The organism is Bradyrhizobium sp. NBAIM18 (assembly GCF_020193825.1).
Classification (GTDB): Bacteria; Pseudomonadota; Alphaproteobacteria; order Rhizobiales; family Xanthobacteraceae; genus Bradyrhizobium; species Bradyrhizobium yuanmingense.
Map to the genome: position 1 here is coordinate 110,648 of NZ_JADYVO010000002.1, position 55,210 is coordinate 165,857.

Annotated in this window: 55 protein-coding genes and 1 pseudogene; 32 read left to right on the plus strand and 24 right to left on the minus strand. The window is 65.2% G+C overall.

Translation table 11 applies throughout. The features are described from left to right. Positions 1 to 174 precede the first annotated feature (174 nt). Both I6F17_RS04470 and I6F17_RS04475 read left to right on the plus strand, forming a co-directional pair. Complete coding sequence (locus I6F17_RS04470) at positions 175 to 3,282, plus strand: ribonuclease E/G (protein WP_225130933.1); 3,108 nt, start codon at positions 175 to 177, stop codon at positions 3,280 to 3,282. A 66-nt stretch (positions 3,283 to 3,348) separates the two neighbouring features. Then, a complete protein-coding gene (locus I6F17_RS04475; RefSeq protein WP_225130932.1) occupies positions 3,349 to 4,581 on the plus strand; it encodes an FAD-dependent oxidoreductase in 1,233 nt (410 codons plus the stop codon). 10 nt (positions 4,582 to 4,591) lie between these two features. Here I6F17_RS04475 and I6F17_RS04480 read toward each other — a convergent pair whose 3' ends face one another. Beyond that, positions 4,592 to 5,149 (minus strand): biotin transporter BioY, encoded by a 558-nt coding sequence (locus tag I6F17_RS04480; RefSeq protein ID WP_225130965.1) that lies wholly within the window; start codon positions 5,147 to 5,149, stop codon positions 4,592 to 4,594. Positions 5,150 to 5,241: 92 nt separating this feature from the next. Continuing rightward, positions 5,242 to 6,429 carry an aminotransferase class I/II-fold pyridoxal phosphate-dependent enzyme gene (locus tag I6F17_RS04485; protein WP_225130930.1) on the minus strand — a complete coding sequence of 396 codons (1,188 nt, stop codon included), beginning with the start codon at positions 6,427 to 6,429 and terminating at the stop codon, positions 5,242 to 5,244. 205 nt (positions 6,430 to 6,634) lie between these two features. Between I6F17_RS04485 and I6F17_RS04490 the strand changes: the two genes are divergently transcribed. From I6F17_RS04490 to aat, 10 genes are all read left to right on the plus strand, one after another. Next, positions 6,635 to 8,035 (plus strand): M48 family metalloprotease, encoded by a 1,401-nt coding sequence (locus tag I6F17_RS04490; protein WP_036033651.1) that lies wholly within the window; start codon positions 6,635 to 6,637, stop codon positions 8,033 to 8,035. Positions 8,036 to 8,132: 97 nt separating this feature from the next. Beyond that, positions 8,133 to 8,900, plus strand: coding sequence for a DsbA family protein (locus tag I6F17_RS04495; protein ID WP_036022886.1), 768 nt, complete (start codon positions 8,133 to 8,135; stop codon positions 8,898 to 8,900). Positions 8,901 to 9,109: 209 nt separating this feature from the next. Next, complete coding sequence (locus tag I6F17_RS04500) at positions 9,110 to 9,988, plus strand: DUF1236 domain-containing protein (RefSeq protein ID WP_036033639.1); 879 nt, start codon at positions 9,110 to 9,112, stop codon at positions 9,986 to 9,988. A gap of 226 nt (positions 9,989 to 10,214) precedes the next feature. Then, entirely contained in the window at positions 10,215 to 10,682 is a 468-nt protein-coding gene (gene aroQ / locus I6F17_RS04505; protein ID WP_036033642.1) for a type II 3-dehydroquinate dehydratase, read from the plus strand. Between the two features lie 35 nt (positions 10,683 to 10,717). Next, on the plus strand, positions 10,718 to 11,206 hold the full coding sequence (gene accB / locus I6F17_RS04510) for an acetyl-CoA carboxylase biotin carboxyl carrier protein (protein ID WP_036033645.1): 489 nt from the start codon (positions 10,718 to 10,720) through the stop codon (positions 11,204 to 11,206). Positions 11,207 to 11,288: 82 nt separating this feature from the next. Continuing rightward, positions 11,289 to 12,647 carry an acetyl-CoA carboxylase biotin carboxylase subunit gene (accC, locus tag I6F17_RS04515; protein ID WP_057029059.1) on the plus strand — a complete coding sequence of 453 codons (1,359 nt, stop codon included), beginning with the start codon at positions 11,289 to 11,291 and terminating at the stop codon, positions 12,645 to 12,647. A gap of 104 nt (positions 12,648 to 12,751) precedes the next feature. Continuing rightward, complete coding sequence (locus tag I6F17_RS04520; protein ID WP_225130929.1) at positions 12,752 to 14,278, plus strand: ATP-binding protein; 1,527 nt, start codon at positions 12,752 to 12,754, stop codon at positions 14,276 to 14,278. Further along, positions 14,275 to 14,715: a response regulator gene (locus tag I6F17_RS04525; RefSeq protein ID WP_036000093.1), complete on the plus strand. Its 441-nt coding sequence runs from the start codon at positions 14,275 to 14,277 to the stop codon at positions 14,713 to 14,715. Before I6F17_RS04520 ends, I6F17_RS04525 begins: the two co-directional genes overlap by 4 nt. Next, positions 14,712 to 15,827, plus strand: a complete 1,116-nt coding sequence (locus I6F17_RS04530) for a histidine kinase dimerization/phosphoacceptor domain -containing protein (RefSeq protein WP_036022880.1) — start codon at positions 14,712 to 14,714, stop codon at positions 15,825 to 15,827. Before I6F17_RS04525 ends, I6F17_RS04530 begins: the two co-directional genes overlap by 4 nt. Before the next feature lie 56 nt (positions 15,828 to 15,883). Beyond that, positions 15,884 to 16,564, plus strand: a complete 681-nt coding sequence (gene aat, locus I6F17_RS04535; RefSeq protein ID WP_225125575.1) for a leucyl/phenylalanyl-tRNA--protein transferase — start codon at positions 15,884 to 15,886, stop codon at positions 16,562 to 16,564. 12 nt (positions 16,565 to 16,576) lie between these two features. Here the strand turns inward: aat and I6F17_RS04540 are convergent, their stop codons facing one another. After that, positions 16,577 to 17,605 (minus strand): DUF2155 domain-containing protein, encoded by a 1,029-nt coding sequence (locus I6F17_RS04540; RefSeq protein WP_192893224.1) that lies wholly within the window; start codon positions 17,603 to 17,605, stop codon positions 16,577 to 16,579. Between the two features lie 202 nt (positions 17,606 to 17,807). Between I6F17_RS04540 and I6F17_RS04545 the strand changes: the two genes are divergently transcribed. Together I6F17_RS04545 and I6F17_RS04550 are read left to right on the plus strand one after the other, a co-directional pair. After that, positions 17,808 to 18,854, plus strand: coding sequence for a Na+-dependent transporter (locus I6F17_RS04545; RefSeq protein WP_225190405.1), 1,047 nt, complete (start codon positions 17,808 to 17,810; stop codon positions 18,852 to 18,854). A gap of 38 nt (positions 18,855 to 18,892) precedes the next feature. Beyond that, positions 18,893 to 19,147 (plus strand): PepSY domain-containing protein, encoded by a 255-nt coding sequence (locus tag I6F17_RS04550; protein WP_036000102.1) that lies wholly within the window; start codon positions 18,893 to 18,895, stop codon positions 19,145 to 19,147. Between the two features lie 76 nt (positions 19,148 to 19,223). Here I6F17_RS04550 and I6F17_RS04555 read toward each other — a convergent pair whose 3' ends face one another. Beyond that, a complete protein-coding gene (locus tag I6F17_RS04555) occupies positions 19,224 to 20,162 on the minus strand; it encodes a GlxA family transcriptional regulator (RefSeq protein WP_225132267.1) in 939 nt (312 codons plus the stop codon). 104 nt (positions 20,163 to 20,266) lie between these two features. Here I6F17_RS04555 and I6F17_RS04560 point away from each other — a divergent pair, with 104 nt between their 5' ends. Further along, entirely contained in the window at positions 20,267 to 20,953 is a 687-nt protein-coding gene (locus I6F17_RS04560) for a DJ-1/PfpI family protein (RefSeq protein WP_225132266.1), read from the plus strand. Between the two features lie 421 nt (positions 20,954 to 21,374). Here the strand turns inward: I6F17_RS04560 and I6F17_RS04565 are convergent, their stop codons facing one another. Next, positions 21,375 to 21,782: an NADH:ubiquinone oxidoreductase subunit NDUFA12 gene (locus tag I6F17_RS04565; protein WP_225132265.1), complete on the minus strand. Its 408-nt coding sequence runs from the start codon at positions 21,780 to 21,782 to the stop codon at positions 21,375 to 21,377. A gap of 239 nt (positions 21,783 to 22,021) precedes the next feature. Between I6F17_RS04565 and I6F17_RS04570 the strand changes: the two genes are divergently transcribed. The 5 genes from I6F17_RS04570 to I6F17_RS04590 all read left to right on the plus strand — a co-directional run bounded on the left by I6F17_RS04570 (position 22,022) and on the right by I6F17_RS04590 (position 28,801). Continuing rightward, positions 22,022 to 22,735: a BA14K family protein gene (locus I6F17_RS04570; RefSeq protein WP_225190406.1), complete on the plus strand. Its 714-nt coding sequence runs from the start codon at positions 22,022 to 22,024 to the stop codon at positions 22,733 to 22,735. A 238-nt stretch (positions 22,736 to 22,973) separates the two neighbouring features. After that, the gene (locus I6F17_RS04575) at positions 22,974 to 23,396 is read left to right on the plus strand and encodes a response regulator (RefSeq protein WP_036033675.1); all 423 of its coding nucleotides are present in this window, start codon (positions 22,974 to 22,976) and stop codon (positions 23,394 to 23,396) included. Beyond that, complete coding sequence (locus tag I6F17_RS04580; protein WP_225131953.1) at positions 23,393 to 25,651, plus strand: CHASE3 domain-containing protein; 2,259 nt, start codon at positions 23,393 to 23,395, stop codon at positions 25,649 to 25,651. Before I6F17_RS04575 ends, I6F17_RS04580 begins: the two co-directional genes overlap by 4 nt. A 369-nt stretch (positions 25,652 to 26,020) precedes the next feature. Beyond that, the gene (locus I6F17_RS04585) at positions 26,021 to 26,992 is read left to right on the plus strand and encodes an ABC transporter substrate-binding protein (RefSeq protein WP_225131952.1); all 972 of its coding nucleotides are present in this window, start codon (positions 26,021 to 26,023) and stop codon (positions 26,990 to 26,992) included. A gap of 9 nt (positions 26,993 to 27,001) precedes the next feature. Then, the gene (locus I6F17_RS04590) at positions 27,002 to 28,801 is read left to right on the plus strand and encodes an adenylate/guanylate cyclase domain-containing protein (RefSeq protein ID WP_225131951.1); all 1,800 of its coding nucleotides are present in this window, start codon (positions 27,002 to 27,004) and stop codon (positions 28,799 to 28,801) included. A 19-nt stretch (positions 28,802 to 28,820) separates the two neighbouring features. On the opposite strand, the gene I6F17_RS04595 is transcribed toward I6F17_RS04590, so the two are convergent. Further along, complete coding sequence (locus I6F17_RS04595) at positions 28,821 to 29,717, minus strand: DMT family transporter (RefSeq protein ID WP_225131950.1); 897 nt, start codon at positions 29,715 to 29,717, stop codon at positions 28,821 to 28,823. 769 nt (positions 29,718 to 30,486) lie between these two features. On the opposite strand from I6F17_RS04595, the gene I6F17_RS04600 reads away from it, so the two are divergent. From I6F17_RS04600 to I6F17_RS04615, 4 genes are all read left to right on the plus strand, one after another. Next, positions 30,487 to 34,257, plus strand: coding sequence for a vitamin B12-dependent ribonucleotide reductase (locus I6F17_RS04600; RefSeq protein ID WP_225131949.1), 3,771 nt, complete (start codon positions 30,487 to 30,489; stop codon positions 34,255 to 34,257). A 222-nt stretch (positions 34,258 to 34,479) separates the two neighbouring features. Next, a complete protein-coding gene (locus tag I6F17_RS04605; protein WP_225131948.1) occupies positions 34,480 to 34,845 on the plus strand; it encodes a hypothetical protein in 366 nt (121 codons plus the stop codon). A 51-nt stretch (positions 34,846 to 34,896) separates the two neighbouring features. After that, complete coding sequence (locus I6F17_RS04610; protein WP_225131947.1) at positions 34,897 to 35,322, plus strand: hypothetical protein; 426 nt, start codon at positions 34,897 to 34,899, stop codon at positions 35,320 to 35,322. A gap of 334 nt (positions 35,323 to 35,656) precedes the next feature. After that, positions 35,657 to 36,172: a ParB N-terminal domain-containing protein gene (locus I6F17_RS04615; protein WP_225131955.1), complete on the plus strand. Its 516-nt coding sequence runs from the start codon at positions 35,657 to 35,659 to the stop codon at positions 36,170 to 36,172. 193 nt (positions 36,173 to 36,365) lie between these two features. Here the strand turns inward: I6F17_RS04615 and I6F17_RS04620 are convergent, their stop codons facing one another. Further along, positions 36,366 to 36,632 (minus strand): DUF2312 domain-containing protein, encoded by a 267-nt coding sequence (locus I6F17_RS04620; protein WP_025575662.1) that lies wholly within the window; start codon positions 36,630 to 36,632, stop codon positions 36,366 to 36,368. A gap of 185 nt (positions 36,633 to 36,817) precedes the next feature. Here I6F17_RS04620 and I6F17_RS04625 point away from each other — a divergent pair, with 185 nt between their 5' ends. Beyond that, a complete protein-coding gene (locus tag I6F17_RS04625; RefSeq protein WP_225131946.1) occupies positions 36,818 to 37,462 on the plus strand; it encodes a phasin family protein in 645 nt (214 codons plus the stop codon). A 188-nt stretch (positions 37,463 to 37,650) separates the two neighbouring features. Here I6F17_RS04625 and I6F17_RS04630 read toward each other — a convergent pair whose 3' ends face one another. Beyond that, positions 37,651 to 37,953 carry a hypothetical protein gene (locus I6F17_RS04630; protein WP_225131945.1) on the minus strand — a complete coding sequence of 101 codons (303 nt, stop codon included), beginning with the start codon at positions 37,951 to 37,953 and terminating at the stop codon, positions 37,651 to 37,653. Between the two features lie 314 nt (positions 37,954 to 38,267). On the opposite strand from I6F17_RS04630, the gene I6F17_RS04635 reads away from it, so the two are divergent. Then, complete coding sequence (locus I6F17_RS04635) at positions 38,268 to 39,263, plus strand: hypothetical protein (protein ID WP_225131944.1); 996 nt, start codon at positions 38,268 to 38,270, stop codon at positions 39,261 to 39,263. Between the two features lie 35 nt (positions 39,264 to 39,298). Here the strand turns inward: I6F17_RS04635 and I6F17_RS04640 are convergent, their stop codons facing one another. The 7 genes from I6F17_RS04640 to I6F17_RS04670 all read right to left on the minus strand — a co-directional run bounded on the left by I6F17_RS04640 (position 39,299) and on the right by I6F17_RS04670 (position 44,124). Beyond that, entirely contained in the window at positions 39,299 to 39,802 is a 504-nt protein-coding gene (locus I6F17_RS04640; protein WP_036033716.1) for a hypothetical protein, read from the minus strand. Between the two features lie 226 nt (positions 39,803 to 40,028). Continuing rightward, the gene (locus I6F17_RS04645) at positions 40,029 to 41,069 is read right to left on the minus strand and encodes an acyl-CoA desaturase (protein WP_225131943.1); all 1,041 of its coding nucleotides are present in this window, start codon (positions 41,067 to 41,069) and stop codon (positions 40,029 to 40,031) included. A gap of 233 nt (positions 41,070 to 41,302) precedes the next feature. Further along, positions 41,303 to 41,584 (minus strand): hypothetical protein, encoded by a 282-nt coding sequence (locus I6F17_RS04650; protein ID WP_225131942.1) that lies wholly within the window; start codon positions 41,582 to 41,584, stop codon positions 41,303 to 41,305. 252 nt (positions 41,585 to 41,836) lie between these two features. Continuing rightward, positions 41,837 to 42,478: a cell envelope biogenesis protein TolA gene (locus I6F17_RS04655; protein ID WP_225131941.1), complete on the minus strand. Its 642-nt coding sequence runs from the start codon at positions 42,476 to 42,478 to the stop codon at positions 41,837 to 41,839. Between the two features lie 98 nt (positions 42,479 to 42,576). Further along, positions 42,577 to 42,981 carry a VOC family protein gene (locus I6F17_RS04660; RefSeq protein ID WP_225131940.1) on the minus strand — a complete coding sequence of 135 codons (405 nt, stop codon included), beginning with the start codon at positions 42,979 to 42,981 and terminating at the stop codon, positions 42,577 to 42,579. Between the two features lie 238 nt (positions 42,982 to 43,219). After that, on the minus strand, positions 43,220 to 43,579 hold the full coding sequence (locus I6F17_RS04665) for a cytochrome c (RefSeq protein WP_225131939.1): 360 nt from the start codon (positions 43,577 to 43,579) through the stop codon (positions 43,220 to 43,222). Between the two features lie 92 nt (positions 43,580 to 43,671). After that, entirely contained in the window at positions 43,672 to 44,124 is a 453-nt protein-coding gene (locus I6F17_RS04670; protein WP_225131938.1) for a pyridoxamine 5'-phosphate oxidase family protein, read from the minus strand. A 229-nt stretch (positions 44,125 to 44,353) separates the two neighbouring features. Here I6F17_RS04670 and I6F17_RS04675 point away from each other — a divergent pair, with 229 nt between their 5' ends. After that, entirely contained in the window at positions 44,354 to 44,704 is a 351-nt protein-coding gene (locus tag I6F17_RS04675) for a zinc ribbon domain-containing protein YjdM (protein ID WP_225131937.1), read from the plus strand. 6 nt (positions 44,705 to 44,710) lie between these two features. On the opposite strand, the gene I6F17_RS04680 is transcribed toward I6F17_RS04675, so the two are convergent. Further along, entirely contained in the window at positions 44,711 to 45,625 is a 915-nt protein-coding gene (locus I6F17_RS04680) for a DMT family transporter (protein ID WP_057029033.1), read from the minus strand. A gap of 85 nt (positions 45,626 to 45,710) precedes the next feature. After that, complete coding sequence (locus tag I6F17_RS04685) at positions 45,711 to 46,127, minus strand: nuclear transport factor 2 family protein (RefSeq protein WP_225131936.1); 417 nt, start codon at positions 46,125 to 46,127, stop codon at positions 45,711 to 45,713. A 129-nt stretch (positions 46,128 to 46,256) separates the two neighbouring features. On the opposite strand from I6F17_RS04685, the gene I6F17_RS04690 reads away from it, so the two are divergent. Beyond that, a complete protein-coding gene (locus I6F17_RS04690; RefSeq protein WP_074447944.1) occupies positions 46,257 to 46,817 on the plus strand; it encodes an Ada metal-binding domain-containing protein in 561 nt (186 codons plus the stop codon). Here I6F17_RS04690 and I6F17_RS04695 read toward each other — a convergent pair. Continuing rightward, positions 46,814 to 47,066: pseudogene (locus I6F17_RS04695) on the minus strand (hypothetical protein). The gene I6F17_RS04690 and the pseudogene I6F17_RS04695 overlap by 4 nt on opposite strands. A gap of 171 nt (positions 47,067 to 47,237) precedes the next feature. Next, on the minus strand, positions 47,238 to 47,441 hold the full coding sequence (locus I6F17_RS04700) for a hypothetical protein (protein ID WP_025035973.1): 204 nt from the start codon (positions 47,439 to 47,441) through the stop codon (positions 47,238 to 47,240). A gap of 243 nt (positions 47,442 to 47,684) precedes the next feature. Between I6F17_RS04700 and I6F17_RS04705 the strand changes: the two genes are divergently transcribed. Continuing rightward, entirely contained in the window at positions 47,685 to 49,004 is a 1,320-nt protein-coding gene (locus I6F17_RS04705; RefSeq protein WP_225190407.1) for a hypothetical protein, read from the plus strand. 4 nt (positions 49,005 to 49,008) lie between these two features. Here I6F17_RS04705 and pdxY read toward each other — a convergent pair whose 3' ends face one another. Beyond that, the gene (pdxY, locus tag I6F17_RS04710; RefSeq protein ID WP_225128628.1) at positions 49,009 to 49,824 is read right to left on the minus strand and encodes a pyridoxal kinase; all 816 of its coding nucleotides are present in this window, start codon (positions 49,822 to 49,824) and stop codon (positions 49,009 to 49,011) included. Between the two features lie 124 nt (positions 49,825 to 49,948). On the opposite strand from pdxY, the gene I6F17_RS04715 reads away from it, so the two are divergent. Further along, entirely contained in the window at positions 49,949 to 50,293 is a 345-nt protein-coding gene (locus tag I6F17_RS04715) for a multidrug efflux SMR transporter (protein WP_025035970.1), read from the plus strand. A gap of 42 nt (positions 50,294 to 50,335) precedes the next feature. On the opposite strand, the gene I6F17_RS04720 is transcribed toward I6F17_RS04715, so the two are convergent. The 3 genes from I6F17_RS04720 to I6F17_RS04730 form a co-directional block, all read right to left on the minus strand. After that, a complete protein-coding gene (locus I6F17_RS04720; protein WP_225128626.1) occupies positions 50,336 to 50,515 on the minus strand; it encodes a hypothetical protein in 180 nt (59 codons plus the stop codon). A 156-nt stretch (positions 50,516 to 50,671) separates the two neighbouring features. Then, entirely contained in the window at positions 50,672 to 50,953 is a 282-nt protein-coding gene (locus tag I6F17_RS04725; protein WP_036000293.1) for a hypothetical protein, read from the minus strand. Between the two features lie 236 nt (positions 50,954 to 51,189). Then, positions 51,190 to 53,112: an FAD-binding monooxygenase gene (locus I6F17_RS04730; protein WP_225128624.1), complete on the minus strand. Its 1,923-nt coding sequence runs from the start codon at positions 53,110 to 53,112 to the stop codon at positions 51,190 to 51,192. Between the two features lie 101 nt (positions 53,113 to 53,213). Between I6F17_RS04730 and I6F17_RS04735 the strand changes: the two genes are divergently transcribed. Together I6F17_RS04735 and I6F17_RS04740 are read left to right on the plus strand one after the other, a co-directional pair. Further along, a complete protein-coding gene (locus tag I6F17_RS04735; protein ID WP_036033759.1) occupies positions 53,214 to 53,678 on the plus strand; it encodes a MarR family transcriptional regulator in 465 nt (154 codons plus the stop codon). Positions 53,679 to 53,796: 118 nt separating this feature from the next. Next, positions 53,797 to 54,228 (plus strand): hypothetical protein, encoded by a 432-nt coding sequence (locus tag I6F17_RS04740; RefSeq protein WP_225128612.1) that lies wholly within the window; start codon positions 53,797 to 53,799, stop codon positions 54,226 to 54,228. A gap of 42 nt (positions 54,229 to 54,270) precedes the next feature. On the opposite strand, the gene I6F17_RS04745 is transcribed toward I6F17_RS04740, so the two are convergent. Then, positions 54,271 to 54,867: a L,D-transpeptidase gene (locus I6F17_RS04745; RefSeq protein WP_167361659.1), complete on the minus strand. Its 597-nt coding sequence runs from the start codon at positions 54,865 to 54,867 to the stop codon at positions 54,271 to 54,273. Between the last annotated feature and the right edge of the window lie 343 nt (positions 54,868 to 55,210).

Consider the following 55,210-nt stretch of genomic DNA (forward strand, 5'->3'; position numbering starts at 1 on the left):
TGCGGAGTGACAATCCCATGCGTCGCAATGGTCCTGAAGCTTCCGGTTCGGCAAGGCGCGAGAGACGGCGTTTCGGCCTTCCCCTCACCCCCGAATCAGGTGGACCGTCGCGTCACCCGCCGGCGCGATACGCGCCCACGGCTTATCGCGTCCGCCGCCGCCAAGAGTTAAGACATGCCCAACAAGATGTTGATCGATGCCACCCACCCGGAGGAGACCCGGGTCGTCGTGGTCCGCGGCAATCGCGTCGAAGAGTTTGATTTCGAGACCGCGCAACGCAAGCAACTGCGCGGGAATATCTACCTCGCCAAGGTCACAAGGGTCGAACCCTCGCTCCAGGCCGCTTTCGTCGAATATGGCGGCAATCGCCACGGCTTTCTCGCCTTCAGCGAAATCCATCCCGACTATTACCAGATCCCGGTCGCCGACCGGCAGGCGCTGATCGAGGCCGAGGAACAGGCCCATCGCGAGGCCGAGGAAGAAAGCGAGAACCGCTCGCACGGCCGTCGCCGCTCGCGGCACCGCAACGCCCGCCGCCGCGGTCATGGCGAGCGCGTGCGCAGCGACATCGTCGAAGGTCTCGAAGCCGGCGCCGATCCCGCCGCCCAGCCGGTCGAAGGCGCCGCGCTGCCCGAGCATGCCGAGGGCGAGCATCTGCACGCCGATGCGGAGCATCACGGCGAGCACGAGGGCCATGATCACGATCATGGCGATCATGATCATGACGAACATCGTCATGCCCGCGATGACGAGCACGATCACGCTCACGACGATGCCCGCGGCCGCGAGGACGAGCGCGATCATCACGAACATGATCACGCCGACGAGACGCCCGCGCCTGTCGCGGCGGTCGGCGCCGAGCCCGCGGTCGAAACCGCTGCCGAGCCGCAGCCGGCGCCAACCTTCGACGTTCCCGCTCCCGAAGCTCATGCCGCGGAAGCGCTGGCGGAGCCTCTGGCGGAGGCCGTGACATCGGCCGCCGAGCCGGCCGAGGCCATCTACGCCGCCGGCGAAAGCACTGAAGCCCCGCATGCGGACGCCGGGGAAGCAGCCGAAGAGGATGACGAGGACGAGGACGGCGAGGATGCCGAAGAGGAAGTCGTCGAATCCGTCGGCGGCGACGACGTGCTGGAGGAAGTGCCGGAGCGCACCTTCCGGCCGCGCCGCCAGTACAAGATCCAGGAAGTCATCAAGCGCCGCCAGGTGATGCTGGTTCAGGTCGTCAAGGAAGAGCGCGGCAACAAGGGCGCGGCGCTGACGACCTACCTCTCGCTCGCCGGCCGCTACGCCGTCCTGATGCCGAACACCGCACGCGGCGGCGGCATCAGCCGCAAGATCACCAGCGCGCAGGACCGCTCGCGCCTGAAGGAAGTGGTGCAGGACCTCGACGTGCCCGAGGGCATGGGCATCATCCTGCGCACCGCGGGCGCCGCCCGGACCAAGCCCGAGATCAAGCGCGACTTCGAATATCTGATCCGGATGTGGGAGACGGTGCGCGACCTCACGCTGAAATCGCAGGCCCCGACCCTCGTCTACGAGGAAGGCTCGCTGATCAAGCGCTCGCTGCGCGACCTCTACAACAAGGAGATCGACGAGATCCTGGTCGCCGGCGAAGCCGGCCACCGCGAGGCCCGCGACTTCATGAAGATGCTGATGCCCGCCAATGTCGGCGCGGTGAAGCAATATCGCGACGGCCAGCCGCTGTTCTCGCGCATGGGCGTCGAGAGCCAGCTCGATGCGATGTTCTCGCCGACCGTGCAGCTGCGCTCCGGCGGCTACATCGTCATCAACCAGACCGAGGCGCTGGTCTCGATCGACGTCAACTCGGGACGATCGACGCGCGAGCACCATATCGAGGACACCGCACTCAAGACCAACATGGAAGCGGCTGAAGAGGTCGCCCGCCAGCTGCGCCTACGCGACCTCGCCGGCCTGATCGTCATCGATTTCATCGACATGGACGAGAAGCGCAACAACCGCGCGGTCGAGCGCAAGCTGTCCGATTGCCTCAGGCAGGATCGCGCGCGCATCCAGGTCGGCCGCATCTCGCATTTCGGCCTGCTCGAGATGTCGCGCCAGCGCATCCGCGCCAGCGTGCTGGAATCTTCGACCGATCCGTGCCCGCATTGCGGCGGCACCGGCCACGTTCGCTCGGTGTCCTCGGTGGCGCTGCAGCTCCTGCGCGGCCTCGAAGAGATCCTGATGAAGGGCGCCACCCACAATCTCGTGGTCCGCACCCGCACCGACGTCGCGCTCTATGTGCTGAACCACAAGCGCGGCCATCTGCGCGATCTCGAGAACGGCTTCAAGGTCACGCTGTCGGTGATCGCCGATCCCGGCGTCAGCGGCCCGCAGGCCTATGTGATCGACCGCGGCGAGCAGGTGCATACGCTCGAAGCCGCCAAGGCGCTGCTCGTTGCGCAAGCCGCTGCGAGCCCGCCGCCACCGGCTGAAGAGGCCTATGACGACGAGGACGTCTTCGACCTGGAGACGGAATCCGAGATCGAAACCGACGAGACCGAAGGCCTTGCCGACGAGCAGGCTGGCGGCGAGGCAGCCTCGGAGCAGGACGGCCAGCGCCGCAAGCGCCGTCGACGCCGGCGCGGCCGCGGGGGCCAGCGCGAAGGAGAGTTGCGCGAGGATACGGCGCCGACCGTACCTGAGCCCGCGATGATCGCCGGCGAAAGCGAGGAGGAGACCGAGTCCGAGCAGGACGGTGAGGAAGGCGAGGAACAGGCCGCCCGTGGCGAACAGCAGGGCAGCGGTGATCGCCGGCGCCGGCGTGGTCGCCGCGGCGGTCGCCGCCGGCGCGGTGGCGGCGAGGAAGGTCTTGCCGGCTCCATCAGCGACGAGCTCGGCACCAACCCGCCGCCGGAAGCTGCCTATGCAGTGGCCGATTTCGACGGCCTCGGCAGCCAGGCTTCGCCCTCGATCGCGCAGGCCGAGCCGACCGGCGAGCCGCGGGTTGCGGAGCCTGAGCCGCACGCCGAGATCCGGACCGAGGCGCCGGCCCAGCCGGAGCCCGCTCCCGCCGCGACGACCGCAACGCCGGACGAAGAGTCAGCCGGCGACAGGGCCGCGCGGCGCCGCTCCACCGTGCGCGAAAAGGTAAGCTTCCTGGCGAACAGCCAGGCGGAGCCCGCAACGCCGGCGGCGGAGGCGACCGAGCCGGTTGCTGCACCCACGCCGGCACCTGAGCCCGCGCCGGAGGCGGCAAGCGAAACCCCGGCCGCCCCACGTCGTGCCGGCTGGTGGTCACGCCGTTTCGGCGGCGGCGAGTAAAGGGACAAATGGAATTGAAACCGCCCGGCCCAACCGGGCGGTTTTGATTTGATGAGGTCAGTTGCGATGCAAAGCGCGATCATTCTCGGCGGCGGCATGGTGGGCGTCGGCGCCGCGCTGCATCTACAGCGGCGCGGCTGGTGGGTGACGCTGATCGATCGCAGGGAGCCGGGCCGCGAGACCAGCTACGGCAACGCGGGGATGATCCAGGCCGAAGCGGTACGCCCCTATCCAATGCCGCGCGACCTCGCTTCGCTTTTGAAGATCGCGACCGGCCGCACCAACGACGTGCGCTACAGCCTCTCCTCGCTGCATCTCCACATCGAGCCCCTGCTCCGCTATTGGTGGCATTCGGCGCCGAAGCGACATCGCGAGGCGATCGAGGCGTGGGCACGGCTGATCGCCTACGCAACGGCCGAGCACGACACCCTGATCCGCGAGGCGCATGCCGACAATCTCATCCGCCGCGCCGGCTACCGAGCGCTGTTTCGCGATGCCGCTTCGTTGGATCTCTCGGTCAAGGCTGCCGAGGAAGATCAGCGCGAATTCGGCGTGAACTACCGCGTGCTGTCGGGCAGCGAGCTTGCCAGGGCCGAGCCGATCCTGCGCGACGATCTCCCGGGAGCGATCCACTGGCTCGACACCTGGACCGTGTCCGACCCCGGCGCGCTGGTCACGGCCTATGCCGAGCTGTTCGTACGGCTCGGCGGCAGGATCGTGCTCGGTGATGCGCAGTCGCTGCGACAGACCGCGACCGGCTGGTCGGTGGACACTGACCAGGGCCGCATCGACGCTGCCCACGCCGTCGTGACGCTCGGGCCGTGGTCGCCTGATTTATTGTGCAAATTCGGCTATCGCATCCCGCTGGTGCGCAAGCGCGGCTACCACATGCATTACAGCGGCGGCGCTTCGCTCGACCTGCCGCTGGTCGACAAGGCCCGTGGCTACGCCATGGGGCCGATGGCCAAGGGCATCCGCATCACCACCGGCGCGGAATTGACGGGCGCGGACGCGCTCGCGACCCCGGTGCAGCTCGCCAGCGCCGAAGCCTCCGCGCGCGAGCTGATCGACCTCGGCAAGCGGGTCGAGCCGGATCCATGGTTCGGGACGAGGCCCTGCACGCCCGATATGCTCCCGGTGCTCGGCCCAGCCCCGCGCCACCCCGGCCTGTGGATGAATTTCGGCCACGGCCACCAGGGTTTTACGCTGGGACCTGCGACCGGGCGCCTGCTCGCGGAAATGATGAGCGGCGAAACGCCCGCGGTCGATCCCACGCCGTACCGGCCCGAGCGATTTTAGCGAGCGCGTCCTATCCGCGACGCTCGACAATCCGGCGCGCCGCCGGCATCAGCGTCGCGCCGAGCGCATTCTTGACCAGCGAGGCCGCGATGAACGGCACGATGCCGACCTGCCAGGCCTTGCTGGCGCCGAGACCAAGGCCGAATGCCAGCCAGCCGAATCCGGTCGCGAGAATGACGATGTGCCCAACAGCCATCGCCGCAAACAGCAGCATGACGCTGCGATCCCAGCCGCGCTCGGCGAGCCAACCGGTCGCGAACGCGGCCACAACGAAACCGAACAGATAGCCCGCGGTCGGGCCGACCAGCGGCGCGATCCCACCCACGGGGCCGGCGAACACCGGAAGCCCGATCGCGCCCTCGGCGAGGTAAGCGATCATGGTCGCGCTGCCGAGGCGCCAGCCATAGGCGGCGCCGATCATCAGCACCACCAACGTCTGCAACGTCATGGGCACGTAAGGCAGCGGCAGATTCACCTTGGCCGACAGCGCCATCAACGCCGTGCCGAGCGCGACCAGCACGACGGCACGCAGCGCGCCGACGGATTCGCCTGGCCGGGTCGGCCACATCAAAGCGGCGAGAGAGGAATGTGGCGCAGCGGCGGACGGGACGGAACGGTCTGACAAGCTGAACTCCGGAAGGCTGAAGAAAACTGGCGCAGTTATTTAAGCCACTCAGCAATCCGGTCAACTGCCTCACGCATCTCCCCTGGCGAGCGCGCATAGGAGAAACGAATGAACGAGCGGCCATGGATGGGATCGAAATCAAGGCCGGGCGTTGCCGCCACGCGCGCCTGCTCCAGCATCTGCTTTGCGAATTCGAAACTGTCGGCGGTGAAGTCCGAGACGTCTGCATAGAGATAGAAGGCGCCGTCGGCCGGCAGGAATTCCGTCAGTCCCGCCTTGGGCAAACCATCGATCAGGACGCGCCGGTTTTCCTGGTAGCCGTGCTTGATCTCCTCCATCTCGGCCGCGCCGTCGAAGGCGGCCTCCGCCGCGATCTGCGACAGCGCCGGCACCGAGATCGAGAGGTTCTGCTGCAGCCGCTCGATCGGCCGCACAAGGATCTCGGGCACCACCATCCATCCGACGCGCCAACCGGTCATGCAAAAATACTTCGAGAACGAATTGATCACGAGCGCGTGCTCGGACAGCGCAGCCGCCGTCACGGCCGGAAACGCGTAATCGAGCCCGTGATAGATCTCATCGGAGATGAAGCGGATGCCGGCATCTTCCGCGGCCGCGATCAGGCCGGCGAGCGCTTCACGGGACATCATCGTGCCCGTCGGATTGGCGGGGCTGCCGACCAGAACACCCTTCAGCGGCGCCTTGCGATGCGCTGCGAGCAGGGCCTCGCCGGTCAGCGCGTGACGCGTTTCGTTCGTGGTCTCGATCAGCACCGGCTCGCAGCCGAGCGCGGTCAGGATGTGTCGATACGGCGGATAGCCCGGCACCGTCACGGCGACACGATCGCCAGGTTCGAACATCGACAGAAAGGCCAAGATGAAGCCGCCCGACGAGCCCGTCGTCACCACGATCCGCTCGGGGCTGACATCGCAGCCATAGGCGTCGCGATAATGGCGCGCGATGCGCGCGCGCAGACTGGGGATGCCGAGCGCGGACGTATAGTCGATTCGTCCGGCCTCGAGCGCCGCATGGGCGGCCGCGATCGCGGTCCTGGGCGCGCCGGCCGCGGGCTGGCCGACCTCCATGTGGATCACATGACCGCCGGCGGCCTCGATTTGGGCCGCCGCGGCCATGACGTCCATCACCATGAACGGGGGAACATCGCTGCGGCGGGAGGGCTCGAGCCACTGCCCCAACCGGTTCCTCAATGTCGCGTCGTGCATCGATTTCTGCTATTGGCTGGCGAACCGGTCCGTCCGGTCCGTAAACGGGGCGCTTGTGCCCCAGACTGGCCGCATTGTACGGCTCATAAGGGCACCGCTCACAAGGGCATATCGCGTATCCGGTCCGCCGCCAATCGCCAAAACCAATCACTGAACTGCTTGACCAAGACCACTTGACCGAGCCCCTTTTGACCAAGACCGCTTGATGTCGCTCCAGATCGCATTGCGCAAGAAAGCCTCCGCCCTCACCGCCCTCGTCACGGCCATGGCGATCGCGCTGACGCCGTTCTCGGCCGCGCGCGCGCAGGCCAAGGGGCCGCCGGTCCTGCGCGACACCGAGACCGAGCAGCTGCTGCGCGAATACACGCGTCCGATCCTGCGCGTTGCGGGTCTGGAGAAGCACAACATCCAGATGGTGATCATCAACGACGGCTCGTTCAACGCCTTCGTCGCGGATGGCCGCCGCATCTTCGTCAATTGGGGCGCGATCCTGCAATCGGAGACGCCGAACCAGATCATCGGCGTGCTCGCGCACGAGACCGGACACCTGGCGGGCGGCCATCTGTCCAAGCTGCGCGAGCAGCTCGCCGCCGCCCAGACCCAGATGATCATCGCGATGCTGCTCGGCGCCGGCGCGATTGCGGCCGGCAGCACGCAGCGCAGCAGCGTAGGCAACAACGGGCTCGCCAATGCTGGCGCGGCCGCCATCGCCGCTCCGCAGGAGGTGATCCGCCGCACGCTGCTGTCCTACCAGCGCCAGCAGGAGGAGAATGCCGACCGCGCCGGCGTGAAATTCCTGGCTGCGACCCAGCAATCGCCCAAGGGCATGTACGAGACGTTCAAGCGCTTCACCAGCGAGAGCCTGTTCGCCGCGCGCGGCGCCGATCCCTATCTGCAGTCGCATCCGATGCCGGCCGAGCGCGTCGCCGCACTACAGGAGTTCGCAAGCTCCAGCCCCTACTGGAACAAGAAGGACGATCCCGCGCTCCAGCTTCGGCATGACATGGTCCGCGCCAAGATTTCCGCCTTCATGGAGCGGCCGGAGACGGTTTACCGCCGCTATCCCCAGACCAACGACAGTCTGCCGGCGCGCTATGCCCGCGCCATCAGCACCTATCTGCACGGTGATCTGCGCAGCGCGCTCGCCCAGATCGACGCGCTGATCCAGGTGCAGCCGAACAACCCGTATTTCTACGAGGTGCGCGGCCAGGCGCTCCTGGAAAGCGGCAAGGCGGCCGAAGCGATCGCGCCCTTGCGCAAGGCCGTCGCCCTCTCGAACAACGCCCCCCTCATCGAGATGTTACTTGGGCAGGCTCTGGTCGGAACCGATAATAAGGCCTACACCGACGATGCCGTTCGGATTCTCCGCGCCGCGGTGGCCCGGGAGCCCGAGGCGGCGCTCGGTTATACGCAGCTCGCGATGGCCTATGGCCGGAAGGGAGATTATGCGGAGGCAGATCTCGCCTCGGCCCAGGCCGCATATTTGCGCGGCGACAACAAAACCGCCCGCGAGCTTGCCACGCGCGCGAAAACACGTTTCGCCGTCGGCACCCCCGGATGGGTCAAGGCCGACGACATCGTGGCGGCGAAGCCGCCGCGCAACTGACGCAAACTCGAACGACGCCCGACCACGACGTCACGACACCGTGCTTGAATCCGCCAGGACGTTTCTCGAAACCTGCTTTGGATAAGAGGATTTGACTATGCCTTCGCTGCGCCTGCTCGCTCCTGCCCTGTTCGCGCTCGCCATGTTCGGCGCAGCCGTGCCCGCCTCGGCCGACAGTTTCTCAGACAGCCAGCGCACCGAGATCGAGAAGATCATCAAGAACTATCTCGTCAGCCATCCCGAGGTGCTCGAGGAGGCCATGGCCGAGCTCAGCAAGCGCCAGGCCGCGGCCGAAACGCAGAAGCACCAAGCCAGCATCGCGCAGAACGCCGAGGCGATCTTCAACTCGCCACGCCAGGTCGTGCTCGGCAACAGGGATGGCGACGTCACCTTCGTCGAGTTCTTCGACTACAATTGCGGCTATTGCAAGCGCGCGATGGACGACATGCTGACCATCATGAAGGGCGATCCGAAGCTGAAGGTCGTGCTGAAGGAATTTCCGGTGCTGAGCCAGGGCTCGGTGGAAGCGGCGCAGGTCGGGGTCGCCGTGCGCATGCAGGATCCCTCCGGCAAGAAATATCTCGACTTCCATCAGAAGCTGCTCAGCGGCCGCGGCGCCGCCGACAAGGCCCGCGCGATGCAAGCCGCCAAGGAAGCCGGTCTCGACACGGCTCGCATCGAGAAGGACATCGCCAGCCCCGAGGTGCGCGCCACCCTCGAGGAGAATTTCAAGCTCGCCGAAGCGATGGGCATGAACGGTACGCCGAGCTACGTGATCGGCAAGCAGATCGTGATCGGCGCCGTCGGTGTTGAAAGCCTCAAGGAGAAGATCGGCATTGCCCGTTGCGGCAAGGCGACTTGCTGATCACACGTTTTGCGATAGCGAGAACAGAAAAGGCCGGCAGACATGCCGGCCTTTTTTCTTGCGCTGAACGTTGGCGCCTTCGTGCAAAGTCATTCATCTGGCGTTCAACAAACAAATGCCGCGGAACAGTCGAAGTTCCGGAACAACTCAAATCCCCTTTCGTTGTCGGCGCGGGCAATGACGCGAATGAACACGTGAGGAGAATTTCGATGTTGAACCGCTTTATGATTTCGGTTGCCGCAGTCGCGCTCGTCGCGGGCACTGGCCTCGCGAACGCGCAAGGCAACATGGGCCGCGATAGCGGCGGCGGCGCCGGTGGCGCGCAGATGCAGCATTCGCAGCCTTCCGGCGGCGCGGCTGAGCGCGGTGGCTCGATGAGCCAGGACAAGGGGACCGTTGGCCAGGCCGGCGGCTCCGGGACGATGAAGTCCGAAGACAAGTCCGGCGCGATGAAGGACGAGCGCTCCTCGGGCGGCGCGATGAACAAGAACGCGGCCGAGGACAAGTCTGGTACCACCAAGGGCCAGCGCACCGATGATCGCGCGCAGGGCCAGATGGACAAGTCCCAGCAGGACAAGTCCAAGAGCATGAGCCAGGACACCAGCAAGTCCGGTGCCAAGGACCAGAAGGACATGAAGGCGGAGGGCAGCAAGAGCGGCACCTCGACCACCGAGACCCGACAGGGCACCGGCACCACGAGCACCAACCAGAATGCTCAGGGCCAGACCGGCACCAGCACCAACCAGAACGCGCAGGGTCAGACTGGCACCAGCTCGACCCAGAACGCGCAGGGCCAGAGCTCGACCACGGTCGGCCAGGCCGGCGCCGCTGCCAAGCTTTCGACTGAGCAGCGCACGCAGATCACGTCCGTGATCCGCGAGCAGCGCGTCGCCCCGGTGACCAACGTGAACTTCTCGATCTCGGTCGGCACCCGCATCCCGCGGGAGGGCATCACCCTTCACGCCCTGCCGTCGCGGGTCGTGTCGATCTATCCGGAATGGCGGAGCTACAAGTACGTCCTGGTCCGGGAAGAGATCGTCATCATCGATCCGGACACCTACGAGATCGTGGCCGTCCTGAACGTCTAAGGCGGACACGGGCAATCTCAGGGGCGGGCAGCGATGCCCGCCCCTTTGCATGCGCCCGGCAGCCATGCTTCGGACTGGTTAACAAGAAATTTCCGTGGTTTCCGCACAGGTTTTTGCGCACTGGATGAGGCGGTTGAACCCGCCGCTGAGGCCCTTCAAGGCTTCCCCTCACGCGCTTTGTTACCTATAACCCCCGCCACGCCGAAACACCTCTTCCGGGATTGGAATGGCCGAACCTGCAACCGACACGATCCTCGTCCTGAACGGGCCGAACCTCAACATGCTGGGGACCCGCGAGCCCGACAAGTATGGCCATGCGACGCTGGCCGACGTCGAGGCGCTGTGCCGGGACACGGCCGCGACGTTCGCCCTGAAGGCGGACTGCCGGCAATCCAACCGCGAAGGCGAGTTGATCGATTTCATCCACGAGGCGCATGCGCGCAAGATGAAGGGCATCATCATCAATGCCGGCGGCTATTCCCACACCTCGATCGCACTGCACGATGCGCTGCTCGCGGTGCAGATTCCGACGGTCGAGGTGCACGTGACCAACATCCACGCCCGTGAGAGTTTTCGTCACCATTCCTACACCGCGCGCGCGGCTTTCGCCTCGCTCTGCGGTTTCGGCATCGAGGGCTACCGCCTCGCCATCCAGGGCCTTGCCGCCAAGCTCGGCATCAAGCCCAACGCCTGACGCTCCCTTCCAACAGAACATTCGGATCAAACAACATGGCGCGCCAGCCCGACGACAAAGCAGCCGCAAAGTTTTCCAGCGAGGATTCCGCGCTCGTCCGCGAGCTGGCACTTCTGCTCGATGAGACCAGCCTCACCGAGATCGAGATCGAGCGGGCGGGTCTGCGCCTGCGCGTCGCCCGCAACATCAGCGTTGCCGCGACCATGCCGATGCAGGTGACGGCTCCTCCGGCCGCCCTGCCGCTGGCAGCAAGCCCCACAGCCCCTGCCGCGGCCGATCTGTCGAAGCATCCCGGCGCCGTGACCTCGCCGATGGTCGGCACGGCCTATTGGGCGCCGGAGCCGGGCGCAAAGCCGTTCATCGACGTCGGCACCAAGGTCTCGGTCGGCCAGACCCTACTGATCATCGAAGCCATGAAGACGATGAACCAGATCCCCTCGCCGCGCGCCGGCACGGTGACGCAGATCCTGGTCGAGGATGGCCAGCCGGTCGAGTACGGCGAGCCGCTGGTGATCATTGAGTGACGCGAATGGGGAATAGCGAATAGCGAATGGCGTCAGCCTTCCCTACTCGCCATTCGCCACTCGCCATTCGCTGCAGGACAACATGTTCGACAAGATCCTCATAGCCAACCGCGGCGAGATCGCCCTTCGCATCCTCAGGGCCTGCAAGGAGCTCGGGATCGCCACCGTCGCCGTGCACTCCACCGCCGATGCCGATGCCATGCATGTGCGGCTGTCGGACGAGAGCGTCTGCATCGGGCCGCCGGCGTCCAAGGACAGCTATCTCAACGTGCCCGCCCTGCTCGCGGCCTGCGAGATCACCGGCGCCGATGCCGTGCATCCCGGTTACGGCTTCCTCTCCGAGAACGCGCGCTTTGCGGAAATCCTGGCCGAGCACAATCTGCACTTCATCGGTCCCAAGGCCGAGCACATCCGCCTGATGGGCGACAAGATCGAGGCCAAGAAGACCGCCAAGCGCCTCGGCATCCCCGTGGTGCCCGGCTCGGACGGCGCCGTCGGCCCCGATGACGATGCGATGGCGATCGCCAGGAAAATCGGCTTTCCCGTGCTGGTGAAGGCGGCGGCGGGCGGCGGCGGCCGCGGCATGAAGGTCGCGCACAGCGAGGCCGACCTGCAGCTGGCGCTGTCGACGGCGGCCAACGAGGCCAAATCCGCCTTTGGCGATGCTTCCGTCTATCTGGAAAAATACCTGCAGAAGCCGCGCCACATCGAGATCCAGATCCTCGGCGACGGCCGCGGCGGCGCGATCCATCTCGGCGAGCGCGACTGCTCGCTGCAGCGCCGCCACCAGAAGGTCTGGGAGGAAGGCCCCTCGCCCGTGCTCGCTGCCGCCGCGCGCGCCAAGATCGGCGAGACCTGCGCGAAAGCGATGCGCGAGATGAAATATCTCGGCGTCGGCACCATCGAATTCCTGTTCGAGGACGGCGAGTTCTACTTCATCGAGATGAACACCCGCATCCAGGTGGAGCATCCCGTCACCGAGAGCATCACCGACATCGACCTCGTGCTGGAGCAGATCCGCATCGCCGCCGGCGGCGACCTGCCGGCCAGGCAGGATGAGGTCCAGGTCATCGGCCATGCGATCGAGTGCCGCATCAACGCCGAGAATCCGCAGACCTTCCGCCCCTCGCCCGGCCGGATCCTGCAATATCATCCGCCCGGCGGCCTCGGGGTGCGGATCGATTCTGCCGTCTACCAGGGCTACACGATCCCGCCCTACTACGACTCCCTCGTTGGCAAGCTGATCGTGCACGGCAAGACCCGCGCCGAATGCCTGATGCGGCTGCGCCGCGCCTTGGACGAGATGGTGGTCGAGGGCATCGAGACCACGCTGCCGCTGTTCCGCGCCCTAGTGCGCGAAGCCGACATCATCAACGGTGACTACCACATCCACTGGCTGGAGCAGTACCTGGCCGGCAAGGTGGAACCAGCGCCGCGATAATCACGTCCTCATGGAACCCCTTGCCTCCAATCGCGTTCTGGATGGTTGGGGCCAGTTCCAAGGGGGCGTTTTGAACTCCATTGCCTGCAGACAGGTGAACCGTCGTGACGGCTGAAGGCCAGCGACGGCGCGCATTCTGGCAGATCCTGCTGTTCGCGGCGGGCCTTTTGGTGCTGACCGTGATCAGCGCCGGTTCCGTCTACCTCGTCAACAAGGCGCGGGAGGACAGCAAGTGGGTGGTTCACACCATCGAGGCTGAAAACCAGATCAACGCCCTCCTGTTGGAAATCCGGCGTGCGGAAAGCACCGCCCGCGGCTACCTGCTGACCCAAAGATCGGATTTCAAGGCAGACCACGACAAGGCCATCGCTGCAATCGTGCCAGCGCTCGACAGGCTCACACGCCTGATCGGCGACAATCCGCAACAGCGCAAGAGCATCGAAAAGCTGAGTTCGGTGATCGAGACGCGGCTCGGCCAATTCGCGCAGGAGATGGATTTCATCCGTCAGGGTCAGCCGGAGAAGGCCGCAGGGTTGGTGCGCGAGCTAGCCTCCGCCGATACCACGGCGGCGATTGCCGAAGTCGCGACGGGAATGCTTCAGGAGGAGGAACGGTTATTCCGCCTCCGCACGGCCAACTCCGACCGCAGCCAGACCCTGGCCGCCTCGATGACCGGTATCGGATCCGGCCTGGTTGTGGTGCTGGCGCTGATCTCGATCTGGCTGGTGCGGCGTTCGACACGCGAACGCGATGCGGCCGAAGCGCGCCTGCGCGATGCCAACCTCAATCTTGAGGCCGTCGTCGACGAGCGCACGGCGGATCTGCGCGAAGCCAACGACGAGATCCAGCGCTTTGCCTATATCGTCAGCCACGATCTGCGCTCGCCGCTCGTCAACATCATGGGCTTCACGAGCGAGCTCGAAGAGCTCGGCGGCGACATCTTCCGCCGCATCGGCAGCCTCGCGCACGCCCCTGCGGAAGGAGCGCCGCTCGCGCCCGCCGCGCCGGGCGAGATCGCGCTCGAGGGCGCCGACAAGCAGCTCCAGGAGGATTTCTCCGAAGCGCTCGGCTTCATCAAATCGTCGATCGCCAAGATGGACCGGCTGATCTCGGCCATCCTCAACCTCACCCGCGAGGGCCGGCGCGAATTCCAGCCGGTGAAGGTCGACACGCGCGAGCTGATCGAGGCCATCGTGACGACGCTGGCGCACCAGGCCGCCGAGGCGCAGGCCGAGATTCACGTCGAGCCCCTGCCGGACCTCGTGAGCGACCGTCTCGCCCTCGAGCAGATCTTCTCCAACCTGATCGACAATGCCATCAAATATCTCAAGCCCGGCGTGTCCGGCGAGATCAGAATCCGCGGGCGGACCAAGCTCGGCTACGCTATCTTCGAGGTCAGCGACAACGGCCGCGGCATCGATCCCAAGGACCACCAGCGGATATTCGACCTGTTCCGCCGCGCGGGAACCCAGGACAAGCCCGGCCAGGGCATTGGTCTTGCCCATGTGCGTGCACTTGTGCGTCGCCTCGGCGGCACCATGTCGGTATCATCGGAACTCAACACGGGCAGCACCTTCACGATCACGCTGCCGATCGCCTGGAACGTGAGCAACCGGAACAGAGATCGATGACCCAGCCTGTCACCATCATCATGGTCGAGGACGACGAGGGCCATGCCCGTCTGATCGAGCGCAATATCCGCCGCTCGGGCGTCAACAACGAGATCGTCTCCTTCACCACCGGGACCGACGCCATGCGGCACCTGTTCGGCGCCGACGGCTCCGGGCTGGTGCAGAAGGGCAACGCGCTCCTGATCCTGCTCGACCTCAACCTCCCCGACATGACCGGGATCGACATCCTGAAGCAGATCAAGGAGAACAAGTACCTGAAGGCCTCGCCCGTGGTGGTGCTGACCACCACCGACGATTCCCAGGAGATCAAGCGCTGCTACGAGCTCGGCTGCAACGTCTACATCACCAAGCCCGTCAACTACGAGAATTTCGCCAACGCCATCCGGCAGCTCGGTCTGTTCTTCTCGGTCATCCAGGTCCCGCCCGCCGCCACATGAACCAGCGCACGCCGACACTGCTCTACATCGACGACGACGGGGCGCTGGCGCGCCTGGTCGATCGCGGCCTGACGCGGCGCGGCTTCCGGGTCGTCCATGCCGCGAGCGGCGAGGAAGGTCTCGAGCACATCCGCCGCGCCGCCGCCCAGAACAGCACCGTAGGCGGCATCGACGTCGTCGCGCTCGACCAGTACATGCCAGGCCTCGACGGGCTCGAGACGCTCGAGCAGATCATGGCGATCCCGGACGCGCCGCCCGTCGTGTTCGTGACCGCCTCGCAGGATTCCAGCATCGCGGTGACGGCGCTCAAGGCGGGAGCGGCCGACTATCTGGTCAAGGACGTCCAGGGCGACTTCATCCCGCTCCTCCACGTCGCCGCCGAAGGCGCGCTACGCCAGGCCGAGCTGCAACGGGCTCGCGAGGAAGCCGAGGCCGAGATCCACGCCTCGCGCGACCGCTACGCGGCGCTCGCCGCCGAACGCGAGCTCCTGCTGCGCGAGGTCAACCACCGCGTCGGCAACTCGCTCCAGATCATCGCCTCGCTGCTGCACCTGCAGGCAAGCTCCGCCGCACAGGACGAGGTCAAGGCGGCGCTGACCAACGCGATGGGCCGCGTCGCCGCGGTGGCGCAGGTGCACCGCCGCCTCTACACCTCGCAGGACCTCAAGAGCGTGGTCCTCAATCAGTATCTGGACTCGCTGCTCGAGGACCTGCGCCGCTCGGCCGAGGGCAACCGCATGTCGCGCCTGACGCTGAAGGCCGAGCCGATCGAGATCGACCCGGACCGAGCGGTCGCCGTCGGCATCATCGTCAACGAGCTGGTGATGAACGCGGTGAAATACGCCTATCCCGACGGCGCCGGCCCGATCCATGTCGAGCTGATCTCGCAAGGCGACGATCTCCTGCTCTCGATCACCGACGACGGCGTCGGCGACAACGCCAAGGCCGATCCCCGCTCCACCGGCATGGGCCAGCGCATCGTCGCGGCCATGGCCACCAAGCTCGACGCCACGGTCGAGCGCGATCCCACCCATTCCGGAACCCGGGTCGTGCTGAAGTTCGGCCGCATGCCCGCAAGCGTCGGCAAGACCAGCACCGCTGCCACGGGCTGAGCGGCCCGCCCGCCAACCATCGCAACCGCATTGCGATCCTGCTATGATGGCAAGCCATGACTTCGCGCGACTCCGCCCCGTCTGAAATCACGCCGGCCGTGCTGCTGCGCGCTTATGCCTGCGGCATCTTTCCGATGGCGGAAAGCGCCGACGATCCGACCCTGTTCTGGGTCGAGCCGGAGCTGCGCGGCGTCATCCCGCTCGACGGCTTCCGCGTCGCCTCGCGCCTCGCGCGCACCGTGCGCTCGGATCAGTTTCGCGTCACCGTCAACACCGCGTTCAAGGCGACCATCGCCGGCTGCGCGGCGCCGCAAGTGGGTCGCGAGGACACCTGGATCAACAAGCGCATCCGCGACCTCTATGGCGGGCTGTTCGAGCTCGGCCATTGCCACAGCGTCGAAGCCTGGCAGGGCGACGAGCTGGTCGGCGGTCTCTACGGCGTCAGCCTGGGGCGGGCCTTCTTCGGCGAGAGCATGTTCCACAATGTGCGCGATGCCTCGAAGGTCGCGCTGGTGCATCTGGTCGCGCGGCTCATTCACGGCGGCTTCGAGCTGCTCGACACCCAATATGTCACCGAGCACCTGAAGAGCTTCGGCGCCGTCGAGATCTCGCGGCGACGCTATACCGCGCTGCTCGACAAGGCGCTGGCGGGCGAGCCCGGCGATTTCCTGAAGCTCTCCGCCGGCGAAGCGATCCCGGGCGCACGAGCCCTCGAGATCATCGCTGCGCGGCAATAACGAACAGCTCGGTTAGCGGCCAAATCCGGGAATGCCGAACAGGCCTGGGCGCTGCTCCGGTGGTGGCGGCGGTGGCGGCGCCGGTTGCTGCTGCTGGATCGGCGGCAGCGGCTGCGGCGGGCGCTGCTGCACCTGCTTGGGCGCGGCCTTCTTCTGCGCGGGCGGCGGTGGCGGCGGCTTGGCCGCGGCCGGATCCGGTGCCGCCGTCGCCACGGTCTGCTGCGGCTCTTTGCAGTCGGTCAGCCAGATGTCGTAGATCGGATGCTCGACGCCGTGCAGGCCGGGGCTCGCCGCGTACATCCAGCCCGAGAAGATCCGCTTCACCTCGCCCTGCAAGGTGATCTCGTCGACCTCGACGAAGGCGTCGGTGTTGGCCGCTTCAGTCGCCGGACGCGTGTAGCAGGCGTTGGTCTTGACGCGGAGCGCACCGAACTGGACGGTCTCGCCGATCTCCTCGTCGAAATTGATGATGCGCCCGGTGATCTTGTCGAGGCCGGAGAAGGTCGCCTTCTTGTTCACGATCTTCTGGGCCGGCGGCTCCGTCACGACCTCGTCGCCCGGCTGGAGGCTGGCCGGCGTCTGCGGCACGCCGCCCTTCTGCTGGGGCTGCCGCTGACCGGGCGCTCCGGGAGCGCCTTGCGGACCCGGCGGAGTGATCGCGGCCGAGGGCGGCTGGTTCGGCGGCGCGAGCGTCGAGCCCGGCGGCGGTGCTAGGGGCTGGGTCTCGACCGGCCCGGGCATCACGTTGCCCTGCCGGCCCGGAGGCGGCGGCATCGGGCGCGACGGCAGCACTCGGCCCTGCGGCGGCAGCTCCGGCACCTCTTCGTCGTCCTCGGGCATCTGCTGCGGCTGGGGCTGGCCGCGCGGAATGCTGCCGGGCGGCCGCAGCGGCGGCGGATCGGAGAAGATCGTGCCGATCTGCGCACTTGCCGGCGTCGCAGCCGTCAGTGCGGTGGCGGCCAAAAGCGCCGCAAGACCGGTCAGGGAAAAGGTTTTGAACATTTCGCGCGGCTTCAACAGCGAATCGGGCTCGTTGGACATTCTACAGGGGATACCGCCGCTCGCAGGCCTTCCGGTTAACACGCCGAATACGGCGGGGGAAGGGCGGCATCCCTACCCTTCCCGGCCCGGTCTGGCCAGGCCGGCTCCCGGATGAGATAGTCCTGAGCCCCTCGCCGGGGCACCCCCATGGCCGAAGGCGGGCATGCCCTCCAAAGCGCTACGCAGCCGATATACCACAGAAATGCCCTCCCTCCTCGAAGCCGCCCTCGCCCTCCCCCTGCGTGCCCTCGGCTGGCTTGGTGGCCAGGGCACGCGCGCGGTGGCGGCGATTGCCTTCATCGCGGTCGCGGTGCCGCCGCTCGGCGCGCTGCTGCGCCCCTACGTCACCGAGGCGATCTTCCTTCTGCTCTGCATCTCCTTCATGCGCGTCGATCTCGGCGCGCTGTACGGACATCTGCGCCGGCCGGCGCTGGTCGCGGCCGCCACCGCCTGGACCACGATCGGCGTGCCGCTAATCTTCGCCCTCGCTGCCCACGCGACGGGGCTCTCCACGAGCTCTCCAGGCCTTGCTCTCGCGCTGATGCTCCAGGGCATGGCCTCGCCGATGATGGCGGCGCCAGCGCTTGCCGCGCTGATGGGCCTCGATGCCGCGCTGGTGCTGGTCACGCTGGTGACCTCGACCGCGCTCGTGCCATTCACCGCCTCGCTGTACGCGAGCCTGTTTCTCGGCGGCATGCTCAGCATCTCTCCGACGACGCTCGGCTTGAAGCTGCTCGGCATCCTCGCCGCATCACTGGTGACCGCCACGATCATCCGCCGTCTGGTGGGCAGTGATGCAATCCAGCGCCACAAGCGGCCGATCGACGGCCTCAACATCATCATACTCTTGGTGTTCGCCTCCGCAGTGATGGGCGACGTCGCAACCGAGTTTCTCGCCGATCCGCTGTTCACGATCGCCGTCGCGCTGCTCGCTTTTGCGGTCTACTTCACCCTCCTCGCCGCAACCACGCTGATCTTCCGACGTGCCGGCACCGAGCGCGCGTTCGCGCTCGGCCTGATGGTGTCACAGCGCAATCTGGGCCTGATGCTGGCGGCCACCGCCGGCGCGCTGCCGGCGACGACCTGGCTCTATTTCGCGCTGACGCAGTTTCCGATTCACTTTGCGCCGTACATGCTGATGCCGATCGCAAGGCGCCTGACGGCACGCACGAATGGGTCCAGCGAGGCAAAAAAGGCCGAAGTTCACTCGTTTGTGTCACAGGAGCGCCGTGAAGGAACAACAATCTAAGGTGGCCGTTCAAGGTCTGTTACCCAAAGGAGGTCGCGATGAGGTTTGCCGTGATTTTGGTTCTCGGCTCGCTCGCGCTGGGCTCGGCCGCGAGAGCCGATCGACCCGGCCCCGACTGGATGCCGATGCAACAAGTGATAGCCAAGATCCTGGAGGCGGGCTATTCCGAGGTCACCAAGCTTGAAGCCGACGATGGCCGGTGGGAGGGCGAAGGCATCAAGAACGGCCAGAAGATGGAATTCCGTGCCGATCCCAAAACCGGCGCCATCGTGAGCGAGAAGCCGGACAAGTGAGCATCGCCGAAGTCCGCTTCTGAGCAACGCCCGACTTCGCCGTTCCGCAGGGCTCGCCAAGGTCAAGAGAAACGTCCTACCCCGCCCGCGCCGCGCGCCGCAGCGCCTGCGGCGGCTGGCCATAGGCGCGGATGAAGGCACGCCGCATGCGCTCGGGGTCGCGGAAGCCGGTCACCTCCGCCACGTGCTCGATCGCCTCGCGTGAGGACTGCACGCGCTCGCGCGCGACTTCGAGCCTGAGCCGCTCGATCGCCTTGGACGGCGTCGTGCCGGTCTCGGCGGCGAAGGCGCGGGCAAAATGCCGTGCGCTCATGCCGGCGCGGTCGGCGAGATCCTCCACGGTCAGTGGCGCGTCGAGATTTTCGCGCGCCCAGGACAATAGCGTACCGAAGCGTCCGTTCGGCGTCTTCAGCTCCAGTAGCGACGAGAATTGCGACTGCCCGCCGCTGCGGCGATGGTACAGCACGAGCTGCCGCGCAGTTGCCTGCGCGATCTCCTCGCCGTGGTCCTCCGTGATCATCGCTAGCGCGAGGTCGATCCCCGCGGTGATACCTGCGGATGTCCAAACATTACCGTCGCGGGTAAAAATCTGGTCCGGCTCGAACTTCACCTTGGGAAAGCGCGCGACGAACTCGCGCGTCCGCCCCCAATGCGTGGTGGCGCGGCGGCCGTCGAGAAGCCCCGCTTCGGCCAGCACAAAGGCGCCCGAGCAGACGCTCGCGACCCGCACGCCGCGTCTTGCCAGCCGCTGCACGAAGGCCCGCGTGATCTCGCAGCGCGCGGCCTCCGCAACGCCGCTGCCGCCGGCCACGGCCAGCGTCGTGATTGCGTTCGCCGTCTTGAAGTCACGCGCCATCATCTCGACACCCGACGAGCTGCGCACCAGCCCCGGCTTGGCGGCCAGCACGCGGATGGCTGGCACCTTGTCGAGGCAGCGTGCTGCGATCTCGAACGCCGAGATCGGCCCCGCCGCATCGAGCAGCTGGAAGTCCGGGAAGATCAGGATGCCGATCATGAGCCAAGCCGTAACGTATGTCCGAAACCGAGGGAATTATGCCATTTCGGACAGAAGGGCACCATGCCATTCTGCCGGCGTCAAGCGCATTATCGGAGGCTCCCATGTCGTCACCGCTCCAGATCGGAATCCTGGTATTTCCGCGCGTCACCCAGCTCGACTTCACCGGCCCCTTGCAGGTGTTCGCCATGGTCCCGGACGCAAAGCTGCACCTGATCTGGAAGCGGATCGAGCCGGTGCCGAGCGATTCCGTGCTGACGCTGACGCCCACTACGACCTTTGCGGATTGCCCCCAGCTCGATGTCATCTGCGTGCCGGGCGGCCAGGGCACCAACGACCTTCTCAACGACGAGGACGTGCTCGAATTCCTGCGCAGGCAGGCGGCAGGCGCCAAGTACGTCACCTCGGTGTGCACGGGATCGCTGGCCCTCGGCGCCGCCGGACTTCTGAAGGGCTACCGCGCCGCCACCCATTGGAGCGCAATGGAGATGCTCGCGCAGTTCGGCGCGACACCGACGAAGACCCGCGTCTGCGTCGATCGCAACCGCATCACCGGCGGCGGCGTCACCGCCGGCATCGATTTCGCGCTAACGCTGGTCTCGATTATGGTCAATCGCACCACCGCCGAAGCGATCCAGCTCCAGATGGAATATAATCCAGCCCCGCCGTTCAATGCCGGATCGCCCGACACCGCGCCAGCCGAAGTGCTGGCGCTGCTGAGGGAGCGCGGCGCGCAGAACCACGCGCGCCGGCTCGATGCGGTGCAGCGCGCGGCCGAGCGGGTGGCGTAAAGGATCGGGCTTGCTCTTGTACCCCGGACGCAGCGCAGCGTTTCACGCTGCAGCGCGTCCGGGACACGCGAGGCGAACAACAACAGAAAAAGGCCGCTCGGTTTCCCAAGCGGCCTTTCCTGTCTCACGGTGGCTGCACATTCACATCGGGCGATGTCGGAGCTTCCAGACCGGGGGCCTATCTCCCGATCGAGTCCTTCCTCGGCGGCCGCTGCATCTCGGGACAGTCGCGAACTGTTGCCCGAACCGAACGCGATGGTCTCCCATCTCCGTAAGATGGGATCATTGAGCCGCATCGCCCGCCTCGCGGCAACACCTGCGCAGGCGGCATCCCCGCTGTTCCCGTTGTCCACAGCAGCGCGGCGCGGATGCATGTGCATCCGCTTTGGACGGTGGTGTTCGCGAGTCGGCGGAAAGGGGCTTAGCCGGGCGTCCAGGGCTGATAGTCGCCGGTCGCCTTGGGACGCCTGCCGCTGGCGAGCGTCGAGCCGGAGGGCCGATAGGCCTTCGCCGTGCCGGTGAGATTCGGCTGGTGCGGCTTCTCCCACTCGCGCGGCTGATAATTGATCTCGGTCGGCGGCTTGTCGACGACGTGGTGGATCCAGCCATGCCAGGACGGCGGAATCCGGCTCGCTTCCGCGTAGCCGTTATAGATCACCCAGCGCCGCTCGAAGCCGAGCGTCGGATCGATCGCCCCGCCCCGCGTGCGGTAGTAACGGTTGCCCTGCTCGTCCTCGCCGACCAGCTCGCCATACCGCTTGGTCCAGAGCTGGGTGCCAAAGGTCTGGCCATTCCACCAGGTGAAGAACTTGAGGAAGAATTGTTTCATGCGGCAAGGGCCCTGCTTCGTGGGGTCCTGATGCCATCAGGGGGGCGAAATGTCCAGTTCGGCAGGCGCGTCGGCGCCCCCCGCAAATCCGCCTGCCGCGCACGCCCCTGCCGCAAAGCGGACGCGATTCATTCATGCCCGGTACAGCGGCGGGACCTGAGGCTCCATGCGCGCAAACCGGCGTGATCCCAGGAACCCCAGCGCTTTCGCAGGGTTGCTTTCCGGGAAAGGAGTTTACCATGAACAGTCTGAAATTGTTGAGTGCCGCTGCGACGGTGGCGTTGGTTCTTCCCTTGGCGAGCCCGAGCTTCGCGCAGCAGAGTCGTGCCGCCGCGGTCGGAGCGGGCGGTGGTGCGGCGATCGGTGGCGGAGGTGCCGCGGTCGGTGGCGGAGGCGGCGGCTTCGGTGGCGGCGCCCGCATGGGCGGCGGCGGCGCCGCGTTCCAGGGCGGTGGCGGCGGTTTCGGGGGCGGAGCCGCGATGCGCCCGGGCGGTGGCAATTTCGCAGCCGGTGGCGCGGTCCGTCCGGGCGGTGGCAGTTTCGTCGGGGGCGCGGCAGACCGTGCCGCTATCTCGCCGAGCTTCAGTGGGACCCGTAGCGCTGCAGTCGCGGGCAACTGGCAGGGCGGCAGCGGCAATTGGCAGGGCGGCAGCGGCAACTGGAGCGGTCGTCACTGGCACGGTCGCCACCACCATCATCATCGCCACGGCGGCTTCTGGCCGGGCTTTGCGGCTGGCGCCGCGATCGGCGGCCTCGGCTCCTACGCCTATTACGGCAGCGGCTACGGCTATTACGATGATCCCTACTACTACGGCTACTATGACGAGCCGTCGGTTGCCGTAGTGCAGGATGGCGGCGGCGACGCCGCTTATTGCGCGCGGCGCTTCAAATCTTACGACCCGGCCTCGGGCACCTATCTCGGCTACGACGGCCGGCGGCATCCTTGCCCGTAAGCAGATCGCGAAGACTAGAGGCGAAAGGCGCCGCAGCGATGCGGCGCCTTTTTTTGCAATCGGGCCTTGCTCGCTCGTTTCGGCTCCATCACCCTCGCAGATAAATACAAATCGATGCAAATGGACCTTTATGCACCAAACCGTGCATACCCTGCGCGATCCAATCGCAAATTGACCGGACCCACGATTCGCGGATATCACAAACCACAGTGGGGACTTCGATCTTCTGGGAAGTGTCATGCCGCGTATTCTCGTGGTTGATGACGATCCGATGGTCGGCGCGACCATCGAGGTCCTCCTCCAACGTCAGGGCTTCGACGTCACGCTGACCGACGGCGGCGAAACAGGACTGGCTGCGCTGGAATCGCAAGCCTTCGACGTCATGCTGGTCGACATCTTCATGCCGCATATGCGCGGCTTCGAATCCATCCGTATCTTTCACGAGCGCGCCCCTGCCACGCCGCTGATCGCGATGTCAGGCTATGCCTTCGCCTCGTCCGCCTCGCCCTCTCCCGATTTTCTCCGCATGGCGCTGGAACTCGGCGCAACGCGCTGCCTGCGCAAGCCGTTCACGCCGGAAGCGCTGCTGACCACGATCCGGGAATGCCTTGCCGGCGCGGGCGCGAGCGCGCCGCCGAAGGACCAGAAAGAAGCCCCTTGATTCCAACGCAGCGCGTCATTCTCGGTGTTGGACTTGCCATCCTCCTGATCATCACCGCGGCCTCGATCGCCCTCGACGTCAAGTCGCGGTCCGACGCGGCGTCGGTGAACCACACCGTCCAGGTGCAAAAGAAGATCTCCGATCTGCGCGTGCTGCTGCGCCGGGCCGAGAGCGCCGCGCGCGGCTACGAGCTCTATCGCAGCCAGGGCTTCAGCGACGAGTTCCAGGCGGTGCACGCCAAGATCGCGCCGGCCCTCGCCGAGCTCAAGCGCGACGTGCGCGACACCCCCGATCAGGTCGCCCTGCTTGAGGGCACCGAGCCGCTGGCGCTGCGCCGGATCGAGATCGCCGCCACCGCGATGCGCCTGCGGGCCGCCAACGACCAGGACGGCATTGCCGCGCTCAACAGCAAGGCCGAGGGCCGCGGCCTCATGGACACGGTGATGCGCAATCTCGACCGCCTGAGCGCGGAGGAAGAACGCCTGCTCGCCGCCCGCTCCCGGGATTCGCGCCGCACCGGCGTCGTGCTGCTCGGCATCGACGTCGCCGGCGCCGTGCTGATCCTGCTCCTGGTCGCATTGGTGATGCGCGAAAGCCGCCGCACTACCGGTGAGCTCCAGAGCTCGCTCGAGCAGACCCAAGCCGCCAAGGCGGCGCTCGAGGCGGCGGTGGCCGAACGCACCGAGCACCTCGTCGCCGCGCATGACGAATTGCGCCTGTCGGTCAACGTGCTCCAGAGCACGTTTCGCAGCATGGCGGAGGCGGTGCTGGTCATCGACGCCGAGGGCACCGTGCTGCTGTCCAATCCGGCCGCCGAGCGCATGCTGGTGCATCGCACCGGCATGAACGTCGGCAATCTGCGCGCGCTGTCCGACGTGTTTCACGGCGACGGCGTCACGCCGCTTCCGGCCGACGAGCTGCCATCGACGCGCGTGCTGCGCGGCGAGCAGTTCGAAGAGCTGGAGATGATCGTCCGCCCGCACAGCGGCAACCCGCCGCGCCATCTCATGGTCAGCGGCCGGCCGATGCGGGACGGGCAAGGCAACATCTCCGGCGCGGTGCTGGTCTATCACGACGCCACGACCTCGCGCGAGACCGAGCGGCAGTTGCACCAGTCGCAGAAGCTCGATGCGATCGGCAAGCTGACCGGCGGCGTCGCGCACGACTTCAACAACATGCTCACGGTCATCTCCGGCAACACCGAGACGCTGGTGGAGAGCCTGAAGGACCAGCCCGAGCTGCAGCGCACCGCCCGGCTGATCGACGATGCCGCCGAGCGCTGCGCCGAGCTGATCCAGCACCTCTTGGCATTCGCGCGCCGGCAGCCGCTCGAGCCGCGCAATGTCGACATCAACGCCGCGATCTCGGACATCGCAAAGCTTCTGCGCCCCACCCTCGGCGAGCAGATCCAGATCGAGACCGTGCTGGAACAGGGGCCGATGACGACGCATATCGATCCGTCCAGGCTCACCAACGCCGTGCTCAACATGGCGATCAACGCCCGCGACGCCATGCCGGGCGGCGGCAAGCTGCTGCTGGAGACCCACCGCGTCGTGCTCGACGAGGCCTATGCGCAGGCCAATGCCGACGTGGCAGCGGGCCCCTACATCATGCTCGCGGTCAGCGACACCGGCACCGGCATGCCCCCTGACGTGCAGCAGAAGGCGTTCGAGCCCTTCTTCACCACCAAGGAGGTCGGCAAGGGATCCGGCCTTGGCCTCTCCATGGTCTACGGCTTCGTCAAGCAATCCGGCGGCCACATCAAGATCTACAGCGAGGAAGGCCACGGCACCACGATCAAGCTCTATCTGCCGCCGGGCGAAGGCGCCGCGGACATCGCAACCGGCGTCACGCCGACGGCCGAAGGCGGCGCCGAGACCATTTTCGTGGTCGAGGACGATCCGCTGGTCCGCAACTTCGTCACCGCGCAGCTGCAGAGCCTCGGCTACAAGACGGTCGCCGCGTCCGACGGCAAGGCGGCGCTGGACCTGATCGAGGCCGGCCAGAGCTTCGACCTGCTGTTCACCGACGTCGTCATCCCCGGCGGCATGAGCGGCCGCGAGCTCGCCGAAGAGGTGGCGAGGCGCCGGCCGGGCGTGAAGGTGCTCTACACCTCCGGCTACACCGACAACGCGATCGTCCATCACGGCAAGCTGGACGACGGCCTGCTGCTGCTGACCAAGCCCTATCGGAGAAACCAGCTCGCGGAGATGATCCGCAAGGCGCTGGGCGGCGGCGGGATGGCGCCGAGTTAGCGCGTGAACTGCCGAGGGCGCGCTGCAGTCAAAGAGGTCGAGGGCACTGCTGAGGACGTGAGTTCCAATTGTCCTCTTGAGACGCCCTAGCTGGCCCGGATCCGCGCCGGAGGCGTTGGAACACCGCCTTACGCAACACGTAGGGCCGTTTTGATTTCGATCGGGTCAGTCTCAAGCAAAAATCAAGCGCATCTCAAGGACAAAGCGTCTCACCAACCCAGTCTCTGAGCATGCCCTCGGCGACAAACGTTGGAGTCGGTGTCGCGAGAGTCCGCTTGCGGAGCGCGATACCGAGCGCAGTCACCAGATGCACAGCTAGGATCTTGGTCTGCGGCCGGAACTGCCGGCCCAGTTTCGACAGGTGCTCGCATGAAAAGACGAGAGTTCATCTTGTTGATCGGTGGAGGACTGGCCTGGCCTGCGATCGCACGGGCGCAGGGTGGAACCAACCTGCATCGCATCTTCTGGGTCTCGACTGAGTCCGAACCGGATCCCTTCCTGGACGGCTTTCACGAGGGAATGCGCGCGCTGGGATACGTCGAGGGCAGGAACGTATCCTTTGAGACGCATTATGCTCCTGGAAATCCGCAGGCACTGCGCAAGATCGTCTCCGAGTTGCAGCGAGGGAACATCGACCTTGTGGTCTCGAGCGGTCCGGCGACACGCGCCATGACTGCGGTCACCGACGTCCCCGTGCTGTTTGCACTGAGCGGTGACCCCGTCGCTTTGGGTGTGGTGAAGAGCCTTTCTCACCCCGGCACCAATTTCACCGGCAGCACATTTCTGTCGCTCGAGCTGGCAGGAAAGCGCGTTGAGCTGCTCAAGGACATCTATCCAAAGCTGCGAAAGCTGGCGGTCTTCTCGAACACGGATCATCCGGGAGAGCCACTGGAATGGCGCGCGACCTTGGAGTCGTGCCGAAATCTCGGCATTGAGGCAACCTACGTTCCGTTCTCTGGCGCTCGCGAAATCGAGAATGGGTTCATGGCTGCCGGCAAGGTGGACGCAGAAGCTCTCCTCGTCTTTCCCGATGCTGTGACGCTGGTGCATCGTGCGAAGATTGCGGAGCTTGCAATCGCGCGCCGGCTGCCCTCGATGTTTGGCTGGTCTGAATATTGTGACGCTGGAGGTCTGTTGAGCTACGGCGCAAACCAGCGCACGACCTATTTTCGGCTTGCCACTTATGCCGATCGCATCTTGCGCGGTGAAGATCCGTCAGATCTTCCGGTGATGCGTCCCGACAAGTTTGAACTGGCAGTCAATCTGAAGACAGCCAGGCTTCTGGGCATCGACCTTGATGTGTCGTCGATCCTGTTTCGCGCCAGCAAGGTGATCTCCTGAGAGTTATCAATGACGGACGGTGCTGCGCAGTCCTCTTCTTGCAAGATGCCTCAGCGTCGCTCGCTGTTCTGCAAGTACTTCGCGACGTTGTTTGTCGCTGCGGTCGTGCCTCTGATACTCGGCGCGGCCGTCGAGGCTTCCTTTGGCTACCGAGACCAGCGCCGCCAGATCAGCGCGGTGCTGCAGGCCGATGCTCGCGCGGCGTCCGACAGGATCGAGGCGTTCAGCGAAGGCATCCGAGATCAGCTGGGTTGGATGGTGCAGCTTCCCTGGGCTGCCGGAGGCGATGCGCAACATAAGATCGATGCCTTGCGTCTCCTCCAGCAGGTGCCTGCTATCGTTTCAGTTTCGCTTCTGGATGAGACCGGCACCGAACGGGTCTTTGTCTCCAGGCTGCATCTGAACAGGACCGGACGCGGCATTGATATGTCTGAAGATCCCGCCGTTCTGGGCGCTCGCGCCAACAAAGTCTGGTACGGACCGGTTCAGTACCAGCGAGATTCAGAGCCCTACATGAGGATCGCGGTTGCCGGGAGCCTGCCGGCCGCGGGGGTTGCGATCGCCGAGGTCAATCTGAAGCTGATCTGGGACGTCATCGCAGCCATCAGAATTGGCGAGACCGGGTACGCCATTGTCGTCGACAACTCCGGTCATCTGATCGCACATCCCGATATCAGTCTGGTTCTGCGCGGTCGCGCCAGCTCGGGCAGTTTCGGCCGGATCAAGCATCTCGTCGGCGCGGCGAGCGGAGCGGCGGTGATAACCGGGGACCAAGGCAACCAGGTGGTGGCGCTATCCGTTCAGGCCGCCGATGTGGGATGGACGGTGATCGCGATGCTGCCGACTTCGGAAGCCTTTGCATCGATTCGCGCGGCGTTGTGGCGATCTTCGATTCTCATTGCCTTCGGTGTTCTTGTCGCGCTGGCGCTCGCCTATTGGCGCGCGCACAGAATGTCCGGACCGATCAAGCAACTGGAAGAGGGCGTGGAGCGGATCAGAACCGGACAATTCGAGCATCGCATCAAAATCTTCAGCGGCGACGAGTTGCAGCAACTGGCGTTGCGCTTCAATGAAATGGCTTCTGAACTGGCGGGTTCGCAGCAGAAATCTGCGCGGATCGAACGGCTGAAGCAGTTCCTGCCGTCACAGGTCGCCGAATTGGTCGAGCATTCTCATGAGCTGCTCGAAGGACAGCGACGTGAAGTGGCTGTCATTTTTGGCGACTTGCGCGGCTTCACGGCGTTCTCCACGCGCAATGAACCCGATGTCATCATGGCCGTCATGCAAGAGTACTACGCGGCCGTGGGCGCCGTGACAACTCGTCACGAGGCAACGCTCATCGGCTTTAATGGCGACGGAGTCATGCTCCTGGTCAACGCCCCGGTCGCATGCGAACAGCCGGCAACTCAGGCGGTTCGGCTCGCGATCGACCTGCAAATGACGGTGCAGTCCATTGCCGGCAAATGGTGTGACGCCGGCCACGCGATCGGCTTTGGCGTGGGCGTTGCCATGGGACCGGCAACGGTAGGAACGGTTGGTTACAACGGTCGGCTGAACTACACGGCGATGGGAGCCGTGGTGAATTTGGCGTCGCGACTCTGCGATCTCGCGAAGGATGCGCAGATCCTGGCTGATCCCACGATCGCTGGGAGGGTAAGGGATAGCGTTCCGTTGGCATCGCTCGGACAACGGATCATCAAAGGCTACGACCAGGCTCTCGAGGTCTTTGCCGTCGCACCTGCTGACCTTCCGTCGAAACTGCCGGGCCCGGCACAACGGAGGCGAGAGAAAGAGGCTCAGGACCACTGATAACCCGGCCTCCGGACGGCTAACGCGTCGCCAGCACCACGGCGGCCAGCGTGAGCAGCAGCGCCGCGATCTGCCCCGGCCCGAGCGGCTCACCCAGCGCCACCGCGGACGTCACGACGCCGATGACCGGCACCGCCATGGTGCCGATCGCGGCGACCGAGGCCGGCAGGCGCGCCAGTGCTGCGAACCAGCTGACATAGGCGATGCAGAACTGCCCGACCACCGAATAGACCAGCAGCCACCAGCCGAGCGGCGTCACATGCGACAAATGCGTGGTCTCGATCAGGAGGCCGACGATCGAGATCGGCAGGCAGCCGATCCCGATCTGCCAGGCTGCCGCCGTGATCGGCGGCAGGTGAATCGGGTACTTCTTCGAGAGCACTGTGCCGAGGGCAAAGCCGAACGCGCCGACCAGCACCATGATGATGCCCGGCAGCTTCGAAGCGCTGGCGGCGATTCCGTTGCCGCCCATGATCGACGCGAGCCCCGCGAACGCCAGCACCAGGGCGAGCGTGCGCAGGACCGTGGGCCGCTCGCCCAGGACCGGCCAGGCGAGGATCGAGGCCCAGACCGGCATCGTATAGGCGATCAGCGCCGCCTCGCTCGCCGGCAGCCAGAGCAGTGCCAGGCCCATCAGCACCATCCAGCAGGTGACGTTGAGCGCGGCCGCGGTGAGCAGGCGCGGCCAGATCGCGCCCTCCACGTACAGGCTTTGCCGCCGGATCACCGCAAGCAGCGCCAGCAGCAGCGCGCCGAGCACGCCGGTGACCCCGCGCAGCGTCAGAGGCGGAAGCTCGGCAAGTAGGAATTTCGTCACCGGCCAGTTGAAGCCCCAGCCGATCGAGGTGATCGCAAGGAACATCAGGCCGGCCGGGGCGATGCGCGGCCGCACGCCCGGCGTCGTCGAATCAAGCATTTCGGCTAGTCCCGGCAAATCTGGCGGTCAGCTTGGCCCGGATTCGCGGGTCCCACCACCGCTTTGGCGGGCATGCCTGCCCTCACCCACCGTAGGGCTACGTGAGTCCTGCTGACGCAATCCCATTGCTCAAAAATATACCTGCCCTGTGAACAGCGGGATGAAGGCCCCGCGTCATCACGGCATGCAAATTTTTTCAGTTGGGAATCCCTGAGGACTCACTGATACTTGGGTCCACGACAGGCGCGGCGAAGACCCCTGTTATCCCCCGCAATCCACCATATTTAGTATTTGATTCAGGAACTCGCACTAGTTCTTGACGGGCGCAACGGAGAGTCCTAGCTTTCGGTCCGTTCGGCGCGAGTGAGTTTGCGTCCCGCCGGCACTCCCCCAAAGGGTCTCGCAAATTTCAGCTCCGCCAGCCGGCCAAAGGCTGCGGATGAGGGCTTGTCTGCCCTCGGAATGCAGGCTCTTCGGGGCGCCAGAACGGGCCGGCAACAGGCTCGGATGGCATCGATGACGAAGTGACGTTGTGGGGCGTTGAACGCATGTCGCGCACATCCCCTTGGGGGCGGATGGGTGTGGACATGCCGGCGGGACGATCGATGCGACGCATCGAGGTCGCGCCGGGAAAAACAGGGCCGGATCCACCGGCTGAACTGCGGTGCCCCAAGGCCGAACGGCCGAAGGCGTCCGCGAAATGAAATGACGACCCGGCACGCCCACAACGAGGGGCGGGACCGGTCAAAGAAAAGGACGGGGCAAGACCATGCGGATTGAGCGGCGCCACACCACTGCGGGACAGTCACCTTATGCGGGAATCGATTTCCGCCTGACCACGTCGGAGATTCGCAATCCCGACGGCTCGGTCGTGTTCAAGCTCGACAATGTCGAGGTGCCGACCGAGTGGTCGCAGGTCGCCTCCGACGTGCTGGCCCAGAAATATTTCCGCAAAGCCGGCGTTGCCGCGCGCCTGAAGAGGATAGAGGAGGAATCCGTCCCCTCCTTCCTGTGGCGCTCCGTGCCCGACACCGAGGCCCTCGCCGCTCTCCCCGAGAAGGAGCGCTATGTCAGCGAGCTCAGCGCAAAGCAGGTGTTCGACCGCCTCGCCGGCTGCTGGACCTATTGGGGCTGGAAGGGCAAGTATTTCTCCACCGACGAGGACGCGCAGGCCTTCTATGACGAGCTCCGCTACATGCTCGCCATGCAGATGGTCGCGCCGAACTCGCCGCAATGGTTCAACACCGGCCTGCACTGGGCCTACGGCATCGACGGCCCCGGCCAGGGCCATTATTACGTCGACCCCTTCACCGGCAAATTGACCAAGTCCAAGTCGGCCTACGAGCATCCGCAGCCGCATGCCTGCTTCATCCAGGGCGTCGGCGACGACCTCGTCAACGAGGGCGGCATCATGGACCTCTGGGTCCGCGAAGCCCGCCTGTTCAAGTACGGCTCCGGCACCGGCTCCAACTTCTCGCGCCTGCGCGGCGAGGGCGAAAAGCTCTCCGGCGGAGGCCGCTCCTCGGGCCTGATGAGCTTCCTCAAGATCGGCGACCGCGCTGCCGGCGCGATCAAGTCGGGCGGCACCACGCGCCGCGCCGCCAAGATGGTCGTCGTCGATGTCGATCACCCCGACATCGAGACCTATATCGACTGGAAGGTGAAGGAGGAGCAGAAGGTCGCCGCCCTTGTCACGGGCTCCAAGATCAACCAGAAGCACTTGAAGGCCGTGCTGAAGGCCTGCGTGAACTGCGAAGGCTCGGGCGACGATTGCTTCGACCCCGAGAAGAACCCTGCCCTCCGCCGCGAGATCAAGCTCGCGCGCCGCAGCCTCGTGCCCGACAATTACATCAAGCGCGTCATCCAGTTCGCCAAACAGGGCTACAAGGACATCCAGTTCGACACCTACGACACCGACTGGGATAGCGAAGCCTATCTCACCGTTTCGGGGCAGAACTCCAACAACTCGGTCTCGCTGAAGGACGACTTCCTGCGCGCGGTCGAGACCGACGGCGACTGGAATCTGAACGCCCGCACCTCGAAGAAGGTGACGAAGACGCTGAAGGCGCGCGATCTCTGGGAGAAGATCGGCTACGCCGCCTGGGCCTCGGCCGATCCGGGCCTGCACTTCAACACCACGATGAACGACTGGCACACCTGCAAGGCGTCCGGCGATATCCGCGCGTCCAATCCGTGCTCGGAATACATGTTCCTGGACGACACGGCGTGCAATCTCGCCTCGGCGAACCTGCTGACGTTCTACAACACCGACACCAAGCGCTTCGACGTCGAGGGCTATGAGCACCTCTGCCGGCTCTGGACCATCGTGCTGGAAATCTCCGTCATGATGGCGCAGTTCCCGTCGAAGGCGATCGCCGAGCTCTCCTATGAGTTCCGCACGCTCGGCCTCGGCTATGCCAATATCGGCGGCCTCCTGATGACCATGGGCCTGCCCTACGACTCCAAGGAAGGCCGCGCGCTCTGCGGCGCGCTGACCGCCGTGATGACCGGCATCACCTACAAGACCTCGGCCGAGATCGCTGCTGAACTGGGCACCTTCCCTGGCTACAAGAAAAACGCCGCGCACATGCTGCGCGTGATCCGCAACCACCGCCGCGCCGCGCATGGCCAGTCCAACGGCTATGAAGCGCTCAGCGTCAACCCGGTGCCGCTCGACCTCGTCTCCTGCCCGCAAGCAGACCTCGTCAGCCATGCCCAGGCAGCCTGGGATGCAGCGCTCGAGCTTGGCGAGAAGCACGGCTATCGCAATGCCCAGACCACTGTCATCGCGCCGACCGGCACGATCGGCCTGGTCATGGATTGCGACACCACCGGCATCGAGCCGGACTTCGCCCTCGTTAAGTTCAAGAAGCTCGCCGGCGGCGGCTACTTCAAGATCATCAACCGCGCCGTGCCGGCCGCGCTGCGCGCGCTCGGCTATCGCGAGAGCGAGATCGCGGAGATCGAGGCCTACGCCGTCGGCCACGGCTCGCTGGCGAACGCCCCCGGCATCAACGTCACCACGCTGAAGGCCAAGGGCTTTACCGATGAGGCCATCGCCAAGGTCGAGAAGGCCCTGCCGACCGCGTTCGACATCAAGTTCGCCTTCAACAAGTGGACCTTTGGCGAAGACTTCATCCGCGACCAGCTCGGCATCGGCGCCGAGGCGATCGCAGCCCCCGGCTTCGACCTGCTCCAGGCCGTCGGCTTCACCAAGCGCGAGATCGAGGCCGCCAACGTCCACATCTGCGGCGCGATGACGGTGGAAGGTGCCCCGCACCTTAGGCCTGAGCACTATCCGGTGTTCGACTGCGCCAACCCCTGCGGCAAGATCGGCAAGCGCTATTTGTCGGTCGAGAGCCACATCCGCATGATGGCGGCGGCGCAGCCCTTCATCTCGGGTGCGATCTCCAAGACCATCAACATGCCGAACGACGCCACGGTGGAGGACTGCAAGTCCGCCTACATGCTGTCGTGGAAGCTCGCATTGAAGGCCAACGCGCTCTATCGCGACGGCTCCAAGCTCAGCCAGCCGCTCAACTCGCAGCTCATCAGCGACGATGAGGACGAGGACGATGCGGTCGAGCTGCTGCACGAAAAACCCATGGCGGCGCGCGCCACGCATGTGGCCGAGAAGGTCGTCGAGAAGCTGGTCGAGCGCATCGTCGTGATGCGCGAGCGCGAGAAGATGCCGGATCGCCGCAAGGGCTATACCCAGAAGGCGGTCGTCGGCGGACATAAAGTCTATCTCCGTACCGGCGAATACGATGACGGCCGTCTCGGTGAGATCTTCATCGACATGCACAAGGAAGGCGCGGCGCTGCGCTCCTTCATCAACAACTTCGCCATCGCGGTGTCGCTCGGCCTGCAATACGGCGTGCCGCTCGACGAATATGTCGACGCCTTCACCTTCACCCGCTTCGAGCCGGCGGGTCCCGTGCAGGGCAACGACAGCATCAAGTACGCGACCTCGATCCTCGACTACGTCTTCCGCGAGCTCGCGGTGAGCTATCTCAGCCGCTTCGACCTCGCCCACGTCGATCCCAACGAGACGGGCTTTGACGCGCTCGGCAAGGGCGTCGAGGAAGGCAAGGAGCCGGACGAGGACGGCGGCCACCACGCGACCAAGCTGGTCTCGCGCGGCCTCACCCGGTCGCGCACGGACAACCTCGTCGTGATGCGCGGCGGCTCGGCCGCGGTCAGCCAAGGCAACGACAGCGCGCCCTCCGGCGGCAGCCGGGTCACGGCGCTGGCCGCCCATGGCACCAGCGCGCGGGTCGGCGACGCCATCGAAGGCGCCGTCGCCCTGAAGCAGGAAGCTCAGCACGATCTGTCGCCGACGGAGAAGCTCGAGCAGCTGCAATGGAGCAAGGCCGGCACCGCCGCGACCGCGGCTCCGACCAAGGCCGAGCGCCGTGCCGAGGCGAAAGCCAAGGGCTACGAGGGCGAGATGTGCAGCGAGTGCGGCAACTTCACGCTGGTGCGGAATGGGACGTGTATGAAGTGCGACACGTGCGGCAGCACGACGGGGTGCTCGTAAGTAGCTAGAGAGCAGCAATCCATACCCGGGCTCGTCCTGGACAACCAGAAGGGCGGCCGAAAGGCCGCCCTTTGATACATTTCCCACTGAAGCGCCACCGAATTGTTGATTGAGGCGTAAGCAACTTCAAATTTGGCTTATGAGCGTCAAGACTCCTACTTAGGGTTTGCCGGGATTGTGTCCCGGCTTCTTGTTATGAGGCTTCCAGTGGCGGCAGATAACATGGAAAAGCTCAGAGAAATTTATGTCTTCGTTGCCTTTCTAGGGGGAGTCGGCTGTCTCCTGCTGGCAGCGTTCCAAGCTTGGTCAGGCAACATGAAGTCCGCGGCTGGTTTGGGAACGGCTTTTGTGGTGTGCGGGATCTTCCTATTCTGGTCGCAGATAAAAACGTTCAAAGTCTGGGAGGTTCAAGTCGAGCTTCGTGAGACGTTGGATAGAGCCGAAGAAATTATCGGAAGGGTGCGAAAGCTCGCAGCGATAAGCGCCCGTGCCAGCTACTTGACGATCGCATGGGGCAACCGCTTGGGCACACCCGCCGCCGCGGAAAAGCAGGCCGTACTTGACGACATCGATGACCAGCTTGCTTAGCTGAAGGTTACGCCGGACGAGCGGGCGGCCATCATTCGCCCTTGGCTGAAGATGATTAAAGCAGATTTCTTTTTCCTCTATGCGAGGGTCGTTCGCGGAATCGCCGCCATCAAAAACAAGGAGCTCGTCGCCGCGGCTCACGCGACAAATAGCCAAGAAGCCAACGAGGCGGCAATGGCTCATTCCAACTTGATAACGCCGTGGTCAAAGAAGACCAACGCCGACTTCAAGGCCATGGACCGGTTGGAGAACAAGAGTTTGGCGGAAGTCATCGACGAATGGATGCCCGAGAAGGGAGGGTGGTTGTCGGATAAAGAACTTGCGGCGGTGGCCGCATTTAAGGCTGAGCTTCTTAAACAGGCCGCAGATAGCGAGAAGAAGGGCGGCTACACTCGCGACGCCGCGAACTACTTCGACGCTTTGTCGAAACTAGAGACCGAAAAGTCTCAAGAGATTTGGAATGCATCCAAGAAGTAAGGGCATCGCGAGTTTCTAGAGCTGCTGAACGATGTTGGAAGCATTGAAATACCAACAGTTTCGAGCGGTTCTTGCATCGGGAGCCGCCGTCGTCGGTCACAGATCAAACGCTGTCGTTCTTTGCATGCTCGTATGAAATGGCCTTTCGCGAACTGGCAATTACAGTGACAGTGCACTAACTGGTTCGCTGTCGCCGGAGCGGCCTCTTCGGCTAACTTTCGCATGCGCCCCTAATTAAATGCACGAATTGCCTTTGCCATCGAGCCCTTCCCTCCTAAACTCCCACGCCCACCGTCATCGGTTCCAACGCGCCCGGTACAAGCGGAGTAAAGTCATGCCCAAACCGGAAAGCTTCCCGATCGAAAAAATCTTCGTTCCCACCAAGCAGAAGAAGGCCATCAAGCCCGAGACCGTCGCGGAGATCGCGGAAAGTATTATGGAGATCGGACAGCAGACCCCCATTTCCGTTCGGCTGGACGGAGACCGCCTGGTTCTGGTCGAGGGACTGCATCGGTTAGAGGCCTGCAAGGCGCTCGGCGAGACGAACATTCTCGGCGTCCTTGCTACCGCCGAGCTTGCCCAGCACAAGCCGCAGCTCGCCGAACGACCCGAGGTCGAGGCAGAACGCATCAAGATGGCGCGATTGAAACAGCTGCGCCTCGAGAAGGAAGCCGCTGAGGCATCGGCGGCTGCCCTGAAGGGTGTCAGGCAGGCCGAAGCGCCGCGTACCCGTCCGGCGAAAGGTGTCCGCGACAATCCGAAGGCATCACCGGGCCGGATTGTGAAATCGAAACCGAAATCGTTGTCGGACTGGATCACGCAGCAAAAGGGCAGCGGCGGCCGCTATTGATTGCCGACACCGTCATTCCGGGGCGCGCCCGCTTGGGCGCGAGCCCGGAATCCATCGGGCGGCACAACGAGTGGCGCGATGGATTCCGGGTTCGCGCTTCGCGCGCCCCGGAATGACGGTGCTTTACTTGGGGCTGTTGCCACCGCATGACGGCCGCAATCCCCAGGGATCGCGGCCATCTCTCCCTCATCGATCACGCCGCTTTCGCCTGCTCCGGCGAAGCCGTCTCCATCGCGCGCATGTAGAGGTCGAGCAGGCTTTCGCGCTCGTCGCGCTCGTTCTTGTCTTCCTTGCGCAGCTTGATGATCTCCTTGAGGATCTTCACGTCAAAACCCTCGCCCTTGGCTTCCGCGAAGACTTCCTTCTTCTGTTCGCTCAACTCCTGCATCTCGCTGTCGAGGTTCTCGATCCGCTCGACGAAGGAACGGATCTTGCCGCCGGGAATGGTGATATCGGACATGGTGCCTCTTTGCTGACTGAGGTCGTGAAAATGCCCGCAAAGAAATGACCAATGTGTTAACCGAGTTGCCGCACCCGATGCCATCGCGCTGCAGCGATACCCGGGACAGGCGACCACCCCGCAGCTATCTGGATCGGCGACTTCTTGCCGTATGCGTCGACGAGGCAGCGGCAAAATCTCACCACATGGCCGCCACGCAAGCGACAGCCCACAATCGCGATTTCAGCGCAAACGCGACGGAGGCTCGCGGCTTCATCGATATTCAGGAGCCATTTGCAATGTTGAGTGCGGTGGACAACAAGCCAAGGGGAAAATCCGGCCGGCGCGGCGGCAAGAAGAAATCGGGACAACGGACCAAGACCGGCGAGCAACGCGCAAGTGCAGCGCATCAAGTGCCGGATGCCCCGGCGGAGACCAGGCACGAGAGCAAGCAAGAGCCGAGCCGGCACATCAGTGCGGAGATACCTTCGGCTGCGGCCTTGCCGGACGAGGCTTCCGGGATGGAGCTAGCTGCAAGCCCGCCCGTCGCACCGGTCGAACCCTTCCAGGCCAGCACGCAGGCGATTGCCGACGCCTATAGCGGCTACATCAGGACCTCGCTTGAGCAAGCCTGGAACTTCCTGGGAAAGCTCGCGATGGCGCGTTCACCCATTGAGGCCTTTGAGCTTCAGATGGCGTACGCGAAAGAGGCGTGCGACTCGTTTGTCGCCGAATCCCAGAAGATCACCGAGCTGCATGAACAATTGACCAGAGAAAGGGTCATGCATCTTGAGGGGTTCGTGGCCAGGCTCACCCAGACCACGCTCGAAATCCGCACGATACGTCACTGACGACGGGTGCACATTGCGGCGCCGCGGGGCGCAGGGTGGGTAGCTGGCGGTTGCGCGAAGCGCGGTCCGCCGGCGTAACCCACCACCTCTCCGCCGCCGAGATCAAAGAGGTGGGTGGCGCTACCCGACCTGCGCTTTGCGCCGTCGCGGAGCTAACTCACCCTACGCGCCTGAGGACCGCCTGGAGTTCAGTACCCTGACTTCGTGCCGGTGGTCGACCCGGTGCCCACGCCTGTGGTTTGACCTGTGGTTTGCCCTGTAGTTCTTCCTGGAGCGTAGCTCGACGCGCCGGGGCTGGTTCTCTTCGAGGACTTCGCCTGCTGCTTCTTCTTGTGTCCCGGAGCGTAGCTGGAAGCGCCCGGTTCGCCCTTCTGGGAACCCATTTGCTGCATCTCATGACCCGGCGTCTTGCTCGATGCACCCTGAGCAAATACGGCTGGGGCGGTAGCCATGACAACGGCAGCCGAAAGCGCGATGATCATTGCTTTCATGTTGTTCTCCTCGAACAAGCCCCCTCGAAGGAAACGGAATGGACTTGCGCCCGTTCCCCTCAGCGAACGCTCATGGCGCCGCGGGGCTGGACGCCCCTGGGATCTTCATTCGCTGATGAGCTTCGATCCGCTCGACTACCCTACGAAATGCGCTTTGCGCAGTCGCGGCGACAACCCATCCTACGCGCTCACTCCGCCCGCTCCCTCGTCCGCCATAATTTCTCCTTTGCACACGCGTTGTGTCCGATAGCGGCGAGACCTATCCTTGATCGGACTGCCTCCCATTGACGCCCGACGGGATGGAGAGCGCATCGATGCCTGACACGAACGACCACAAACCTGATACCGGCAAGACCGATAAGGCCAAGCCTGATGCGTCCAAGCCGGACGAGGCACGTGCCGATAGCGGGCTGACTCGGGCTTACGACCGGATCAAGAGCGCAGAGGAAGACCTGGCGCGGCTGGACCGCCTTGTTTCCGGAATGGAACGGAGCAGCGAAGCTCCGCGGACCTCGCACGCAAGCGCCGCCGCGACGGCAGCCGCCGCTTTCGCAAACAAGGCGGCGGCGTCTGATGCCAAGCCTCTAAACACCAAGCCTCGCGATCAGAGCCTGAGAGGAGACCGGGCCATGATGCGCGCTTTGGCCATTCTCGTAATGGCGATCGGCCTGCTCGGTGCCGCCGTCGCGTCGCAATATAGCGACGAGGCGACATCGATCGGCAAGTCCATCATGGCGCGATGGGCTCCACCCGCGAGCGCACCCCCGCAAGCGACCGCCGCGGAAAGTCTGGAGCAGCCGGCGACGGTGCTGCTGGCGGCCGCGGATGAGCCGAGCCCGGTGCCGGCGCCGCCGGGGCCCAAGGACACCGAAAGCGCCCCGAAGCCTGCCGCCACGGCAGCCGAGCCGTCATCGTCCGAGCTCGCGCAATCGCTCAAGGCCATCACGAGCGAGCTTGCGAACATCAACGGCAAGCTCGAGCAGTTGAAGAGCCGCAGCGAGCAGACCCTGCGCGACCAGGCCGCCACCATCGAGCAGCTCAAGGCCGCGCAGGAGAAGGACGCGGCGGACAATGCGCGCCTCGCCGCGCAGGTCCAGGCGCTGCAAGCGCAACTGAGCGCGTCCTCGGCGCCATCCGCCTCTGCACCTGCGAAGCCCGTCGCGCGCAGCGTGGTCAACAACGACACCGCTGCGCGTGCCCGGGCGCACCTACCAGACGCCGCGCCACGACGGCCCAGGCCGCCGCCGCGAGGCCCCTGGATGCCGCCGCCCTACATGGCCGGCCCGTATTACGGCGATCCGGATTGGTGAGCCCGCAAGGATTTGACCCCCACCCTGCGCGCGCCTCAGCGTATCTCGCTCATCGTCACCTTGGCCGCGATCCCCGTCAGCTCGGGCTCTTGCGGCGCAAGCTCCTCATCGGAAGGGCCGACCGAGACTTCAGCCATTCTGCGTTTGACCTGTTCGCAGGTCTTGCGAACGTCTTCGGTGAACAGCGCGCATTCTTCGATACGCTTGAAGATCTTGCGTCCCTCTTCGCGATAGCCTGCCGCCGTTTCTCGCATGAAGGCGATCGCGTCATGAACCTGGGCCGTCAGCGCCTCGCATTTTTGCGCGGCGTCGATCAACTCGGTGCCCATGGCCTCGATCTCTTTTGCAGCGGACTCATAGTCGCGAATGACCGCTTCTGCACTGAGCGCACCGACGCGCGACACGCCCGCGGTGTGCTCCACGTAATCAGGCAGATTAACCGAAGTAATGGAGCTTCCCGACCGGATCGAAGTGATGTCCGCTTCGAGTTGGACCAAGTTCACTCCGTCCCGTCTGTGCAATTGTTCGACACTTGCCATGACTGTCCTCCCAATACGCGCTCAAAACCCCAAGCAGCATTGGGTTTATTACGGGGATAAATGCCGTTCTACCTCTATGTATTCTTGACAGTCTCCACTTTGCCACTTTTACCCAATCGCCAACTCTGCACGCAGAGACGGCGGGGCCATCAAACTTCAATTTGTCCGCGTACCTGTTCGAAGGGCACTCCCCGCCGCGTCGGCGCCGGGCCATGGCGGACCCCGATTACGTTCCAGGGGCGCGTAGGTCGTCGCCCTCGAAGGCATTCCCGACGGCGGCTGGCGCAGGCTCGCCCCGCCCTGCATCCGCCGCACGATCGCGGCCGGCCTCGCTGGCCGCAAAAATATCATGCACGAGCCCGAGCTTGCCCAGCCCGAGAATGATCAGCCCGTTGATGTCCACCTCGTACCAGGCGTGCGAGAGATACGCATCGCGCGGAAAGCGGTGATGGTTGTTGTGCAGCCCTTCGCCAAAGGTGAGCAGCGTGGTCACCAGCTCGTTCGTGGTGCCGTCATGGGTCTCGAAGCGGCGGTAGCCCCAGCGGCCATCACTGTGGCAGACCGAGTTCACCAGCGAGGTCGCCATCGTCATAAGGTAGCTGCGGAACAGGCCGGCGAACAGGATGCAGCCGATCATCGTGTGCACGCCACCGAAGGCGTAGCCGATGGCGCCCGGAATGATCAGCGCCGACAGCGCGTACCAGTACCAGCGCGTCCTGGTGAAGAACATCGCGATCGGGTCGGCCAGGATGTCCTTGGCGTAGTAGCTGGCATCGGTGGTCTCGCGGTCCCACACCCAGCCGCCTTGCGCATGCGTCATGCCCTTGGCGAAACTGGTATAGGGATGGCCGCCGCCGTCGTAATAGGGGCTGTGCACGTCGCCGGGCCGGTCGGAGTGCAGATGGTGCCGTCGGTGGTTGCTCACCCATTTCAGGATCGAGCCCTGCACCGCCATGGTCGCGAGCGCGGCGAAAATCGTCCGCATCATCGGACCGCAGCGGAAGCTGCGGTGCACGAAGTAGCGATGCATGAAGCCGATGCCGATCGTGGACATGATGAACGTGCCGGCGAACACCGAGACTTCAACCCAGCCGATGCCTTGCCAGAACGCCCAGATCAGCGCGGCGATCGAGCCGCCGACCATGATCGCGAACGAGATGTAGGAATCGCGAAACTTGGCGTCGACCACCGGACCTTCGGTCAGCACGCCGGGCGGCATTTTCGGCTCCGCAAGCTGCTCGGACGCCACGCTCTCAACCACGCTCATTTCAGCCGATCCATTTACACTGCACTTTTCTGCAGTGCAGCGTACAACCCCTGGTTACCAGAGGCAAGGACCCGAGCGGCCGTAGGAGCACGGGCGGCGCAGCCCCACCGCTTTGGCTTCTCTGCCGATAGTCTGTCGATAAAGAGTGGCGATCATGACGAGCAGATGCACGTCGTACATCTGCTCAGCTCACCGAGCGCATGCGCCGATCAGTTTGGCGTCGGTCGGTGCCTTCACCACCAATACGGCCAGCGCCATCCCTCATAGCGCACGTAGGATGGCACCAAGGGCGGCCCGTAGGGATCGACCCGGTCGTGCTCGGGGCGATAGCGATAGCGTGGCACGATGTTGTAATCCCACGGCGTCGGCCTCAGCACGGGCGCCGTGACGATGAGCCGCTCCTGCGGCGCGCGAACGACGACGGCTCTCCGCGTCCGGGCTTCGGCGTCCGAGATTGCAAGGCTGCTCAGCACCAGGGCGGTGCCGAGCGCGCAGGCGGCGGTGATCTTGGTCATGCGTTGGTCTCCTTCGCTTAGAGAGTGCAAAAGGATGCCAGGCGAGGCAAGCAAATTTCGCGCGAGGTGCGGACATAAGCGCTGTGCGCTTTGGCGCTCCGACCTCTCCCCATCATTGCGAGGAGCACTTGCGACGAAGCAATCCAGAGTCCTTCCGCGGAGGGAGCCTGGATTGCTTCGCTCCGCTCGCAATGACGCGAGTATGACGGTCTGGATGAGCAACAGAACTCCCCGGACGTCGGTACCTGCCTCTCACTCGCGCGCGCGGCGCAGGGCCTGATCCAGCTTGTGCCTCTGCTTGTCCCAGCGCTCCTGCTCCGCTTCGGCGCGCGCCTCGAGCGCGGCCCGCTCGGCTTCGATCGCCCCGGCCTTCGCTTCGTGCTCGCGTGTTGCCTTATCGAGCGCTGCTTCCGCTGCGGCAACCGCCTTGTCGCGCCGGGCACGCTCCTTGGCGCGAGCGGCCTCCTCCTTGGCACGCGCTGCCTCGCGGCGTCGCTCCTCCTTCTCGAATGCCGCGGCGGCCTTGCGCGCAGCCGCATCGTCGATCTCGCGGGATGCATTCCGGGCCGTCTTGGCGGGACGCGTCTTTGACTTCGCCTTGCTCTTGGACCTGGTCTTGCTCTTAGTCTTGCTCTCGCCCTCGCCGAGATCGGTCGGCAGCTCCGCGCTCTCGGTGAACGGGCCGTCCGAGCCGACCGGGCGCCTCAGCACCACGCCCGGCTTCGCCATGGTTGCAGCGACGACATCAGGGTCGTCGGTCTCCCTGGCGACTCCCTGATGGAACAGATTGGAGCTGGCGCCCCAGGCAGCAAGCGCCGCCTTCATCGAGGGCGCGGCGATCGCCTGATCGTAGAAGCCGAGCGAGGTCTGGTACGTCTTCAGCTTCTTTGCCATGTCGCTCCGATGTCGGCGCAGCTTTCCGCGCGCGAGCGTAGCCCGGATGGAGCAAAGCGCAATCCGGGGTGGCTCAGCACGGTCGGCCCCGGATTAGGCTACGCACCTTCCAGCAACGCGTCATAGCCTTGCTCGCTGAACGCCAACAGACAAAAACCGTGTCCGAACGGATCGGCCAGCATCGCGATCCGGCCATAGGGCGCATCGCTGGCCGGCACCTCCAGAATCGCACCCGCAGCGAGCGCACGCGCGACAGCTACGTCGACATCGTCGACGACGACGTCGATATGCACCGGCGTCCAGTGCCGCTCATAGCGGCGGCGGTCGCCGCCGGCGCCGATGGTGCCGGCCTGCTTGGTCAAGAGATACACCGGTGCGGGCCAGCCGTTGAGCTCGACGAAGTCGGCGCCGAAGCGGCGGCCGACCGAGAGGCCAAAGGCTTCGGTGTAGAACGTCGTGGCTTTCGCCACGTCAGGAACGTCGATGTTGAGGAGAAAGCTCATGAGGGAACTCGTCGCAAGTTGCGAAGCGAGCGTAGCCCGGATGGAGCGTCAGCGTAATCCGGGATGGTGCCGCACCTGACGCCCCCGACCGCGTTCCACGATGGCATCACGCCATTGTTTTGCCCGACGGGTCAACTCTTGTTCGATTTTGCCGAAGTCAGGAAAAACCCCGAGCAATTCCATGGGGATGGCTACTGTGCATGGGGTTGTTTTCGCAACACTTGCTTGGGGCCAGCCCTCAATTACGCTTCAGGCTCAGGATATAGGCCGATAGCACCTCGGCCTGCTCCGGCGAGATCACGAGATTCGGCATGTTCTGGTGACTGGTCCGCCAGAACACCTTGAGCGAGAGCGCGGTGGTGCCCTTGCGGTCGGCGATGGATTGGAAGCTCGGTGCCTCATCGAAGAAGCCGGCCATGTGCGGCTCGATCGCGTGACACGACTGGCACCACGCCTGCGCCAGGCGATGACCTGCGGCGACCGCGCGCGAGCCGGGCCTCGGCGCTCCGGCGGCGGTGTGGACGACGCTGAACAGAAACAGCACCGACAGCGCGATCAGGACGGCGATCGCGATGGAGATTCGAACATTGTGCGACATCGTCCACCCTCACGACATTAATCGTGGAGCAGCCTAGATGTGCACCACGACGCCAGCTTGATCTGCATCAAGCCAGCTCGCAGCTCGCGTCCTCAGCACGTCACGAGGTCGGTGTGGCCGAATCCCTTGGAATAATCGAGCAGCGAGATCACCGTCGGCGTGAGACGGATCAGCCGCACCTCGGACGGCTTCGGCATGGGAAGCCCGATGGCCTTCTGCTCGGGATAGCGCGCCATCACCAGTGTGATCGCCTTCTCGGCCTCGGCTGGATCGGTCACGGCCACCGCCCGCGCCGCCATGGATAGGCCGATGATCTCCATCACTTGCGCCGGATCGTCGTCGATCGCCAGCGACACGCGGTCGTCCCGCGAGATGTTCTGCGCCTTCTGGCTGTCGAGGCCACAGAGGAAATAGATGGTGAAACCTTTGTTGGCATAGCCGACTGTCGTCACTTGCGGCCAGCCATCGGCGCGAAGCGTCGCGATCCGCATCGTGCGGTGCTGGTCCAGCAAGGTCTGGATTTTTCGTCTGAGTGTGTCGTCCATCGCTGCCTCCGGCGGTCATTCCTGAAGACACGGTACGCCCCTCGCGCGCAGTGCCGTTGATGCAGCTCAACGCGCGGCGGCGATGTTGCCTCATTGAAATCGCCGGGATCGCCCGGTGATATCGCACCGGCAGGCGCGGCCAGCCCGCGCCGTGCGCAGCTTTTGCTTGCTTTCCCGGTTCCCGCCTCTACGGTCGCGCCGCGAACGAACGCGCGAGACAAAACCCGTCATGAATGACACGATGAAATGCCCGACCTGCAATTCCGAGCACGCCTATCAGGACCGCGATCTCTGGGTCTGCCCGGAATGCGGCCATGAATGGAGCGGCGCGGCGGTCGCGGCCGCGGACACGGCGCAGGATGCGGGCGTGCGCGATGCCAACGGCAATTTGCTCGCCGACGGCGACAGCGTCATCGTGATCAAGGATCTCAAGATCAAGGGCTCGTCCTCGGTCGTCAAGGGCGGCACCAAGGTGCGCAACATCCGCCTGCAGGACGCCAGCGACGGCCACAACATCGCCTGCAAGATCGACGGCATCGGCGCAATGAATCTGAAGTCGGAGTTCGTGAAGAAGGCGTGAGGTCCGCTAGCTTTGCCGCTGCGCCAGGTAGAACCCGCACAGCACCGTCACGAGGCCTGCCGTCTGCAGCATCGTCGGCGGCTCGCCAAGCAGCAGCCAGCCGGTGAGCAGCGTCAGCGCCGGCACACAGGCCGGAAACACCGCGGCGCGGGCGACGCCGAGACGCTGGACGGAGACGGCGTAGAGATAGAGCGCGGCGGGGCCGGCAAGCACGCCCTGCGCCAGCGCCTGGATGGCGTTCTCGGTCATGCCAATTGATGCTATGTGGGCGAGACCGACCGTGGCGACGTAGACCGGCACCAGCAGCAGCGACAGCACGTTGATGACGAGCGCAGCCGACACGGCCGAGACGCGCCATCGGCGCAGCATCGCGCCGAACCCGGCGAACATGAACCCGGCGAGCACGAAGATCAGATCGCCCTGAATGCCGTCGGCACCGATGTGGCCGATCGATTCCGCGCCGATCACGCCGAGGCCTCCGACGATGACGAGCGCGCCGGTCAGGCGCGAGGCGGAGATCCGCTCCTTCAGCACGACCGCCGCGAGCAGGAGGCCGCCGAGCGTGGCGCAAGAGGGCTGGATCACGCTGCCATGGCCGAGCGGGACGAACAGGAAGCCGATGTACGAGATCAGCGACATCACGGGACCGCCGAGCACCATCAGCACGAGCCCCCTGCCCCAGCCGATGCCGCAGAGATCGGAGAGTCCGGCGCGCAACACCAGGGGCAGGAATGCGATCCCCGACCAGACATAGCGATGCACCAGCAGATCGACCGGCGTGAAGCCGGCCTTGAGGCCGTGCCGCGTGGCGGCAAAGCCGAGCGCCCAGAACAGCGCTGCGGCAAGGCCGCAGACCACGCCGAGCAGTGCCGGCGCGGTATCCTTCTTCTGAGCGTCGGCGCCGCTCGTCCGCTGATCCATGGATCACTCGATATGTCGGCTCGCTGAGCCGCTCAACCCACGCGGCTGCAGGGCTGTCACGCGAGGGCGATGCCGACTACGCGTGTTACGGCCCCTCATCGAAGACCATCCGCCATCCTTTGCGCGTATCCATGTATTCTCGCACTTCCCTGATCCGGTCGCCCACCACCTCGAACACGAAGCAATACTCGTTCTCGTACGGCTTGCCGCCCGGCAGCGTGGCGCGCATCCGCTCCTCCACGATCACGACATCGCCGTCGACATAGACGCCGCGGAAGGCGAGATCGATGTCCGAAAACAATCGGTGCATCTCCTGCGCGATGAAGCGCGCGATCTGGTGCGGCCCCTTCATGTGATCGGTGTGGTCGAGCGCGATGGCGGTGGCATTGCCCTTCGGGGCGATCCATTCGGCGTCTTCGGTGAAGAGTGCCGCGATGCGCTCGGGATCGCGTGACGAAAAGGTCTTCCAGGCGTTCAGTACGACGTCTCTCGGGCTGGTCACGATGGGGTCTCCGGCCGTGTTGCGATGAGAACCGCCTTCTAGGCCGCGAGGCGCGCCGCGGCTCGCCATAATCAGACTCGGTCATCCGGCAGCCCTTCCGCCGCCGACCTCATGCGCTACCATGCGATCATGCTGAGCTTTGATGTCTGCAACGCCGCGCGCCTGCGCCGCGATCCCCGCTATGACGGCCGCTTCTTCACGGCGGTGAAGACCACGGGCATCTATTGCCGGCCGGTCTGTCCGGCCAAGCAGCCGCTGGCGCGCAATGTGGTCTATTATCCGACGGCGGCGGCTGCCGAGGCCGCCGGCTTCCGGCCCTGCCTGCGCTGCCGTCCCGAGACCGCTCCTTTCTGCCCGGCCTGGAACGGCACGCGCTCCACGGTGGCCCGGGCCATGAGGCTGATCGATGACGGCGCGCTGGATGAAGGCTCGGTGGTCGATCTCGCGACGCGGCTCGGCATCTCGTCGCGTCACCTGGCGCGCCTGTTCGAGCGCCATGTCGGCGCTACGCCGCAGCAGCTCGCCAAGACACTGCGCGTCCAGCGCGCCAAGCGCCTGCTCGATGCCGGCGATGACAGCATGACCGCTATCGCATTCCAGGCCGGGTTCGGCAGCCTGCGCAGGTTCAACGCCGCCTTCGCCGAACTCTACGGCCGCTCGCCGTCAAGCCTGCGCGCCCGGCGAGCTTAGCGGCCCGCGCCAGTGATCACGTCCGCGGTCTTCACCTTGCGCGGGCTGAGCACCCTCGCCTGGTGGACCGAGGCGATTGCGCTTGGCGCTGCGACCTGCTGCTCGACATGTGCGGCACCGAGCAGGTGCACCTGCAGCGGGGAAACCGGGAATCCGTTGGCCTCATAGGTCGGCAGCTCGGCGGCGAAAGCCGCGGTACCGCCCGCGATCGTCAGGAAGGCGGCGAATCGACAAGGTCTTCTTGTTCATTTGTGATGCTCCAAGGTTTGAGAGTCGGAGCCTATTTAGGCGCATTTTGCTGCAGCGCGACATACACTGTCGCATTGCAACATCGCATGCGGTGCATGACGTTAAGCCTAATGCGTCCAGGGATTTGGGCGAATCACGCCGGCTGCGACGCGGCGCCTCCAGAGGACGTGCTCAGCCGCCGAGCACGTTGCCCCAGCCATCGAAGAGATAGGTCTTCCAGGCCACGGTTCCATCCGCGCCAGGCCGGCTGGCGCGGCGGTAGTCCTCGGCCTGGTCGGCGGTCCAGGTGATGATCGTGTCGGAGAGACGATCGTGCAGGATGGCGGGCTCGGTGGGGTCGAAGGCGTCCATGGGACGAAGCGAGGGATGCGTCATGGCGCCTCCAACGCACCAGCCGCAACAAAGTTGCGGCAACGCCAAATGGAACCGGGCGTTGCACCTCGGCCACAGTTGCCCCGAAAAGCCCGCACTCCCCGATTTGCGCCATTGCGCCGCCACACCGTGGCCCGAACAATCGACGTGCTGCGTGCCTTTCCGTGAAAGACTGTTTCGTCAGACTGTTTGCATCACCACTGTTCGGGCAAGATCGTTCGAGCAGACCGTTTGGAGGCAGGGATCATGAACGATCGGCGGTCTCTTCTGGTGGCGATATCGTGTCCCTCGGCGGTTGTCGCCGGCTGGCTGGCATTGTCTCTCTCCGCCTATGCGCCTGCGCTCATCGAAAACAGCGCAGCCAATGCGGCCGCCATCTCGCGCGCCAAGGATCGTGCCAAGGATCTCGGCCGCATCGACCTCGCCGACGTGCCGCGCGCTGCGACCCTTGAGGACCGCATCGCCTTGACCGCCGACATCGCGGCCACCGTCACTGCGCTGCCCGACCCTCCCGCGCCGCCAGAGGCAACGCCGGAAGAGCCCGCCTCCACCATCAAGCTCGCCTCGGCCGACCCGGCGCTGATCCTGCAGGTGGAAGCCGTGCCTGCGCCGCCGATCTTGCCTGAGCCGGAGCCCGTCGTCAGCGAGATTGCTCCCGCCCCTGCGCCCGAGCCCGTCAAGCTCGCATCCGCCGATCCCACCGAGATCGTGACGACGGACGCCTTATCGGCCGCGGCGATCGCGGGCGGCCCCGTCGCGCCGGCGCGCAACGCATCCCCGCCTGCCGACAACATCGCCGTGCTCGACGAATGCTTCGTCATGGAAGCCTGCATCGACCGCTACCTCTGGGCGCTCTATCAGCGCACCGCCAAGGAAGACACGATGAAGGTGCAGGAGCGGCGCGCCGTCACCATCAAGCGCAAGGGCAAGACCGTCACCGTGATGCGCAGCTTCACCAAGCTGGTCGATCAGGACTTCACCTGGAAGGATCCGCATGCGGCCGAGCGCGCCGGCATGTCGATGATGGACTACGTCATCGGCGGCATGGACAAGAGCTTCAAGCAGAAGCTGTTCCGCATGATGCTCGCGGCCGAAGCCGCCGGCCTGTCGCCGGGCATCACCAGCGCGTTCCGCGACGACTATCGCCAGTCGATCGCGAGCGGTCTGAAGGCCGCCTCCAACCGCTCCTATCACGGCGGCAGCACGCGCGGCGGCTACGGTCACGGCATGGCGGCCGACATCGTCAGTACGCAAGGCAACAACCGGGCGCAGCGCTGGGTCTCGACCGAAATCCTGTGGAAGTGGGTCGATGCCAACGGCAAGGCGTACGGCATCGGCCGACCCTATCTCGGCCGCGATCCGCCCCATGTCGGCCCGATCGACGGCCAGGAATATATCTCGAAGCGCGGCACCTCCGACCGCAAGGACGTTGCCGGAGCCAAGCCGAAGAAGACACAGGGCCTTGCGAGCGCCAAGCCGCCGAAGGCCGACGTCGCGCGCGAGCAGAAGGGCCCGGCGGCCAAGCCGCAGAAGTCGGCGCAATCGGCCGGCAAGCGCGCGACCTGAAGGTTTACGGCTTGCGCTCTGCCGTCGGCAGCGGCACCAGCCGCATCTCGGCCGAGCCGGCGGCCTGCGTGCGCACCAGCACGGCAAAGACCGTGTCGACCGCGCGCCGTACCGCCAACTCCATTGCTTCGCCCTTGGCTAGATGCGCCGCGATCAGCCCGGTGAGGAAATCGCCGGTGCCGTAGGGACGGATCGGCAGGCGCGGCGTCGCAAAGCGCGACAATCGCCCATCAGTGCACAGGATCGTCTCCACCTGCCCCGCCGCCGTGTCAGCGAGGGTGCAGCCGGTGGCGACGACGTCAGTGCATGCCCCAGCAAGCACCGCGCAGGCCGCGCTGAGGCTCTCGGCGTCGGCAATTGCGGCCCCAGAGAGCAGCTCGAGCTCGAACTGGTTCGGCGTCGTCAGGTTCGCCGCCGGCAGCAGCCGGTGGCGGAGCACGTCCAGGATGCCGTCCGCGACATAGACACGGCCGTCGTCACCGATCACGGGATCGCAGAGATAGACGAGCTTCCCATTGCGCGTGCGCGCCCGTTCGACGAAGTCGGCGATCACGGCGGCATTGCCGGACGAGCCGAGATAGCCGGTGACGAGCACCGCGGCCTCGTCAACCAGGCCGCGCTCCTCCACGCCCTTGAGGAGATCGGCGACGAGCTCGGTCTCCAGCACCCGCCCGCGCAGGCTCGCATAGCGCGGATGGTTGGACAGCAGCGTCGTCGGCACCGCAGCGACGTTCACGCCCTCCGCCTGCATGGCATAGGCGGCCGCGCTGTTGCCGACATGGCCGTGGACCACCTGGCTCTGGACGGAGATGACGAGCATGAAAGACGTCCGTAGAGTCAAACGTCGGGCGACGCAAGCGCTGCGTCCTGTCGCGGACTCGTCATTCCCGCGTGATATTTCCGGTCGCACGTCAGCCATCCGTCGGCCCGGACACAGCCTCCGCATGACCTCCGCTTTCAACGCCTATACGGCTCTCGCCCTCGCCATCGTGTTCGAGGTCACCGCGTCGGCGTTCCTGCAGCAGTCCGCGCAGTTCACCCGTCCCTGGCCGACGCTGGCGATGGTGCTGTTCTACGTCGCCTCGTTCTACGCGCTCTCGGTGGCGATCCGGGTGATTCCGTTGAGCATCGCCTATGCGATCTGGGGTGGGGTCGGCATTATCCTGACCGCCACCGTCTCCTTCGTGCTGTTCCGTCAGATCCTGGACGCCGCAGCCTTCGTCGGCATCGCGCTGATCGTATCAGGGGTGGTGATCATCAACCTGTTCTCGGAGACCACCGTGCGTTGATGCGCGCGGTGCCGACTCTGAGCAAGAGGTCGCGCCCCACCATCACGCTGCGGACAGCTGATCGAGCTCGGACGGCGCGTAGGCCTTGCCATCCTGGTCGGTGACGACCACCCGCCACCCCTCGCTCGCCCACACTTTCGCCTTCGCCACGATGAGCAACCGGCTCTCGCGGGCGAAACTGTACTTCTCGTTGTTGCGTTCTGCGACCATCTTGTAGGCCAATTCGCATCCCCTTGCGTCGCCCAGCACCCGGCCTTGTCGTGGCAGCGGGCTTTGGCGGCAATTCGCCGGGAGCGTGGCAATTTGGTGCCATCCACGAGGCCTGTGGCCGGCCCCGTGCCGTCGCAACAGAGCCGATCTCGTTGTCTCGGATCGGCGCTAGTGCACGCGGATAATATGCGGGCGGCCGAGATTGATCAGGCCCTGTACCGCCGAAAGGCGGTCATTGAGGGCTGCGATGGTGAGCAGCAGATTGTTGCGACGCTCATCGAGTAGTCCCATTTCTGCGCCCGACAGCTTGGTGCCCGCCCGCTCCTTGTGGATCTCCTCGAGGGATTCGCGCAGTCCGGCAATCAGGCCGGCCAGCTGCTTGGCCTCCTTGGTCATCGACCGCTTAGCGACATTTTGCTGACGGCGCGTCTCCGCTTGGTTCTGTCTCATCGTCATCCTCCGGTGCCCCGCTGCCCCGAGTGGATGCTTACAGCTTTGGATAGACATATTACGATCGATGAAATCTGCCCGCGAAGAACTTTCTTAAATTGTACGCGCACGGAACCGGAGGGCGCGCGCAAGCGGTAAGCCCGGCACGAGGGCCGGGCTTTCGTTGCAGCCAGTGCTAGCTCGGCTGCGCCGCATGCGGCATCGCCGGCGGCACGGCGCGCCCGGCGCTTTCGGCGTCACCTCGCCGGCAGCATGAATGCGTCGAAGAACGAGGCGAGCCCGGCAAAATCGTCGATCGGCAGCACGGTCGCGACATACTGGTCGGGCCGCACCACGACCATGCAGCCGGCTGCCCGATCGATGCCGCGCATCGTGAAAACGTCGTGGCCGCTCTTGAGATCCGGGCAGAACATCTTCTCGTAGTCGTACAAGCCGTAACGGCCTTTGCTCGGGAGCAACATCGGCGGCATCGCCTCGATGGCGAGCTCGCGATGGTCCTGCTGAAACACCGCGCGCAGATCGATCACGCTGTCGATGTCAGCTCCAACAGGCGTATATCGACGGATAGGTGACTTCCGGGATTCCGCGAGGAAATTGCACAAGGCACGAATGGCCGAGCCCGACGCTGCGGGGTTCTCATCGGGCGAGAACGCGTAGATGCGGAAGCGGCCATCGGCCCGTGCGGCATGGCCGAGATGCACCGGCTTGGCGTCCGCCAGCCGGATCACCGGCGCAGAATGGAAGCGCGTGCCGATGACGAGGCCCCGCGCGAGGTGCTGATGCGTGGCCGCGCCGGTGAGCATCGAGGGCCTGTAATGCGTTGCCGTGCCCGCGGTAAAACGTCCGTGCCGGACGAAATAGTCCTGCGTTTTGGCGGCATCGGCGCCGCCGGCCTTGGCGGCGGAGGCGAGGATACTCGCCCATTCGCGATCGAAATCGATCAGCTCCTTCGCGACTGCCCGGCGCTCGGCCGAGTAGGAATGCAACAGGCTTGGCGCGCACTGCCTCCGCAGCACGGCGGCGAGCTTCCAGCCGAGATTGAAGGCATCTTGCATCGACACGTTCATGCCCTGCCCGGCCTTCGGACTGTGGGTGTGGCAGGCATCGCCGGCGATGAAGATGCGCGGCTGGCGCGTCTCGATCTCGCCCTCCGGCACGTCGTCGAACTTGTCGGTGAGGCGCTGGCCGATCTCGTAGACCGACCACCAGGCGATCTCCTTCACCTCGAGCCGATGCGGCTTCAGGACCCGCTGCGCTTTCGCAATCACGTCATCGGCGGTGATGTTGCGATTGGCAACGCGTTCGCCGACATCGAGCTTGGCGAGCTCGACATAGATGCGGACCATGTAGCCGCCTTCGCGCGGAATGATCAGCAGGCTGCCGTCCTTGGCCGACTGGATCAGCGACTTGAAGCGGATGTCCGGAAAATCGGTCACGGCCAGCACGTCCATCACGCCCCAGGCGTGGTTGGCGGAATCACCGTGCAGCTCGCGCCCGATCGACTTGCGCACCGTGCTGCGGGCGCCGTCGCAGCCGACGACGTAGCGGGCCTTGATCGTCTCGACCTTGCCCTCGTTCGCGGCATCGACGCGTTCGAGGCGCACGGTCACGGCATGATGGTCGGCTCCGGCGGCCGGATCGACATTCACATCAAGCACGCGCCGGCTGTAATACGGCGCGAGCTTCGCCGGCGACTTGCGCATGACGTCGAGAAAGCAATCATGGACGCGCGCCTGGTTCAGGATGAGGTGCGGGAATTCCGACAGCCCGTCCTCGACGTCCTGCACCCGGCCGCTGCGGACGATCTTCTCCGGCGCCGCTTCATCCGGCTTCCAGAACGTAGTCTCGTTGACCCAACAGGCCTCCTTCAGCACACGCTCGCTGAAGCCATAGGCGTGGAACATCTCCATGGTGCGGCAGGCGATGCCGTCGGCCTGACCGACCAGCAGGCGGTCCGGCTTCTGCTCGACGATGCAGGTCTTGATGTCGGGGAATTGCGCGAGCTGGGCGGCGAGCGTCAGGCCGGCCGGCCCGCAGCCGACGATGAGGACATCGACCTCGCCAGGCACGGCGCCCGCCGCTCCCGATGCCTGAACGCGCGCGGCAGGATCGGCGATTTCAGGGTCGCCCGGCTGAAATCCATTGAGATGGAACTGCATGAGCACCTCTCCCGCCAAACCCTGTTTGGTTATTGCTCAGTATGCTGACTATCAGTATACTTGTCAATGATCCGCACCGCTCTGCCCCGGAGGAGATTTCGGTGAAAGACAACAACGACATGCCCGGACATCTGGCGCGCCGCTTCCAGCAGATCTCGGTCGCGGTGTTCCTGGCCGAGGTCGAGGACGCCGGCTTCGATCTCACGCCGGTGCAATACGCCGCGCTTGCAACCATCAAGGCCAATCCGGGGCTCGATCAGGTGACGCTTGCCGGATTGATCGCCTACGATCGCACCACCATCACCGGCGTGATCGATCGCCTCGTCCAGAAGGGCCTCGCGGAGCGGCGCCCCTCCAGCCGCGACCGCCGCGCGCGTGAGCTCGAGATCACCGACGAGGGCCGCCGCACGCTGCGCAAGATCACCCCGGCGGTCGAATCCGCGCAGCGCATCATGCTGCGCGGCCTCAGCGCGAAAGAGGGTGAGGAGCTGATGCGGCTGCTGCGCAAGGCCATCGCCGCCGGCAACGAGCTCAGCCGCGCGCCGCTGCGCAATGCGCAGCTCTGATCTCGGACCATGTCCGTAATTATCGCAGCGCACGAAACCAGGAACTAACCTTCGGCTGCTAACGTCGGCCGCATTGGGGCGCTTAACGCGCGATTAACTTTGCGGGGCGGAGTTTCGGATGTTCAGGTTCCTCGTTGTGGCCGCGGCCGTCGCGCTCTCGACCGTTCAGGCGGTCGCAGGGGGCCATGGCGGCGGCGATCCTCCTCCGCCGAAGATCGAGGCGCCAACGGCTCCCGCGAAGGTGATCCTGACCAAGCAGGGGCCCAAGCTCGTCGATCTCAACGGCATGACGCTCTACTATTATGAGCGCGACACCACGGGAAAGACGTCGAACTGCAACGGCAAGTGCATCGAGAGCTGGGTGCCGCTCGCCGCAACGGCCGACGCCAGGGCCGTCGGCGACTTCACCGTGATCAACCGCAACGACGGCAGCAAGATGTGGGCCTACCGTTATCGCCCGCTCTACACCTCGCCCGCCGACAAGGCGCCGGGCGACGCCAACGGCAACGCCACGACGCTGCAATGGCGGGTCGCCCGGCCTGAGAACTAGAGCGTGACAACGCACCTAAATTCGAACTGACCGGCGCAGACCTCAGCCGCGCCAGCGCCCGCCCGCCGCGGCCTGCGCGCTCTGCCCCGGCGGCAGCACCACGACCATCGAATTGAGCTTCACCCGGTCGTAGAGATCGATGACGTCCTCGTTGCGCATCCGGATGCAGCCGGACGAGATCGCCTGCCCGATATATTCGGGCTGGTTGGTGCCGTGGATGCGATAGAGCGTGTCCTTGTTGCCGACATAGAGATAGATGCCCCGCGCGCCCAGCGGATTGGCGGGACCACCGGGAACGCGCGCGGGATAGGGACCGAGCCGCGCCTGGATATCCGCGGTGGGGACCCAGTCCGGCCATTCCGCCAAACGGCCGACCCGCGCGACGCCGGAGAACGCCATGGCTTCCTCGCCGACCGCAACGCCGTAGCGGATCGCCTTGCCCTCGGGCAGCACGTAATAGAGGTAGCGCGCGTCGGTATCGACCAGGATCGTGCCCGGCTGCTCCTTGCGGTGGTAATCGACGATGTGACGCAGATATTGCTGGGGCACGTTCGCCTTGGCGTAAGGCGCGTGCGCGAGCAACTGACGGTCGCGCGGCGTCATGCTCGCATCCGTCGATGGCGAAAGTGTCGTCTGCATGCAGCCGCCCACCGGCAGCAGGGCTGCGACGAACAAAACGAGTAGAGATCTTGGCACCGCCGGCCCCCCGATAGCGGAATAACGACGCCCCCGCCCTCACCAGATATTGCCAAAATCGTGCTGAAAACAAGGCGGTGCAGGAACACATGCGCGTGTTCGGCAAATTGGGTTCCATCACCACAAAGGGCGGAAGAGTGTCGCATCATCTCCATCCCCTCGCCTTGCTTTGGTCAAACCCGGCTGGACTCGTGCGACATGGGGACCGGGTATGGCCTCACCTCGGATCAGCCCCGCGCCAATGCGGATGCCTTAACCTCGAACACTGGGCTTCAAAGGAGCTGCG

Excerpts from the sequence above, each read along its gene's own strand:
- I6F17_RS04625 (WP_225131946.1), top strand. The coding sequence starts at position 36,818 with ATGGCCGCCACGCAAGCGACAGCCCACAATCGCGATTTCAGCGCAAAC.
- I6F17_RS04485 (WP_225130930.1), bottom strand. The coding sequence starts at position 6,429 with ATGCACGACGCGACATTGAGGAACCGGTTGGGGCAGTGGCTCGAGCCC.
- aat (WP_225125575.1), top strand. The coding sequence starts at position 15,884 with ATGACTTCGCGCGACTCCGCCCCGTCTGAAATCACGCCGGCCGTGCTG.
- I6F17_RS04645 (WP_225131943.1), bottom strand. The coding sequence starts at position 41,069 with ATGAGCGTGGTTGAGAGCGTGGCGTCCGAGCAGCTTGCGGAGCCGAAA.
- I6F17_RS04620 (WP_025575662.1), bottom strand. The coding sequence starts at position 36,632 with ATGTCCGATATCACCATTCCCGGCGGCAAGATCCGTTCCTTCGTCGAG.
- I6F17_RS04605 (WP_225131948.1), top strand. The coding sequence starts at position 34,480 with ATGGAAAAGCTCAGAGAAATTTATGTCTTCGTTGCCTTTCTAGGGGGA.
- I6F17_RS04740 (WP_225128612.1), top strand. The coding sequence starts at position 53,797 with ATGTTCAGGTTCCTCGTTGTGGCCGCGGCCGTCGCGCTCTCGACCGTT.
- I6F17_RS04725 (WP_036000293.1), bottom strand. The coding sequence starts at position 50,953 with ATGAGACAGAACCAAGCGGAGACGCGCCGTCAGCAAAATGTCGCTAAG.
- I6F17_RS04570 (WP_225190406.1), top strand. The coding sequence starts at position 22,022 with ATGAACAGTCTGAAATTGTTGAGTGCCGCTGCGACGGTGGCGTTGGTT.
- I6F17_RS04490 (WP_036033651.1), top strand. The coding sequence starts at position 6,635 with ATGTCGCTCCAGATCGCATTGCGCAAGAAAGCCTCCGCCCTCACCGCC.
- I6F17_RS04705 (WP_225190407.1), top strand. The coding sequence starts at position 47,685 with ATGAACGATCGGCGGTCTCTTCTGGTGGCGATATCGTGTCCCTCGGCG.
- I6F17_RS04585 (WP_225131952.1), top strand. The coding sequence starts at position 26,021 with ATGAAAAGACGAGAGTTCATCTTGTTGATCGGTGGAGGACTGGCCTGG.
- I6F17_RS04650 (WP_225131942.1), bottom strand. The coding sequence starts at position 41,584 with ATGACCAAGATCACCGCCGCCTGCGCGCTCGGCACCGCCCTGGTGCTG.
- I6F17_RS04615 (WP_225131955.1), top strand. The coding sequence starts at position 35,657 with ATGCCCAAACCGGAAAGCTTCCCGATCGAAAAAATCTTCGTTCCCACC.
- I6F17_RS04730 (WP_225128624.1), bottom strand. The coding sequence starts at position 53,112 with ATGCAGTTCCATCTCAATGGATTTCAGCCGGGCGACCCTGAAATCGCC.
- I6F17_RS04670 (WP_225131938.1), bottom strand. The coding sequence starts at position 44,124 with ATGGACGACACACTCAGACGAAAAATCCAGACCTTGCTGGACCAGCAC.
- I6F17_RS04540 (WP_192893224.1), bottom strand. The coding sequence starts at position 17,605 with ATGTCCAACGAGCCCGATTCGCTGTTGAAGCCGCGCGAAATGTTCAAA.
- I6F17_RS04610 (WP_225131947.1), top strand. The coding sequence starts at position 34,897 with ATGATTAAAGCAGATTTCTTTTTCCTCTATGCGAGGGTCGTTCGCGGA.
- accB (WP_036033645.1), top strand. The coding sequence starts at position 10,718 with ATGGCGCGCCAGCCCGACGACAAAGCAGCCGCAAAGTTTTCCAGCGAG.
- I6F17_RS04495 (WP_036022886.1), top strand. The coding sequence starts at position 8,133 with ATGCCTTCGCTGCGCCTGCTCGCTCCTGCCCTGTTCGCGCTCGCCATG.
- I6F17_RS04590 (WP_225131951.1), top strand. The coding sequence starts at position 27,002 with ATGACGGACGGTGCTGCGCAGTCCTCTTCTTGCAAGATGCCTCAGCGT.
- pdxY (WP_225128628.1), bottom strand. The coding sequence starts at position 49,824 with ATGCTCGTCATCTCCGTCCAGAGCCAGGTGGTCCACGGCCATGTCGGC.
- I6F17_RS04560 (WP_225132266.1), top strand. The coding sequence starts at position 20,267 with ATGTCGTCACCGCTCCAGATCGGAATCCTGGTATTTCCGCGCGTCACC.
- I6F17_RS04595 (WP_225131950.1), bottom strand. The coding sequence starts at position 29,717 with ATGCTTGATTCGACGACGCCGGGCGTGCGGCCGCGCATCGCCCCGGCC.
- I6F17_RS04635 (WP_225131944.1), top strand. The coding sequence starts at position 38,268 with ATGCCTGACACGAACGACCACAAACCTGATACCGGCAAGACCGATAAG.
- I6F17_RS04555 (WP_225132267.1), bottom strand. The coding sequence starts at position 20,162 with ATGATCGGCATCCTGATCTTCCCGGACTTCCAGCTGCTCGATGCGGCG.
- I6F17_RS04675 (WP_225131937.1), top strand. The coding sequence starts at position 44,354 with ATGAATGACACGATGAAATGCCCGACCTGCAATTCCGAGCACGCCTAT.
- accC (WP_057029059.1), top strand. The coding sequence starts at position 11,289 with ATGTTCGACAAGATCCTCATAGCCAACCGCGGCGAGATCGCCCTTCGC.
- I6F17_RS04655 (WP_225131941.1), bottom strand. The coding sequence starts at position 42,478 with ATGGCAAAGAAGCTGAAGACGTACCAGACCTCGCTCGGCTTCTACGAT.
- I6F17_RS04680 (WP_057029033.1), bottom strand. The coding sequence starts at position 45,625 with ATGGATCAGCGGACGAGCGGCGCCGACGCTCAGAAGAAGGATACCGCG.
- I6F17_RS04470 (WP_225130933.1), top strand. The coding sequence starts at position 175 with ATGCCCAACAAGATGTTGATCGATGCCACCCACCCGGAGGAGACCCGG.
- I6F17_RS04565 (WP_225132265.1), bottom strand. The coding sequence starts at position 21,782 with ATGAAACAATTCTTCCTCAAGTTCTTCACCTGGTGGAATGGCCAGACC.
- I6F17_RS04480 (WP_225130965.1), bottom strand. The coding sequence starts at position 5,149 with ATGTGGCCGACCCGGCCAGGCGAATCCGTCGGCGCGCTGCGTGCCGTC.
- I6F17_RS04660 (WP_225131940.1), bottom strand. The coding sequence starts at position 42,981 with ATGAGCTTTCTCCTCAACATCGACGTTCCTGACGTGGCGAAAGCCACG.
- I6F17_RS04640 (WP_036033716.1), bottom strand. The coding sequence starts at position 39,802 with ATGGCAAGTGTCGAACAATTGCACAGACGGGACGGAGTGAACTTGGTC.
- I6F17_RS04700 (WP_025035973.1), bottom strand. The coding sequence starts at position 47,441 with ATGACGCATCCCTCGCTTCGTCCCATGGACGCCTTCGACCCCACCGAG.
- I6F17_RS04665 (WP_225131939.1), bottom strand. The coding sequence starts at position 43,579 with ATGTCGCACAATGTTCGAATCTCCATCGCGATCGCCGTCCTGATCGCG.
- I6F17_RS04630 (WP_225131945.1), bottom strand. The coding sequence starts at position 37,953 with ATGAAAGCAATGATCATCGCGCTTTCGGCTGCCGTTGTCATGGCTACC.
- I6F17_RS04715 (WP_025035970.1), top strand. The coding sequence starts at position 49,949 with ATGACCTCCGCTTTCAACGCCTATACGGCTCTCGCCCTCGCCATCGTG.
- I6F17_RS04575 (WP_036033675.1), top strand. The coding sequence starts at position 22,974 with ATGCCGCGTATTCTCGTGGTTGATGACGATCCGATGGTCGGCGCGACC.
- I6F17_RS04525 (WP_036000093.1), top strand. The coding sequence starts at position 14,275 with ATGACCCAGCCTGTCACCATCATCATGGTCGAGGACGACGAGGGCCAT.
- I6F17_RS04745 (WP_167361659.1), bottom strand. The coding sequence starts at position 54,867 with ATGCAGACGACACTTTCGCCATCGACGGATGCGAGCATGACGCCGCGC.
- I6F17_RS04545 (WP_225190405.1), top strand. The coding sequence starts at position 17,808 with ATGCCCTCCCTCCTCGAAGCCGCCCTCGCCCTCCCCCTGCGTGCCCTC.
- I6F17_RS04600 (WP_225131949.1), top strand. The coding sequence starts at position 30,487 with ATGCGGATTGAGCGGCGCCACACCACTGCGGGACAGTCACCTTATGCG.
- I6F17_RS04530 (WP_036022880.1), top strand. The coding sequence starts at position 14,712 with ATGAACCAGCGCACGCCGACACTGCTCTACATCGACGACGACGGGGCG.
- I6F17_RS04690 (WP_074447944.1), top strand. The coding sequence starts at position 46,257 with ATGCTGAGCTTTGATGTCTGCAACGCCGCGCGCCTGCGCCGCGATCCC.
- I6F17_RS04500 (WP_036033639.1), top strand. The coding sequence starts at position 9,110 with ATGTTGAACCGCTTTATGATTTCGGTTGCCGCAGTCGCGCTCGTCGCG.
- aroQ (WP_036033642.1), top strand. The coding sequence starts at position 10,215 with ATGGCCGAACCTGCAACCGACACGATCCTCGTCCTGAACGGGCCGAAC.
- I6F17_RS04550 (WP_036000102.1), top strand. The coding sequence starts at position 18,893 with ATGAGGTTTGCCGTGATTTTGGTTCTCGGCTCGCTCGCGCTGGGCTCG.
- I6F17_RS04475 (WP_225130932.1), top strand. The coding sequence starts at position 3,349 with ATGCAAAGCGCGATCATTCTCGGCGGCGGCATGGTGGGCGTCGGCGCC.